Raw genomic sequence first — 57,671 nt, forward strand, 5'->3', positions numbered from 1 at the left:
GCGCTGGACCAGGCCCGGCAGGACTGGCGGGGCCGTGTGCAGTGCCTCTTCGAGCAAGCCCCCATCGCGTTCCGGCGCCAGAACGGCGGCGACTATCCCGATCACCACGTGCTGGCGGCGCATGTCGCCGTGGGCCAGGCCGGGCTCGCGGCGCACATGGCCGGCGATCCATGCGCCACGAGCCCGGCAACAGCCTGCACCTACCAGCCGATCTGACCGCGGCCCGTGTCCATGACCATGCGCGCGGCCAGGTAGAGCCGCGGCCCCACGTTGGACACCAGCACGTACTCGTCGTCGTTGGAATGCGCGCCGAAGCCGCGCAGGCCGAAACTTTCCAGCACGCCGCCGCGCGGGCGCAGGCCGGCGAAGGCGGCATCCGTGCCGCCGCCGGTGGCACGCTCGCGGATCTCCAGCGGCATGCCCAGCCCGCCGTACAGCCCCGTGGCGTGCTGTGCCAGCGCGCGCGAGGCCGCGTTGGACACGAAGGCCGGGCGGCTGCGGTAGAAGCTCAGGTCGATCTTGGTGTCCGGGATCAGCTTGTCCTCGATGGACTTCTTCAGCGACGCCTCCATCAGGTCCAGGTCGGCGTTGGTCAGCGAGCGCACGTCGGCGATGGCCGTGGCCTCGGCCGGGATCACGTTGCGCGAGTTGCCGGCATTGGCCACGGTCCAGTTGATCTGCAGGCCCTTGGCCGGGTCGCCGAACTGGCGCGACTTGAGCATCTGGTGGGCGAGCTCGTACAGCGCGTTGCGGCCCTGCTCGGGCGCCGCGCCGGCATGGCTGGCCTTGCCGGTCACCTTCATCTCGACGATGGCGATGCTGCTCGTGGCCAGGCGCACCATGTCGCCACCCTTCGCCGTGGCGCTGCCGCCGCCCTCGAACGAGAACACCGCGTCGTAGGCACCGCCCAGCTCCGTGAGGAAGGGGCCGGAGCCCGGCGAGCCGACCTCCTCGTCGCCGTTGATCAGCACGCCGAGTTCGGCGTAGTCGTTGAAGCCGTTGCGCGCCAGCAGTTCCACCACGTGCAGGATCAGCGCCACACCCTGCTTGTCGTCGGCGATGCCCAGGCCGTAGGCGCGGTCGCCGTCGATGCGGAAGGGCTGCTTGGCGCCCATGCCGCGCTGGTAGACCGTGTCCATGTGGGCGATCAGCAGCACCTTCTTGGCGCCCGTGCCCTTGCGCGTCGCATACACCATGCTGCCCAGCTCCGCGCCCTTGAGCTGCGGGTGGAAGCCGGGCGCGCGCGTGGGCTTGACCTCTACCTGCATGCCGGCCTGGCGCAGCCGCTCGGCCACGGTGCCGGCGAGCTGGCGCAGGCCCTCCAGGTCGCGGCTGCCGGACTCGATGCCGACCAGCGTCTCCAGCGTCTTGAGGTAGGGGCCGACCTCGGCCTGCGTCTGCGCGCGCAGCGCGGCGTCGACGGGCAGGGTGGCCTGCGCGGCTGGCGCGGCGGGGGCGGCGGCCTTGGGCGCCATGGGCGCGCAGGCACCAAGCAGCAGCGCCGAAGCGAGTGCGCCGGCCAGCAGGCTGGGACGCAGGGAAACGAAGGACATGGTGGGTTCCTGGGGGTTCGAAAAGGCGCGCAGTGTAGGACTGCGCGGCCTCATGCCAGCACGCGGCGCAGCCGCTGCACGCGCCACAGCAGCATGGCCGTGATGCTGAGGTTGAGCAGGTTGAACGCGATGCCGTTCAAAAAGGCCGCGTGGTAACTGCCCGTGAGGTCGAACACCTTGCCCGACATCCAGCCGCCCAGCGCCATGCCGAACAGCGTGGCCATGATGACCGTGCCCACGCGCGCGCCGGCCTCCTGCGGCGGGAAGTACTCGCGCACGATGATGGCGTAGGACGGCACGATGCCGCCCTGGAACAGGCCGAACAGCGCCGAGATCACGTACAGCGGCACCAGGCCATCGAAGGGCAGGAACAGCAGCAGCGCCACGCCCTGCAGCGCCGAGCCCAGCAGCAGCGTGCGCAGGCCGCCGATGCGGTCGCAGATCCAGCCCGAGATCAGCCGGCTGACCACGCCGAAGCCCAGCATCAGCGCCAGCATCTCGGCACCACGCGCGGCGCCATAGCCCAGGTCGCCGCAGTAGGCCACGATGTGCACCTGGGGCATGGCCATGGCCACGCAGCAGGCCAGGCCCGCCACGCACAGCAGGCCCTGGGCCGATCCCAGCGACAGGCCGAACGGCCGCGCCGTGACGAGGGCCGCCGCCGCGGCCGCGGCCTGCCCCTGCGGCGCCACGGCCACCGCCGGCGGCCGCTGGCGCATGCACAGCGCCAGCGCGCCCACCGCAATGCTGCAGAACACGGCCATGCCCAGGTAGGTCTGGCGCCAGCCCACGGTCTCGATGAAATGCTGGGCCACCGGCGGCCACACCGTGCCGGCCAGGTAGTTGCCGCTGGCGCACACGCCCACGGCCATGCCACGCCGGCGCTCGAACCACAGGGCAGTGTCGGCGATCAGCGGCGCGAAGCTGGCCGAGCAACCCAAGAGACCGACCAGCAGGCCCTGCGCGAGCGCGAAGCCGAGCAGGCTGTCGGCCGTGGCGCTGGCCCAGTAGCCCAGGCCCAGGCACAGGCCGCCCAGCAGCAGCGGCCATCCGATGCCGAAGCGGTCGGCCAGTTTGCCCATCAGCACGCCGCCGATGCCGAAGCCCAGCATCAGCAAGGTGTAGGGCAGCGAGGCGTCGGAGCGGGCCACGCCGAACTCGGCCTGCACCGCAGGCAGCGCCACCGACACCACGTACATGCCGCCGTTGCCCACGGCCATGAGCAAGAGCGCGATGCCCAGGCGGAACAGGGCGTAGCGCGAATCCACGCCGGGGCCCGGCGGGTGGTGTGTCTCCATGGCTTGTTCTTAGAGTTCGAGCGAAGCCCGAACCCTACACCAAGCCAGGCCGGTCAAAGACCCAGCAGCCCCAGCGCCAACCCGTGCGTACGCGAAGCCGGGTCGGCCAGTTCGTGCAGCACGTTCATGTGGTTGCGGCCCGGCACCGTCTCACAGACCGGCACCGCGGCCTCGCCCCAGCGTTCGCGGATCAGCGCGTTCTGGCGCTGAAACTCGGCACTCTCCTCGCCACCGACCAGCGCCAGCAGCGGGCTGGCAGGCGCCGGCATCCAGGCCGGGCTCAGCTGCAGGGCCGATTCCTCGGTCAGTTTGAGGTCGGGCGCCAGGAAGGGTGCGTGGCGCAGCGGCTCCAACTCGTAGATGCCCGACAGCGCGATGGCGCCGCGCAGCGGCTGCGCCGGCATGCGCCGCTCGATGGCGCGCCAGTTGCAGGCCAGCAGCATGGCCGCCAGGTGGCCGCCCGCGCTGTGGCCGGCCAGCGCGATGCGTTGGCGGTCCACGCCCAGCGCCTCGGCCTCGCGCCAGATCCAGGCGACGGCCTTGACCATCTGCTGCACGATCTGCGCGACGCTGGCATAGGGCGCCAGCGCGTAGTTGGGCAGGATCACCGAGACGCCGGCTGCCACGAAGGGCTCGGCCACGAAGCTGTGGTCGCGTTTGTCCAGCGCGCGCCAGAAGCCACCGTGGATGTAGACCAGCACCGGCGCCCCCGTCCCCCCATTCGGCTGCGCGGCCGGGAACAGGTCCAGCGTCTCCTTGGTGCCCTCGCCATAGCGCAGGTCGAGCTTGCCGCGCAGCTTGCCGCGCGTGGCCTTGGACGCATCGGTCCAGTACTGCAGGATCTGCGGGTGCTCGGGGATGGCGGCGCGGGTGTGGTACTGGGCGTCGTACCAGGCGGGGTCGTGTTCGGGCATGGGCATCATTGTGCGGGCTTCTTCTTCGCCGCAGCCGGCGAGCCGGCCTCGCGCAGGGCGGCATCGACCATGGCGTCGGCCATCCACAGCGCGGTGCGCTCGACCTCGCGGTCGCTCACGCCCCAGATGTCCTTCAGGATCACGTAGGGTTCGATGCCGTAGATCACCGACAGCGCGCGGTGCAGCCGGTCGTAGACGGCCTGCGGCAGCTGCGGCGCGAGCGGCTCGAGCGCGTGCTCGAGGATGCGCACGCGGTGGCCGCGGCGGAACGGCTCCTCCTCCAGCAGGCCGGCACGCTCCTGCGCCCACTGCTCCAGGGACAGCAGGGCGGCGGCGCGCAGCTGCGGCTCGAACTCCTTGAAGCGCGGGAAGGTCTTCTTGAACAGCTCGTGCAGCCGCGCATGCCCGTCGGGCAGGTCGGACGCATGGCTGCGCACCGGCCCGAGCGAGGCCTCGATCACGGCGGTCAGCAAGGCGCTGCGGCTCTTGAAGTAGCGGTAGGCCGTGGCGCGCGACACCTTGGCGCGCACCGCGGTCTCGGCCACGGAGGGGATGTGGCCACCGTCCTGGATGATGGCCATGGCCGTCTCCAGCAGCAGATGGAAGGTGGCCGCCTTGACGCCGCGTTCGGGCGGCTGCGGTGGAGGACTGTGCGGGAACTTGGGGCGCGCCATGCGGGTTTGTCCGGGTCTGGGTGTGTTGTTTGTGTCTTGCGCGGCGAGACCCGCTCATTATGATCCGCCCATCCCGTTATGAGACACCCGTCTTAAAACGGACATTCGATCTCACAGCCGGGGCACCGCCCCGCGACATGTGCGGCACCAGGAGACAACCAGATGCGGCTTGCCAGCTGGCGTTGGGGTGGTACGGACCACGTGGGACTGATTTCGCCCGATGGGCGCGAAGCGACGCCGCTCGCGTGCAGCGACGCCAGCCGCGGCGTGCAGCCCCTCATCGAAGCGCTGGCCGAGGGCCGGCCCCTGCCGCGCGAGGCCGGCACCAGGCTCCCGGTCTCGGCCATCACGCTGCGCGCGCCGCTGCCGCGCCCGCACCGCAACCTGTTCTGCGTGGGCCGCAACTACCGCGCCCATGCGGCCGAGCTCGCCGGCACGGTGTTCCGCGAAAGCCTGCCCAAGGAAGACGACTGGCCCATCGTCTTCACCAAGACGCCGCAGACCGTGATCGGCCCCTACGACACCGTGCGACTGCCCGGCCGCATCGTGACCGAGCAGATCGACTACGAGAGCGAGCTGGCCATCGTCATCGGCAAGCCCGGCCGTGACATCCCCAAGGGCCGCGCGATGGCGCATGTGCAGGGCTACACCGTGGTCAACGACGTCAGCGCGCGCGACGTGCAGACGCGCCACCAGCAGTGGGACCTGGGCAAGAGCTTCGACACCTTCTGCCCCATGGGCCCGTGGATCGTGACGGCCGACGAACTCGATGGCCGCGCCACGCGCGTGCGCGGCTGGGTCAACGGCGAGCTGCGCCAGGACGGACGGACGGAGGACATGATCTTCGACATCCCCATGCTCATCGAGACCTGTTCGCGCGGCATCACGTTGCTGCCCGGCGACATCATCGCCACGGGCACGCCATCCGGCGTGGGCATGGGCTTCAAGCCACCGCGCTGGCTGAAGGCGGGCGATGTGTTCAAGGTCGAGATCGACGGCATCGGCGCCATCGAGAACAGGTTCCAATGAGCTTGCACCTGATCGAACGCACGGTGGCCGAAGACGACGGCGAGGGCGATGCCGTCGTCTGCATCCATGGACTGGGCGGCAGCGCCAACACCTTCGGGCCGCTGCTGCCGGCGCTCGCGCGCCACCGCGTGCTGCGGCCCGATCTGCCGGGCAGCGGGCGCTCGCAGCGCGCCGAAGGCGCGCTCACGATCCAGCGCTACGTGGACGCGGTGCAGGCCTTCTGCGACCGCGCCGGCATCGCGCGCGCCCATGTGGTCGCGCATTCGATGGGCACCATCGTGGCCCAGCACCTGGCGGTGCAGAACCCGAAGCTCGTGCGCAGCCTGGCGCTGTTCGGCCCGCTGATTGCGCCGCCCGATCCCGCACGCAGCGCCATGCGCGCGCGCGCCGCCAAGGCGCGCGAGGGCGTGGCATCCATGCAGGAGATCGTGCAGCAGCTGTCTCAAGCGGCGATGTCGTCGGAAACCCGCGCGCGTAACCCACTGGCCGTGGCTTTCGTGCGCGAGAGCCTGCTGCGCCAGGAGCCCGAGGCCTACGCGCGCAGCTGCGAGGCGCTGGCCGGCGCCGAGCCAGCCGCCGTGGACCGCATCGCCTGCCCGGTGCTGCTGGTGACCGGCGACGAGGACGGCGTGGCACCGCCGCAGAACGTGCGCGCCATGGCCGAGAAGATCGCCGGCGCACGCGCGCTGGTGCTGGCGCGCTGCGGCCACTGGACGCCTGTCGAGAAGCCCGAGGACTGCCAGCGCGCGCTGCGCGAATTCCTGGCCAGCGTGAGGAACTGAGCATGGCGGACATCCACTTCACCAACGTGCGCATCTTCGACGGCGGCGGCGAGCAGCCCTTCATGGGCGAGCTGCTGGTCTCCGGCAACCGCATCCACCGCGTCGCCAAGACCGGCTTCGGCCAGCGCAGCCAGCCTGTCGCCGGTGCCACCGTGATCGACGGCGGCGGCGCTTTTCTGATGCCGGGCATGGTGGAGGCGCACACGCACTTCAGCTGGAACGACCAGCCCAGCCTGGACGCGATCCAGCGCATGCCGCCGGAAGAGCACATCCTGTGGTGCGCGGAAGTTGCCAAGCGCTACCTCGACATGGGATGGACGAGTTGCGTGGGCGCGGCCGCTGCCAAGCCGCGGCTGGACGTGGTGATCCGCAACGCCATCAACGACGGCACCATCGTGGGCCCGCGCTACCTGGCCGCCAGCCAGGAGATCACGGTGCCCGGCGGCCTGGGCGACACCACGCAGCCGCACCTGCCGCAGCCCGAGTTCGCGTTCGGCGCGGTCGTCAGCGGCTCCGAAGAGATGCGCCGCTGCGTGCGCATGTTCGCCAAGTACGGCGTGGACACGCTCAAGATCAATCTGTCGGGCGAGTCCATCACCGGCATGTCGTCCGAGATGAGCCAGTTCACCGAGGCCGAGATCCGCACCTGCGTGGAGGAAGCCAAGGTCTGGGGCAAGCGCGTGGCCGCCCATGCGCGCAGCACCTGGGCCATCAAGCAGTGCGTGCACCTGGGCATCGAGGTGATCTACCACGCCAGCTTCGCCGACGAGGAGGCGCTGGACCTGCTGGAGGCGCACAAGTTCGAGCACTTCGTCGCGCCCGGCCTGGCCTGGCTGATCCGCACGGTGAACAACGCCAGCGAGTACGGACTGACCCCCGAGGTCACGAAGAAGATGGGCTACCACCGCGAGCTGGAGGCCGCCATCCAGAGCATGCGCGGCCTGCGCAAGCGCGGTGTGCGCATCCTGCCCGGCGGCGACTACGGCTTTGCCTGGACCCCGCACGGCACCAACGCGCGCGACCTGGAGTACTTCGTCAAGCACGTGGGCATGAGCCCCATGGAGGCGCTGCTGTCGGCCACCGCCTGGGGCGGGCCGATGATGAAGATGGGCAAGGACATCGGCTACCTGCGCGAAGGCTGCCTGGCCGACCTGTTGCTCATCGACGGCGACCCGCTGGCCGACATCACCATCCTGCAGGACAAGACCCGCATCCTGGCCGTGATGAAGGACGGCGAGTTCCACCGCGCGCCGCCGGTGCGCGAAGGCAGCGGTTCGCAGTATCTGCGCGAGATCCGGCCCCTCAACCGCTGGGCCGCTTGAGCGCGCCGAGGAGACCACGATGGCCGAAGTCCTGTTCACCAACGTCCGCATCCTCGAAGGCGGCACGCAGCCGCCCTACCAGGGCAGCGTGCGCGTCAGCGGCAACCGCATCCGCGAGGTCGGTCGCAGCCTGGCGCCCGTGGGCGGCTTCCACAGCGGCGTGCAGGTGATCGACGCGGCCGGCGCCACGCTGATGCCCGGCATGTGCGAGGCCCACACGCACTTCAGCTGGAACGACGCCGCCACGCTGGCCGCCATCCAGGCCATGCCGCTGGAGGAGCATGTGCTGTGGTGCGCCAAGGTGGCCGGCCGCTACCTGCAGGCGGGCTTCACGTCCTGTGTGGGCGCGGCCTGCGCCAAGCCGCGGCTGGACGTGGTCACGCGCAATGCCATCGCCAGCGGCCAGATCCCCGGCCCGCGCTACCTGGCGGCCAGCCAGGAGATCACCGTGCTGGGCGGCCTGGGCGACGAGACGCTGCCGCACCTGCCCTTCCCCGAGTTCAGCTTCGGCGTGAACGTGAGCGGCGCCGAAGAGATGCGCAAGGCCGTGCGCCTGTTCCTCAAGTACGGCGTCGACTCCATCAAGCTCAACCTCTCGGGCGACAACTTCACGCCGCAGTCGCCGGCCGGCACCACCTGGATGACCGACGCCGAGGTGGCCGCCGCCATGCAGGAGGTCAAGATGCGCGGCAAGCGCGGCGTGGCGCATGCGCGCTCGGCCGACAGCGTCAAGCAGGCGCTGCGCCACGGCATCGAGCTGATCTACCACGCCAGCTACACCGACACCGAGACGCTGGACCTGCTGGAGGCCGCGAAGGACAAGGTGTTCGTGGCCCCCGGCATCGCCATCCTGTACGCCATGCTGCACGAGGCCGAGGCCTATGGCGTGACGCACCAGATGGCGGTGGACATGGGCTACCAGGACGAGTGGGACAACGCCATCGAGTCGCTCAAAGCCATGCACCGGCGCGGCGTGCGCGTGCTGCCGGGTGGCGACTACGGCTTCGCCTTCACGCCGCACTGCCAGAACGCGCGCGACCTGGAGTTCTTCGTGAAGTACCTGGGCATGACGCCGATGGAGGCGATCCGCTCCACGGCCGAGTTCGGCGGCCAGGTCATGAAGCAGCCACACGACCTGGGCCTCATCAAGCCCGGCTACCTGGCCGATCTGCTGCTGGTCGATGGCGACCCGCTGGCCAACCTGGCCATCCTGCGCGACCCCAGGCGCATCCTGGCGGTGATGAAGGATGGCGTGTTCGCGAAGACGCCACCGGTCGCCAGCGAGCGGCGCTGGGAGCGCGCCGCATGACGAAGACGGGCCGCCTCCTGCTCTGGCTGCTCATCGGCGGCCCGATGCTGGTGTTCTCGCTCTGGGCGCTGTTCGACAACGCGCGGCTGTACGTCGTCACCATGCTCAACGGGCTGACGCTGGCCTCGCTGTACTTCATCGTGGCCAGCGGCTTCACGCTGGTGTTCGGCCTCATGCGCAACGTGAACCTGGCCCACGGCTCGCTGTATCTGCTGGGCGGCTACGTGGGCTACGTGGTGGCCGACAAGACCGGCTGGTGGATCCTGGCGCTGGCGGCGGGCTTCGCGGCGGCTGCCGTGGCGGGCCTCCTGATCCAGGTGCTGATCCTGCGCCGCATGCAGGGCCAGGACCTGCGCCAGACGCTGGTGACCATCGGCCTGTCCATCGTGATCGCCGACGTGCTGCTGTGGATCTTCACGGGCCAGGTGCACCAGATGGAGGCGCCCGAATGGCTGCAGGGCCCCATCCGCGGCCTGCCGCTGATCAACGCCTACGGTGCCTTCCGGCTGAGCCTGCTGGGCTTCGGCCTGGCCATCGGCTTCGGCCTGTGGTGGCTGCTGAACAAGACGCGTGTGGGCGCCATGATCCGCGCCGGCGTGGACGACCGCGGCATGCTGGCCGCATCCGGCGTCAACGTGAACCTGGTGTTCGCCATCACCTTCATGCTGGGTGCCGGGCTGGCCGGGTTCGGCGGTGTGATCGGCGCGGTGGAGCTGTCCATGGTGCCGGGCGAAGACATCCGGCTGCTGCTGGCGTCCCTGATCGTGGTGATCGTGGGCGGCATGGGCAGCGTGGTGGGGGCCGCCATCGGGGCCGTGATCCTCGGCCTGGCGGAAACCTATGGGCTGGCCTACGCGCCGACCTACAGCGTGGTGTTCACGTTCGTGATCCTGATCCTGGTGCTGGCCTTCCGGCCGCGCGGGATCATGGGGAAGGCGGCCTGAGATGCGAACCCGAGCCTTCGATCCTTGTCGTCTGGCGGTGGCGCCAGACCGCGCCGACGGTGTACTCAACTCCGCGAATGCCCCCCGCCCAGGGCCGCCTGCGGCCCTGGCGGGGGACATTCGCGGAAGAGGCTACCCGGTGGCCTCGACCCCAGCGCCACGCCACCTCTTCTCCGAATCGCGCAGCGCGAGGGATCACACATGAGTGCCTCTCAATGGCGCCGCGCCATGAACCGCCAGCCCACGGCGCCGGTCACCCGACCCCGCCCCGGCTCTGCGCCGACGGCCGCCAACACACCGCAGCCTCGCATGGCCGCCTGGCCGACGCTGCGCCCCCGCCACGGCATCGTGCTGATCGGGGCGCTGCTGTTCCCCTTCGTCGCCACGCCCTTCTTCACCTACCAGGTCGCCGCGCAGTCGCTCGTGCTGGGCCTGATCGCGCTGTCGCTGACCTTCCTGGGCGGCTACGGCGGCATGGTCTCGCTGGCGCAGATGACGGTGGCCGGCATCGCCGGCTACGCCATGGCGGTGCTGGGCACCAGCAGCAGCGCGGCCATCAGCCTGGGCTGGCCCTGGTGGGTGGCGGTGCCGTTCGCACTGCTGATCGCCGTGGTGGCGTCGGCGCTGATCGGCTGGCTGTCGGTGCGCACCGAGGGCATCTACACCATCATGATCACGCTGGCCATCGGCGTGGCCTTCTACTACCTGGTGCTGCAGAACTACAGCATCTTCAACGGCTTCCAGGGCCTGCGCGAGTTGCACCCGCCCGATGTGTTCGGCGTGGACTGGCGCAAGCCGGTGCCGTTCTACTTCCTCGCGCTGGGCTGTGCGCTGGCGGGCTACGGCGTCGTGAAATGGATCGTGCGCGCACCCTTCGGCATCGCGCTGCAGGGCGTGCGCGACAACCCGCGCCGCATGGCCGCGCTGGGCTACAGCGTCGTCGCGCACCGGGTCGCGGCCTATGCCTTCGCGGGCCTGCTGGCGGCCGTGGGCGGCATCCTGCTGGCCTGGTACAACGGGCTCATGACCCCGGGATCGGTCGGCACCAGCTGGCTCATCAACATCCTGGTCGTCGCGGTGCTGGGTGGCATGCGCCACCCGATCGGCGCCTTCGTCGGTGCGGTGCTGTTCGTGCTGCTGCAGACCTTCGCCATCGACCTGGTCGACCGCGAACGCTTCAACCTCGTCATCGGCGGGGTGTTCCTCGCCATCGTGCTGTGTTCCCCCGACGGCCTGCTCGGACTGTGGGCGAAGGCGCGTGCGCGCTTCGCGCCCCGGCAGACCATGACAACGCCAACCCCAAGGAGACAAGCGTGAACCTCAAGCAAACCCTGCTGGCCGCTGCGGCCACCTGCGTCGTGACCGGTGCCTGGGCCCAGGGCGCCCCCATCAAGATCGGCCTGCTGGCCACGCTGGAGGGCCCGTTCGCGGCCGGCGGCGCGGACGGCATGCGCGGCGCCGAGCTGGCCGTCAAGGAGCGTGGCGGCATGGTGGCGGGCCGCAAGATCGAACTCGTCAAGGCCAGCTCGGACGCCAAGCCCGACGTGGCCGTCAACGCCACGCGCAAGCTGGTGGAGCAGGACAAGGTCGACATCATGGTCGGCCCGCTGTCGGGCGGCGAGGGCATCGCCGTGAAGGACTACTCCAAGACCCAGCCGCAGGTCACTTTCATCAACGGCGCCTCGGGCGCGCAGGGCACCACGCTGGACAGCCCCAGCCCCAACTTCTACCGCTTCAACACCGAGGGCGCGCAGTGGATGGTGGGCCTGGGCCAGGCCGCGCTGGACAAGGGCTACAAGCGCGTGATGGTGATCGCCGAAGACTACGCCTTCCCCTACTCGCAGGTGCAGGGCTTCATGTCGGAGTTCTGCGCCAAGGGCGGCAAAGTGCCGGTCAAGGCCTGGGTGCCGCTGGGCGGCAAGGACTACAGCTCGGTCATCGCGCGCATCCCCAAGGACGTGGACGCGCTGCTGGTGGTGCTGGGCGGCGCCGACGCGGTGAACTTCCTCACGCAGTACGAGAACGCGGGCGGCGACAAGCCCATGCTGGGCGGCTCCATCACGGTGAGCCAGGACGTGCTGAACTACCGCGGCAAGCGGCGCGATTCGCTGGTGGGCACCTTGTCGGCCGGCCCCGTGGCCGACAGCTACGACGGCGCTGGCTGGAAGGCCTTCGTGGCCGACTACCAGAAGACCTATCCGGTCTCCTCGGGCGCCTTCCCCAGCCCCAGCCTGTTCGCCTACGTGTACTACACCAACATGAAGGCCGCGCTGGACGGGCTCGACGCGGTGAAGGGCGACCTCTCGGGCAACCAGGCCAAGTACCGCGAGGCGCTGCAGAAGATGGTGCTCAAGACGCCCACCGGCGACGTGCGGCTGGACGGCAACCGCCAGGCCATCGGCACCACCTTCGTGACCGAGGTGGTGAAGGACGCGCAGGGCAACCTGACGACCAAGGTGGCCAAGAAGGTCGACAACATCGACCAGCTGCTGGGCATGAAGAAGGAAGACTTCAAGATGGGCACGCGGGATGTTCCCGCTTGCCCCTGAGAAGGGCTGAACGCGTGGCCACCGTCACCCCGCTGCGTTCCGCTGCCCGTTCCAGCGCCGCCCCGCGCGCGCTGGCCTCGGGCGACGCGCTCGCGCTCGAAGGCGTCACGCGCGCCTTCGGGGCGCTGCGCGCCGTGGACGACGTGAGCTTCTCGGTGGCGGCCGGCCAGCGCTACGCCGTGCTGGGCAGCAACGGCGCGGGCAAGACCACGCTGTTCAACGCCATCACGGGCGACTTTCCGCCGACCAGCGGGCGCATCCGCTTCTTCGGCGAGGACATCACGGCGCTGCCGCCGCACGAGCGCATCCGCAAGGGACTGCGGCGCACCTACCAGTCCTCGCTGCTGTTCCGCGAACTCAGCGTGCGCGACAACCTGTTCCTGGCGGTGCGCGGCGTGGCCAACGGGCGCTTCAGCCTTCGGCGTGCTGGTGCCGGCCACGGCTCCACGCAGGCGACGGACGAGCTGCTGGAGCGCGCGCGCCTGGCCCACATCGCCGACACCCTGGTGGCCGACCTCGCGCACGGCCAACAGCGCCAGCTGGAGATCGGCATGGCGCTGGCCGGCGCGCCGCGGCTGATCCTGTTCGACGAACCGGCCGCGGGTCTGTCGCCGGCCGAACGGCGCGAACTGGTGGCGCTGCTCAACGCACTGCCGGCCCACATGGGCTTCGTGATCATCGAACACGACCTGGACATCGCGCTGCGCGTGACCGAGAAGGTGACCGTGATGCACAACGGCCGCGTGCTCAAGACCGGCACGCCGGCCGAGATCGAAAACGACGCCCAGGTACAGGCCATCTACATGGGGGGCAAGCACTGATGGATGCGCCGTTGTTGCAGATCGACGGCCTGGACGTCTACTACGGCCGCGCCCATGCGCTGCAGGGCGTGAACCTGGGCCTGGACCGCGGCGTGCTCGGCATCGTCGGCCGCAACGGCATGGGCAAGACCACGCTGTGCAACGCCATCTGCGGACTGCTGCCTCCCGTCGGCCGTGCCGCCGGCAGCGTGCGCCTGCAGGGCGAGGAGATGCTGGGCCTGCCGCCCGAGCGGCGTACCAAGCGCGGCATCGCCTACGTGCCGCAGGGCCGGCGCGTGTGGCCGTCGCTGACGGTGGACGAGACCTTGCGGCTCGTGGCACCGAAACGCCGCGACGTGGACAAGGTCTACGCCATGTTCCCGCGCCTCGCGGAACGCAAGGGCAACGGCGGTGCGCAGCTGTCGGGCGGCGAACAGCAGATGCTGGCCATCGGCCGTGCGCTGCTGCTGGAGCCGCGGCTCCTGGTCATGGACGAGCCGACCGAAGGCCTGGCCCCAGTCATCGTGGAGCAGGTCGCGCGGGCACTGCGCGACCTGGCGGCCGACGGCAAGATCGGCGTGCTGCTGATCGAGCAGAACCTGGGCGTGGCCATCGAGGTGGCCGACCGCATCGGCGTGATGGTCAACGGCCGCATCGCGCAGCTGATGCCAGCGGCCGAGCTCGGAGCCGACCGCGCGCTGCAGGAACGGCTGCTGGGCGTGCGCACCGGGCCCGACGAGGAGACCGAAGCGCCGACGGTCGAGAGCGACCGGCCCACCACCATCATCACGGTGGCGCGCATGCACGGCGATGGCGCGCCCTCGCTCGATGCGCTGCTGCCGCGCACGGTGCGTGGCTTCAACCGCTGGAACAGCGGCGACACCGCCGCGCCGGTGACCGACATTCCGCGCGTGGCACCGCCAGCGCCCAGCCCCGTGGCCGCGCCGGCACAGCGCGCCGCCCAGGTGCTGGAGTTTCCGGTGGCCGCAAGCAGCGAGCGCTGCGCCTACGTGGCCGGCACCTTCGACACCAAGGGCCGCGAGCTGGCCTACCTGCGCCAGTGCCTCGAAAAGCTGGGCCTGCGCGTGGTGACCGTCGATCTGGCCACCAGCGGCAAGCCCTCGCCTGCCAGCGTGCACCCGCGTGAGGTGGCGCGCCATCACCCGCAGGGCGAGTCGGCCGTGTTCAGCGGCGACCGCGGCACGGCCGTCACCGCCATGGCGCTGGCCTTCGAGCGCTACGTGCTCACGCGGCGCGACCTGGGTGGCCTGATCTCGGCCGGTGGCTCGGGCGGGACGGCGCTGGCCACGCCGGCCATGCGCGCCTTGCCGGTGGGTGTGCCCAAGATGATGGTCAGCACCGTGGCCAGCGGCGACGTGCGGCCCTACGTCGGGCCCAGCGACATCTGCATGATGTATTCGGTCACCGACGTGCAGGGCATCAACCGCATCAGCGAGCGCGTGCTGGCCAACGCCGCCCACGCACTGGCCGGCATGGTGACGCACCCCATGCCCGAGAGCGAAGCGCGCAAGCCCGCGCTGGGCCTGACCATGTTCGGCGTGACCACGCCCTGCGTGCAGGCCGTGACCAAGCAGCTGGAGGAGGCCTACGACTGCCTGGTGTTCCACGCTACCGGCACCGGTGGCCAGAGCATGGAGAAGCTGGCCGCATCCGGCCTGCTGGCCGGCTGCATCGATGTCTCGACCACCGAGATCGCCGACGAGATCGTGGGCGGCATCATGTCGGCCGGCCCCATGCGGCTGGACGTGTTCGCGCGGCACGCCGTGCCCTGGGTCGGCTCGGTCGGCGCCATGGACATGGTGAACTTCGGCGCGAAGGACACGGTGCCCGAGCGCTTCCGCGCGCGGCGCCTGTACCAGCACAACGCCAGCGTGACGCTGATGCGCACCACGCCCGACGAGTGCCGCGCGATCGGCGCCTTCCTGGCCGCCAAGTGCAACGCCATGCGTGGGCCGGTGCGGCTGCTGCTGCCCGAGGGCGGCGTCTCGGCCATCGACAAGCCCGGCCAGCCCTTCCACGATCCCGAGGCCAACCGCGCGCTGTTCGACACGCTGGCCCAGAACTTCCGCAGCAGCAGCGACCACCAGCTGGTCCGCCTGCCGCACCACATCAACGATGAGGCCTTTGCCGACGCGCTGGTTGCCGCCTGGCGCGCCGTGGCCCCCAAGGAGGAGCGAACCCATGCCACGCATCGCCAGAGATGAGCTGCTGCGGCGCTTTCGCGCCAAGATCGCCGCGGGCCGGCCGCTGATCGGCGGTGGCGCCGGCACCGGCCTGTCGGCCAAGTGCGAGGAGGCCGGCGGCATCGACCTGATCGTGATCTACAACTCAGGCCGCTACCGCATGGCCGGACGCGGCTCGCTGGCGGGCCTGCTGGCCTACGGCAACGCCAACGAGATCGTCTGCGAGATGGCGCGCGAGGTGCTGCCCGTGGTCAAGCACACGCCGGTGCTGGCCGGCGTGAACGGCACCGACCCCTTCATGATCCCCGACCAGTTCCTGCGCCGGCTGGTCGACCTGGGCTTCTCGGGCATCCAGAACTTCCCCACCGTGGGGCTGATCGACGGAACCTTCCGCGCCAACCTGGAAGAAACCGGCATGGGCTACGGGCTGGAAGTGGAGATGGTGCGCCGTGCGCGCGCCATGGACCTCCTGACCACGCCCTACGTGTTCTGCGAGGCCGATGCGCGCGCGATGGCCGAGGCCGGTGCGGACATCGTGGTCTGCCACCTGGGCCTGACGACCGGCGGCAGCATCGGCGCCGAAACCGCGCTGCAACTGGCGGACTGCGTGGCCCCCATCAAGGCCTGGGCCGCCGCCGCCAAGGCCGTGAACCCGGACCAGCTGGTGCTGTGCCACGGCGGCCCCATCGCCACGCCCGAGGACGCGCGCTGGATCCTCGGCCAATGCCCGGAACTGCACGGTTTCTACGGCGCCAGCTCCATGGAGCGGCTGCCCACCGAGATCGCATTGACAGAAACCACCCGACGCTTCACGGAGATCGCTTTATGACTGGCGCTGAATTCGGCAGCTTCCTACTCGGCCTGATCGTGGTGGTCATCGCCGTGGCCATCGTGGTCTGGCTGTTCCACTGGCTGTACCTGCGCAGCAGCAAGGAGCGCGCCTTCGTGCGCACCGGCATGGGCGGGCAGAAGGTGGTGCTGGGGGGAGGCGCCTTCGTGCTGCCCATCGTGCACGACGTGATCCCGGTGAACATGAACACGCTGCGGCTGGAGGTGAGCCGCGGCCGCGACAAGGCCCTGATCACCAAGGACCGCATGCGCGTGGACGTGATCGCCGAGTTCTACGTGCGCGTGGCGGCCGAGCCCGAGGCCGTGGCCGCCGCTGCCCAGACGCTGGGCCTGCGCACCATGGAGCCAGAGCAGCTCAAGGAGCTGGTGGAAGGCAAGTTCGTCGACGCGCTGCGCACCGCCGCGGCCGAGATGACGATGGAAGAGCTGCACGAGAAGCGCGGCAGCTACGTCAAGCGCGTGCGCGAGGCCGTGGCCGGCGACCTGACCATGAACGGCCTGGAGCTGGAGGCCGCATCGCTCACGCAGCTGGACCAGACGGCCATGGAGTACTTCAACCCCAGCAACGCCTTCGACGCCGAGGGCCTGACGCGGCTGACCGAGCAGATCGAGCGGCGCAAGAAGCAGCGCAACGACGTCGAGCAGGACACGCTGATCGCCATCCGCAACAAGAACCTGGAAGCCGAGAAGCTGAGCCTGGACATCGACCGCGAGGCCGAGCACGCGCGCCTGCACCAGCAGCGCGAGGTGGAGATCGCCCGCGCGCGCCAGCGTGCCGAGCTGACCAGCGAGCGCGCGCAGAGCGAGCAGAACGCCGAAGGTGCGCAGATCACCGCCAAGCAGGCCATCGACATGGCCCGCATCCGCAGCGAGCAAAGCCTGGAGCAGGAGCGCATCACCAAGGAGCGCACGCTGCAGGCCGCCGAGATCGCACGCCGCCAATCGCTGGAACTGGCCGAGCAGCAGCGCGCGATCGCCGTGGCGCGCGAGAGCGAGGCGCTGTCGAACGCGCAGGCCGGTGCCGAGGCCGCGCGTGCGCTGGCCGTCGCCGCAGAGGAGAAGGTCTTCACCGCGCGCGAGGTGGAGATGGCCGAGCGCAAGAAGGCCATCGAGCTGATCGGCGCGGCGCAGGCCGCCGAACGCGAGGCGCTGCAGCTGACCGTGGCCGCGCAGGCCGAGAAGGCCGCCAGCGCCGACCGCGGCGCCGCCATCCGCGCCCAGGCCGAAGCCGATGCCGACGCCGACCGCATCAAGGCCCTGGCCGTGCGCGTGCGCGCCGAGATCGAGGCCGAGGCCCAGCGCTGGATGAACGAGGCGCAGAACGTGCTGTCGCCCGAGGCGCGCACCTCGGCCCTGCGCATGCGGCTGGTGGAGAAGGCCGAAGGCATCATCCGCGAATCGGTGCGGCCGATGGAGCGCATCGAGGGCATCAAGATCCTGCATGTGGACGGCTTGGGGGGCGGCAGCAGCGGTGGCGGCGATGGCGGTGGCGGCGGCTTTGCCGACGGTGTCGTCAACTCTGCGCTGCGCTTCCGGGCCCAGGCGCCGCTGGTGGACCAGCTGCTGCGCGAGATCGGCCTGGATGCGGGCGACATCCAGCGGCTGGCCGGCGCCAGCTCGGGTGCCAGCGCGGCGCTGCCACCGGCCCAGCAGAAGTCTGAAGCATGATCCGCCTGTACGTCTCCACCGTGATCGAGGCCGCCGCCGACAACGTCTGGGCCCGCGTGCGCGACTTCAACGGCCTGCCGCAGTGGCACCCGGGCATCGCGGACAGCCGCATCGAGAACGGCGAGCCCAGCGACCGCGTGGGCTGCATCCGCCACTTCCACACGCGCGACGGCAGCACCATCCGCGAACGCTTGCTGGCGCTGTCCGACTTCGATTTCACGCAGACCTACGAGATCCTGGAAAGTGCCATGGGCGTGGACAACTACGTGGCCACGCTCAAGCTCACGCCGATCACCGACGGCAACCGCTGCTTCGCCGAATGGAGCGCGGAGTTCGACTGCGACGAAGGGCGCGAACAGGAGCTGACGCGCACGATTGCCGACGGCGTGTTCCAGGGCGGCTTCAACGCCCTGAAGCAGATGTACCGCTGATGCTGCAGAAGGTCGTCCGCTCGACGGTGATCGACGCGCCCATCGAGCGCGTCTGGGCCGTGCTGCGCGATTTCAACAGCCACGACCAGTGGCACGACGTGGTGGACCAGAGCCGCATCGAGGGCGGTGAGCGCAGCGACCAGGTGGGCTGCGTGCGCAGCTTCTCACTCAAGGACGGCAACCGCATCCGCGAGCAGCTGCTGACGCTGGACGACCGGCTCTACAAGAGCACCTACTGCATCGTCGAGGCGACAGTGCCACTGCTGCGCTACGTGGCCACCGTCACGCTCAAGCCCGTGACAGATGGCAACCGCACCTTCTGGCACTGGGAGTCGAGCTTCGCCACACCGCCGGGCCGCGAGCGCGAGCTGCGCGAGATGGTGGCCCAGGGGGTCTACGAAGCCGGCTTCGCCAACCTGCGCCGGCACCTGCAGCGCGGCGGTGACCTGCGCGCGCCGGGCCGGGCGGCGATGCCGGTGGCCATCGCGCTGCCGACGCGGCGCGTGGTGCTGCGGGACTACGGTGACGCACGGCAGATGCGACTGGAAGACACCGAGGCGCCGCCGCCCGCCCCGGGCGAGGTGCGCATCCGCCAGCGTGCCATCGGGCTGAACTACATCGACGTGTATCTGCGCAAGGGCCAGATCCCCGGCATGCTGGCGCCGGGCGGCACGCCAGGCATGGAAGCGGCCGGCGCCGTGCTGGAATGCGGTGAAGGCGTGCATGGGTACCTGGCAGACGAACGCGTGGCCTACCTGGGCCCGCAGCCCGGCGCGTACGCTGGCGTCCGCAATGTGCCGGCCGGCTGGCTGGTGCGGCTGCCGCCCGCGGTGGACGACGAGGTGGCCGCCGCGCTGCTGCTCAAGGGCCTGACGGCCGACGCGCTGCTGCACGACGTGGCGCCGGTGAAGCCCGGCGCGCGCTGGCTGGTGCACGCCGCCGCCGGTGCCTTGGGCCAGGTGCTGTGCCAATGGGCCGGCCGCCTGGGCGCGCGGGTCATCGGCACCGTTTCCAGCGAAGCCAAGGCCCGCATCGCGCGCGCGCACGGCTGCGCCGAGGTGATCGTCACGCCCGACTACCGCTTCGCCGACGCCGTGCAGGCCCTGGGCGGCGCCGACGTGATCGTCGACGGCCTGGGCCGGCAGGCGCAGCAGGAGAACCTGGCCGCACTGACCCCCTGCGGCCACTGGATCAGCCTGGGCCAGGCCAGCGGCCCGCTGGCGCCGCTGGACCCGGACGCGCTGCTGATGAAGTCCGCCACCTTCTCGCGCCCCATCGTGTTCGCCTACGTCGCGCAGCCGCAGACCCTGGCGCGCCGCGCCGCGCGCGTGTGGGCGGCGCTGGCCGATGGCAGCATCACCATGCCCACCATCGAGCGCTTCACGCTGGAAAGCGCGGCCCAGGCGCACGAGCGGCTGGAGTCGCGCGAACGCAGCGGCGCACTTGTCCTGATCCCCTGAAGGAGCTTTCCATGATCCTCGGCATGAACCACTTCACCGTGATCGCGGAGGACCCGCAGGCCACGATGGATTTCTACACCCGCATGCTGGGCCTGGAGGAGGGCTTCCGGCCCGACCTGGGGTTCCCCGGAGCGTGGCTGTACGGCGAAGACACCAGGCACGCCATCCTGCACGTCTACTTCGACCGGCCCGTGCCAGCCCAGCGCGCGGGGGTGATCGACCACATGGCGTTCACGGCCAAGGGCCTCAAGGAAGTCAAGGCGCGCTTCGACGCGGCCGGCTGGAAGTACGACCTGCGGCGCCAGGCTGGGGCGCTGTGGCAGCTGTTCTGCCATGACCCGAACGGGGCCAAGGTGGAGCTGGATTTCGACAAGGCCGAAGAGCCATAACGCGCCTGGGCGCGGGGAAGGCGGGCGCAGCGAGAATCGCCCCCTCGCGCGCGCCACTCCAGGCCGGCGCAACGGGCCCCCGCCCTGCCACCCGACCCATGATCGACACCCTCAAAAAAACCCTCTGGGCCACCGCAGACAAGCTGCGGGCCAACATGGATGCCGCCGAGTACAAGCACCTGGTGCTCGGCCTGATCTTCCTCAAATACATCTCCGACACCTTCAGCGCCAAGCATGCGGAACTGACGCTGCGGCTGGCCGACCCCGACGACGAATACTTCTACGGCGACGCTGCGCCCGAGGACATTGCGGCCGAGCTGGAAGACCGCGATTACTACCTGGAAGCCAATGTCTTCTGGGTGCCCGAAGCCGCCCGCTGGGAGGCGGTGCGCGCCAACGCCAAGCAGACCGACATCGGCAAGCGCATCGACGAGGCGCTGAGCCTGATCGAGGCCGAGAACCCCAAGCTCAAGGGCATCCTCGACAAGCGCTTCGCCCGTGCGCAGTTGCCCGACGGCAAGCTGGGCGAGCTGGTGGACCTGGTGTCCACCATCGGCTTCGGCGCCACGGCCAGCGAGGCACGCGACGTGCTGGGCCAGGTGTACGAATACTTCCTGGGCATGTTCGCGAGCGCCGAGGGCAAGCGTGGCGGCCAGTTCTACACGCCGCGCAGCATCGTCAAGACGCTGGTGGCCATCCTCGCGCCGCACCATGGAAAGGTCTACGACCCCTGCTGCGGCTCGGGCGGCATGTTCGTGCAGAGCGAGGAGTTCATCGAAGCCCACGGCGGCAAGATCGGCGACGTGGCCATCTACGGCCAGGAGGCCAACCCCACCACCTGGCGCCTGGCGGCCATGAATTTGGCCATCCGCGGCATCGACTTCAACCTGGGCCGTGAGCCCGCCGACACCTTCACCCGGAACCAGTTCCCCGACCTGCGCGCCGATTTCATCCTGGCCAACCCGCCCTTCAACATCAGCGACTGGTGGCACGCCAGCCTGACGGGCGATGCGCGCTGGGTGTATGGCGACCCACCGCAGGGCAACGCCAACTACGCCTGGCTGCAGCACATGCTGCACCACCTGAAATCGGGCGGCCGCGCCGGCATCGTGCTGGCCAACGGCAGCATGAGCAGCAGCCAGAACAACGAAGGCCAGATTCGCGCGGCCATGGTGGATGCCGACGTGGTGGAGGTGATGGTGGCGCTGCCGGGGCAGCTGTTCTTCAACACGCAGATCCCGGCCTGTTTGTGGTTCCTGGTGAAGGAGAAGCGGCAGCGGCGCGGCGAGGTGTTGTTCATCGATGCGCGCAAGCTGGCGACGATGATCAGCCGCGTGCAGTGCGAGTTGACGGATGCGGTGATTGACCGCATCGCGGGCACGGTGGCGGCCTGGCGGGGCGAGGCCGGCGCGGGCGACTACGCCGACGTGCCGGGCTACTGCCGCAGCGTGCCGCTGGCCGAGATTGGCGAACATGGGCATGTGCTGACGCCGGGGCGGTATGTGGGGGCCGAGGCGGTGGAGGACGACGATGCGGGCTTCGAGGCCAGGATGCAGGCGTTGACGGAGAAGCTGGGGGAGCAGATGGCGAAGGGGGCGGAGCTGGATGTGGTAATTCGGCAGAAGCTTCAGGGGCTGGGGTATGAGTTCTGAGTGGGCGGAAACGACCATTGGGGAACTCTGCAAGGCAGTTTTTTCCGGGGGAACGCCGACATCGACAAATTCGGCTTATTTCAACGGGTCAATCCCGTGGCTGCGTACGAAGGAAGTGAACTACTCAAAGATTTTTGCGACGGAAGAGCGCATCTCCCAAGCCGGATTTGAGAACTCGTCTGCGAGGCTCGTTCCCATCAACAGTGTCATCGTTGCGATGTATGGCAATGGCGATACAGCGGGTCGTGTCGCGGTCAACAAAATACCTCTGACTACCAACCAAGCCTGAACCGCCCCGGAATTCGCGGAGGCCCGTTGGCTTGAGTCAGGCCGACATGGCCTGCTGCTCAAGAGTTCGATAGTAGTTGGCCTCGAACTCGGCCGGTGGCACGTACCCGATGGGTTCGAGCAGGCGCTGGTGGTTGAACCAGGCCACCCATTGCAGCGTCGCCAGCTCTACCGATTCCTTGGTCTTCCACGCACTGCGCCGATGGATGACTTCGGCCTTGTACAGCCCATTGATGGTCTCGGCCAGCGCGTTGTCGTAGGAGTCGCCCTTGCTGCCCACGGAGGGCTCGATGCCGGCCTCGGCAAGCCGTTCGGTGTAGCGGATGCTGACGTACTGCGATCCGCGGTCGGAGTGGCACACAAGGGCATCTTCGCGCTGCGGACGACGGTCGTACAGCGCCTGCTCCAGTGCGCCCAACACGAAGTCCGTCCGCATGGAGCTGCTCGTGCGCCAGCCCACGATGCGCCGCGCAAACACGTCCACGACGAAGGCCACGTACAGCCAGCCTTGCCAGGTGGACACGTACGTGAAGTCCGACACCCAAAGCTGGTTGGGCCGCTGCGCGTTGAACTGGCGATTGACCCGGTCCAGCGGGCAAGGCGCTTTGGCGTCGCTGATCGTGGTGCGTGCGGCCTTGCCACGCATCACGCCGCGCAGACCCATGTGGCGCATGAGTCGTTCCACGGTGCAGCGGGCCACCGTGACGCCCTCGCGCTGCAACTGGTGCCAGACCTTGTCGGCGCCGTAGACCCGCAGGTTCGATTGCCACACGCGCTCGATCTGCGGCATCAGCACCGCATCGCGTTTCGCGCGGGCGCACAGCAGCTCGGGGTGGCGCTGGCGGGCCGCATGGCGCCGGTACGCCGACGGGGCGACCTGCAGTGCCCTGCAGATCGGCTCGACCCCGTGCGCGGCGCGATGCGCGTCGATGAACGCCTTCACGACTTCAGCCGGCGGTCGAGCTCCGCCTGGGCGAAAAACGCGCTGGCCAGCTTCAGGATCTCGTTGGCCTTGCGCAGCTCGCGGTTCTCCCTTTCAAGCTCCTTCATGCGCTGCGTCTGCGTCGTGGTCACGCCCTCGCGCTGGCCCGTGTCACGCTCTTGTTGGCGCACCCAGTTCAGCAGCGTCTGCGGCGTGCTGCCGATCTTGCCGGCAATCGACACCACCGCCGCCCACTGCGACTCGTACTCACCGCGGTGCTCGAACACCATGCGCACGGCGCGCTCGCGTACCTCGGGCGAAAACTTCACTGACTTCCTCATGGCTCCATCCTCTCAAAAGTTGGAGCCTCCTCAAAATACGGGGCGGTTCATACGGCCGCCCCGCGGCCATCCTCACACGCAAGCGTTCTTTCATACGGTCGCGCCACATGCAAGCGTTCTTTAATTGCGCGAGCACCGTAGCCATCCAAAAAACCGAGATTTCTATGCAGATCAGGGGCGACATGTATAGAAAATCGCGTCTTCTTTGCACATCACGGGTTCTATGCCCATTGGGGATGGCACCAGCCCGGCCAAAGGCAGCATGACCGAAAGCCAACTCGAACAGGAATGCCTCACCTGGCTGGCCGACGTGGGCTGGCAGCCGCTGCACGGCCCCGACATCGCCCCCGACGGCCCCACGCCCGAGCGCGACAGCTACCGCCAGGTGCTGCTGCTGGCCCGCCTGCGCCAGGCCGTGGCCACGCTGAACCCCGGCGTGCCGGCAGCCGCCCGCGACGACGCGATTCGCCAGGTGCTGGACCTGGGCACGCCGGTGCTGCTGGCCGCCAACCGCCAGTTCCACCGCCTGCTGGTGGGTGGCGTGCCCGTGCAGTACCAGAAGGACGGCGAAACCCGCGGCGACTTCGTGCGGCTGGTGGACTGGGCCGACCCTGCGCGCAACGAATGGCTGGCGGTCACGCAGTTCTCCATCACCGGGCCGCACCACACGCGCCGGCCCGACATCGTGCTGTTCGTCAACGGCCTGCCGCTGGTGCTGATCGAGCTGAAGAACCCGGCCGACCTGAACGCCGACGTGTGGAAAGCCTTCCACCAGATCCAGACCTACAAGGCGCAGATCGCCGATGTCTTCCAGACGAACGAGCTGCTGGTGATCTCGGACGGCACGGACGCGCTGCTGGGCTCGCTCTCGGCCGACAGCGAGCGCTTCATGGCCTGGCGCACCATCGACGGCGTGACGCTCGACCCGCTGGGCCAGTTCAACGCGCTGGAAACGTTGGTGCGTGGCGTGCTGGCGCCGGCCATGCTACTGGACTACCTGCGCTTCTTCGTGCTGTTCGAAGATGACGGCAGCGGCCTCGTCAAGAAGATTGCCGGTTACCACCAGTTCCACGCCGTGCGTGCGGCCATCGCGCAGGTGGTGGCCGCGTCGCGCCCCGACGGCCCTGCCAGCCTGCGTGGCAAGGGCGGCGTGGTCTGGCACACCCAGGGCAGCGGCAAGAGCATCACCATGACCTGCTTCGCGGCGCGCGTGATGCAGGAGCCGGTGATGCAGAACCCGACCATCGTCGTCATCACCGACCGCAACGACCTGGACGGGCAGTTGTTCGGCGTGTTCTCGCTGGCGCAAGACCTCTTGCGCGAGCGGCCGGTGCAGGCCCGCACGCGGCAGGAGTTGCGCGCGCTGCTGGGCAACCGGCCCAGTGGAGGCATCGTGTTCGCCACGATCCAGAAGTTCATGCCGGGCGAGGATGAAGACACCTTCCCGCTGCTCTCGGACCGGCACAACGTGGTGGTGATCGCCGACGAAGCGCACCGCACGCAGTACGGCTTCGAAGCCAAACTCAAGACGGCCAAGCCGACCAAGCGCGACGCCGAAGCCACGGTGCTGACCACAGGCAGCGGCGAAACGGCGCCGTACAAGGTCGCCTACGCGCCGCCGGTGGAGCGCTACCAGGTGGGCTACGCGCAGCACCTGCGCGACGCGCTGCCCCACGCCACCTTCGTGGCCTTCACCGGCACGCCGGTGGCCAGCGAAGACCGCGACACGCGTGCCGTGTTCGGCGACTACATCAGCGTCTACGACATGCAGCAGGCCAAGGAAGATGGCGCCACCGTGGCCATCTACTACGAGAGCCGGCTGGCCAGGCTGGGGCTCAAGGCCGACGAACTGGCCACCATCGACGACGAGGTGGACGAGCTCGCCGAGGACGAGGAAGAAAGCCAGCAGGCCAAACTCAAGAGCCGCTGGGCCGCGCTGGAGAAGGTGGTGGGCGCCGAGCCGCGCATCGCCAGCGTGGCGGCCGACCTGGTGGCGCACTTCGAAGAGCGTGACAAGGCCCAGCCCGGCAAGGCGATGGTGGTGGCCATGAGCCGCGAGATCTGCGTGCACCTGTACGACGAGATCACCCGGCTGCGGCCCGACTGGCACAGCACCGACCCTGAACAGGGTGCCATCAAGATCGTGATGACCGGATCGGCCAGCGACAAGGCGCTGCTGCGCCCGCACATCCACAGCCCGCAGGTGAAGAAGCGGCTGGAAAAGCGCTTCAAGGATCCGGCCGACCCGCTGCGCATCGTGATCGTGCGCGACATGTGGCTCACCGGCTTCGATGCCCCCTGCGTGCACACGCTGTACGTCGACAAGCCCATGAAGGGCCACAACCTGATGCAGGCCATCGCCCGCGTGAACCGCGTGTTCAAGGACAAGCAGGGCGGGCTGGTGGTGGACTACATCGGGATTGCCAACGAGTTGAAATCCGCGCTCAAGGAGTACACCGCCAGCCAGGGCCGCGGCCGCCCGACCGTGGACGCGCACGAAGCCTGGAGCGTGCTGGCCGAGAAACTGGATGCGTTGCGCGGCATGCTGGCCGGGACGAATGGCCATGGCTACGACTACAGCGGCTTCCTGACCGGCGGGCACAAGACGCTGGCCGGTGCCGCGAACCATGTGCTGGGCCTGAAGGACGGCAAGAAGCGCTTCGCCGACCTGGCGCTCGCCATGAGCAAGGCATTCACTTTGTGCTGCACGCTAGACGAGGCCAAGGCCGTGCGCGAGGAGGTGGCCTTCTTCCAGGGCGTGAAGGTGATCCTGACCAAGCGCGACATCAGCGCCACGAGGAAGACCGACGAGCAGCGCGAGCTGGCCATTCGCCAGATCATCGGCTCGGCCGTGGTGTCGGAGGACGTGGTTGACATCTTCCACGCGGTCGGCCTGGACAGGCCCAACATCGGCATCCTGGACGATGCCTTCCTGGCCGAGGTGCGCAACCTGCCCGAGCGCAACCTGGCCGTGGAACTGCTGGAGCGGCTGCTGGAAGGCGAGATCCGATCCCGCTTCGCCAGCAACGTGGTGCAAAACAGGAAGTTCTCGGACATGCTGAGCGACGTGGTGCAGCGCTACCAGAACCGGTCCATCGAAGCCGCCCAGGTGATGGAAGAGCTGGTGCAGATGGCGCAGAAGTTCCGCGAGGCCGCCGCCCGTGGCGAGCGGCTGGGCCTGAGCGAAGACGAGGTGCGCTTCTACGACGCGCTGGCCAACAACGCATCAGCGGTGCGCGACTTGACCGACGAGACCCTCAAGAAGATCGCCCACGAACTGGCTGACAACCTGCGCAAGAACCTGACGGTGGACTGGTCCGCGCTCGAGAGCGTGCAGGCCAAGCTGCGGCTGATGGTCAAGCGCATCCTGCGCAAGTACAAGTACCCGCCCGACCAGCAGGACGCCGCAGTGGAACTGGTGCTGCAGCAGGCCCACGCGCTCGGTGAGGCGTGGGCCTGAAGGTGCCGATCACGCCACGTCGAACCGGTCCAGCTCCATCACCTTGACCCAGGCTGCCACGAAGTCCTCGACGAACTTAGCCTGCGCGTCCGCGCAGGCATAGACCTCGGCCGTCGCGCGCAGCACCGCGTTGGAGCCGAACACCAGGTCGGCACGCGTGGCGGTCCACCTCGCCGCACCGGTCTTGCGGTCGCGGCCCTCGTACAGCGCCTGCGGGTCGGTGCCGGCCGGCTTCCACTCCGTGCCCATGTCGAGCAGGTTCACGAAGAAGTCGTTGGTCAACTGGCCCGGCTTGTCGGTGAACACACCGTGCGCGCTGCCATCGGCATTGGTGCCCAGCACGCGCAGGCCGCCCACCAGCACGGTCAGCTCCGGCGCCGTCAGCGTCAGCAGCTGCGCCCGGTCGACCAGGAAGACTTCGGCTGGCACGCCGTAGCGGCCCTTCACGAAGTTGCGGAAACCATCGGCCACGGGCTCCAGCGGCGCGAAGCTGGCCACGTCGGTCTGCTCCTGCGAAGCATCCGTGCGGCCCGGCGTGAACGGCACCTCGATCTCGTGGCCCGCATCGCGCGCCGCCTTCTCGACGCCGGCCGTGCCGGCCAGCACGATCAGGTCGGCCAGCGAGATCTTCTTGCCGCCGGCCTGGAAATCGGTGCGCACGCCCTCCAGCCTGGCCAGCACCTGGGCCAGTTGCGCCGGCTGGTTCACGGCCCAGTCCTTCTGCGGTGCCAGGCGGATGCGGGCGCCGTTGGCGCCGCCGCGCATGTCCGAGCCACGGTAGGTGGAAGCCGAGGCCCAGGCCGTGGAGACCAGCTGCGCCACGCTGAGACCCGAGGCCAGCAGCTTGGACTTGAGGCCCGCGATCTCCTGCGCATCGACCAGCGGATGGTCCACCGCAGGCACCGGGTCCTGCCAGACCAGCACCTCGGCCGGCACTTCCGGGCCCAGGTAGCGGGCACGCGGTCCCATGTCGCGGTGCGTGAGCTTGAACCAGGCCCGCGCGAAGGCATCGGCAAACTGGTCCGGGTTGGCCAGGAAGCGGCGCGAGATCGCCTCGTAGGCCGGGTCGAAGCGCAACGACAGGTCGGTCGTGAGCATGGTGGGCCGCTGCTTTTTCGTCTTGTCGAACGCGTGCGGAATGATCTCGCCGGCGTCCTTGGCCACCCACTGGTGCGCGCCTGCCGGACTCTTCGTCAGTTCCCACTCGAAGCCGAACAGGTTTTCGAAGAAGTTGTTGCTCCACTGCGTGGGCGTGGTGGTCCAGGTGACTTCCAGGCCGCTGGTGATGGCGTCGGCGCCGACGCCGCTGCCGTGGCTGTTCTTCCAGCCGAAGCCCTGGGCTTCGATGCCTGCCGCCTCGGGCTCGTCCGCCACGTGGGAAGCCGCGGCCGCACCGTGTGTCTTGCCGAAGGTGTGGCCCCCGGCGATCAGTGCCACCGTTTCCTCGTCGTCCATGGCCATGCGCGCGAAGGTATCGCGGATGTCGCGCGCCGCGGCGACCGGGTCGGGCTTGCCGTCCGGGCCCTCGGGGTTCACGTAGATCAGGCCCATCTGCACGGCGGCCAGCGGGTTCTCCAGGTCGCGCGAATGCGGCACCTGGCTGTCGTCGTCCTTGACCAGCACGCCGCGGTCCTTGTCGACGCCGGGTGAGCCCTGGCTGTAGCGCACGTCGCCACCGAGCCAGGTGTCCTCACGGCCCCAGTACACGTCCTGGTCGGGCTCCCACACGTCGCGGCGGCCACCGGCGAAGCCGAAGGTTTTGAAGCCCATGGTCTCCAGCGCCACGTTGCCGGTCAGGATCATGAGGTCGGCCCAGGAGATCTTGCGGCCGTACTTCTGCTTGATCGGCCACAGCAGGCGGCGCGCCTTGTCCAGGCTCACGTTGTCGGGCCAGCTGTTGAGCGGCGCGAAGCGCTGCTGGCCGCGGCCCGCGCCGCCGCGCCCGTCGCCGATGCGGTAGGTGCCGGCGCTGTGCCAGGCCATGCGGATGAACAGGCCGCCGTAGTGGCCGAAGTCGGCCGGCCACCAATCCTGCGAATCGGTCATGAGCGCGGCCAGGTCGGCCTTGACGGCGGCCAGGTCCAGCGTCTTGAACTCGGCGGCGTAGTCGAAGCCCACGCCCATGGGGTCGGACTTGGAGGAGTGCTGGTGCAGCAGGTCGATGCGCAGCTGCCTGGGCCACCAGTCGCGGTTGCTGCGGCCAACGCTGGCGGCTTGGCTGAAGGGGCACTTCGCGGGGGTGTTGTCTTGGCTCATCGGGGCTCCTGGTGCTGTGGTCGGGAAGAGGCTGACCATTCTGGCGCCGAAGCGTGGCCGCGCCGATATCCGTTTTCGATGGCCGCCATAGCCTGCCGTTGCGGCGCGGCGCCCTGACAGCGCGGCCGGCGCGCAGCGATCCTGCAGAATGAAGCGGCACGCCGGTGCTGCACCGGCGCCCCTCCGCCAAAGGACATCCATGGCCACCCCCGAAACCGTTGAAGTGCAAACGCGCCGGCACCAGATGTTCCCGGTGCTGAACGCGGCCGATGCCGCGCGGGTGCGCCGCTTCGGCACCGTACGGCACTACGCCCGCGGCAGCTGCCTGTTCCGCGCGGGCGAGCCGGGGCCTGGCCTGTACCTGGTGCTGGCGGGCGCGGTGGCCGTCACGCAGCGCGACGGCCTCGGCCGGGTGACGCCGGTCGCGGTGCAGGGGCCGGGGCAGTTCCTGGCAGAGGTCGGCACGCTGTCGGGCCAGCCGGCGCTGGTGGACGGCCATGCCGACGAAGACGTGGAAGCGATCCTGGTGCCACCCGACCAGTTGCGCGCCCTGATCGTGGCCGAGGCCGACCTGGGCGAACGCCTGGTGCGCGCGCTGATCCTGCGACGCGTGGCGCTGATCGATGCCGGCGCCAGCGGCCCGGTGCTCTTGGGCCCGCCCGAATCGGCCGACGTGGTGCGGCTGCAGAACTTCCTGCGCCGCAATGGCCAGCCCTACCACGTGGTGGATGCGTCCACCGACGCCGATGCCGCCACGCTGCTGCAGCAGTACGGCGAGGCCGGCCTGCTGGTGGCCTGTCCCAACGGCGCGGTGCTGGTCAACCCGAGCGAGGAGGCGCTGGCGCGCTGCATCGGCATGGTGGACACGGCCGAGCACACGGAGCTGTTCGATGTCGTGGTGGTCGGCGCCGGGCCGGCCGGCTTGGCAACCGCCGTCTATGCCGCCTCCGAGGGGTTGCGCGTGGTCGTGCTGGACTGCCGCAGCTACGGCGGCCAGGCCGGCGCCAGCGCGCGCATCGAGAACTACCTCGGCTTTCCGACCGGCATCTCGGGTGGCGCACTGGCCGGGCGGGCCTACGTGCAGGCGCAGAAGTTCGGCGCCGAGATGATGATCCCGGCCAAGGCGGCGTCGCTGGACTGCAGCGGCGCCCACACCGGCGCGGGTCTGCGCGTGGGCCTGGCCGACGGCCGGCAGCTGCGCGCGCGCACGGTGGTGGTGGCCAGTGGCGCGCGTTACCGCCGGCCCCGGGTGCCGCGGCTGGCGGAATTCGAAGGCCGTGGCGTGTGGTACTGGGCCTCGGCCATCGAAGCACGCATCTGCGCGCAACAGGAGGTGGCGCTGGTCGGCGGCGGCAACTCGGCCGGACAGGCCGCAGTGTTCCTCGCGCAGCACGCGGCGCTGGTCAACATCCTGGTGCGCGGCCCCTCGCTGGCGGCCAGCATGTCGCGCTACCTGATCGACCGCATCGAGGCCGCGCCCAACATCGTGCTGCGCCCGCACACCGAGCTGGTGCACCTGCACGGCGAGCCCGACACCGGGCTGGAAGGCGCGACCTGGCGCGACGCGCGCACGGGCGGCGAACACGACTGCCCGGCCCGCAACCTGTTCCTGTTCGTCGGTGCAGAGCCTGAAGCCGACTGGCTGCAGGGCTGCGGCGTGGCGGTAGACCACCATGGCTTCGTGCAGACCGGCGACGCCGCGATGGCCAAGGGCGCGCTGGAGACCAGCGTGCCAGGCGTGTTCGCGGTGGGCGACGTGCGCTCCGGCTCGGTCAAGCGCGTGGGCGGCGCCATCGGCGAAGGGGCGGCGGCGGTGGCCCAGATCCATGCACACCTGGCGCAGGTACCGACGGCGGCCTGAGCCGCCCCGGCGGTAACACACTGGCCGCGCTGACCTCTGCGCCCTGGAAACCGGGCATCGCCCCGTCGCCGCGCGGTGGTGCCATGGCCGTGGCATCGAGGAGAGCCCAGTTTCTTCAGCACGCGCACCGGCGTCGGTGAGGAGGGTCACACAGGGCGCGGATGTACCCCAAAAATCACTCGCGGTGCCCGCGCCACATTCGTCCGAAATTCACGCGGTCACTGTTACACATCTGCATTGATTTCATACCGAATTTGGCATCTGGTTACGTAAGATGGTTTTCTCAATACCACCTTTTCCTGGGAGGAAAACCCCATGTTCTCGAACCAACTGCGCGCGCTGTGGCGCCTGCTCTGCCTGGCCCTGTTCCTGGCCTTGTTGCCAGCCGCCTGGGCTGGCCAGGTCAAGTACCCCGGCTTCTACGTCTTCGGCGACAGCCTGTCGGACACCGGCAACGACTACATCGTCAGCGGCAGCATGGGCATGACGCCCGCGATCCCGCCGTCGGCCACGCCCTATGCCACCTACTGGCAGGGCCGCTTCAGCAACGGCCCGGTGGCGGCCGAGTACCTGTGGCGCCTGATCGCGCGCAAGAACAACGCCGAGCTCTCGCCCTCGGTGACCGATCCCACGCTGAGCACCAAGCCGGCGCTGAGCTTCGCGTTCGGCGGCTCGGCTTCGGGCGTGTCCACGCCCACGCCCATGGGCTTCACGGTGCCGGGCCTGCTGGGCCAGGTCGGCCAGTTCACGACCGCGCTGAATGGCCGCAAGGCGCCCAGCAACGCGCTGTACATGGTCTGGAGCGGCTCCAACGACTACCTGCAGATGCTGACGAGCGACCCCTACACGGTGGTGGCCAACGTGACCACCGCGATCCGCGGCCTGTACGTGGCCGGCGCGCGCGACTTCATCGTGCCCAACCTGGCCGACATGGGCATCACGCCCTTCGCCGTGGCACAGAACGCCGGCCCGCAGTTCACGGCGCTCAGCAAGCAGCACAACGCGCTGCTCAAGAGCGCGCTGAACAACCTGGAGCGCGAGCTGCGCGGCGTGCGCATCGTGACGGTGGACATCTACAAGCTCGGCGCGACCATGCTGTCCACCGGCCTCATCATCGACGAGGTGCCGGCCGCCGAGTTCCTGGCCCCGGGCAAGGGCGCCGCCACCTGCCTGTTCACCAACCCGGCCACCTGCGTGGACGTGACGCAGCCGGCCTTCATGCCGCCCTTCCTGTTCTGGGACGCGATGCACCCGACCACCCAGGTGCATGGCGTGATCGGCACGGCGATGTTCGCGGCGCTGCTGACGCAGCGCTGATCCACCCGCGGGCGGCGCTCAGCCGCCCGCCTCGCGCACCCACGCCGCAGCCTTCTCGGCCATCATGAGCGTGGGGCTGTTGGTGTTGCCGCTGGTGATGGTGGGCATGGCGCCCGCATCCACCACGCGCAGCCCGGCGATCACCCTTCCCTTGCCATCGCGCACGCGCAGGCGGCTGTCGAGCACGGCGCGCGGGTCGCCGTCGCGGCCCATGGCCGCGGTGCCCACCGGATGGAAGATGGTGGTGGCGATGTCGCCGGCCAGGCGCGCCAGGTCCTCGTCCGTCTGGTACTGCGGGCCGGGCTTGAATTCCTCGGGTTTGAACTTCGCCAGCGCGGGCTGGGCCGCGATGCGGCGCGTCACGCGCAGCGAATCGGCGGCCACCTTGCGGTCGGCATCGGTGCTCAGGTAGTTGGGCGCGATGGCCGGCGCATCGCCGAAGCGCGGGCTCTTGATGCGCACGCTGCCGCGGCTCGTGGGGTTCAGGTTGCAGACGCTGGCCGTGAACGCCGGGAAGCTGTGCAGCGGCTCGCCGAAGGCGTCGAGCGAGAGCGGCTGCACGTGGTACTCGAGGTTGGCGTAGGGCTGGCCCGGGTCGCTGCGCGTGAACGCGCCCAGCTGCGAAGGCGCCATGCTCATCGGCCCGCTGCGCGAGAGCAGGTATTCCAGCCCGATGCGGGCCTTGCCCACGAGCGTGGAGGCCAGCACGTTGAGCGTGGGCGCACCGCTGATCTTGTAGACCGCGCGGATCTGCAAATGGTCCTGCAGGTTCTCGCCCACGCCTGGCAACTCGGCCTGCACCGCGATACCGTGCTGCTGCAGCAGGGCGCCTGGGCCGATGCCCGAGAGCTGCAGGATCTGCGGCGAACCGATGGCGCCGGCACACAGCAGCACCTCGCCCGTGGCGCGCACGGTGACCAGCTCGCCGCCGGTCCAGACCTCCGCCCCCGTGCAGCGCAGGCTGCCGTCGCCCTGGCGCTCCAGCAGCAGCCGCGCCACCTGGCCGCCGGTCCACAGCTCGAAGTTGGGGCGGCCGTAGCAGGTGGGCCGCAGGAAGGCCTTGGCCGTGTTCCAGCGCCAGCCGTTCTTCTGGTTCACCTGGAAGTAGCCCACGCCCTCGTTGTCGCCGCGGTTGAAGTCGGTGCTGTGCGGCACGCCGGCCTGCTGCACGGCAGCGGCGAATGCGTCGAGGATGTCCCAGCGCAGGCGCTGTTTCTCGACACGCCATTCGCCGCCGGCGCCGTGCATCTCGTTGGCCCCGAGGTAGTGGTCCTCGTGCTGCTTGAAGGCCGGCAGCACGTTGTCCCAGCGCCAGGCCTCGTCGCCCGTGGCGGCAGCCCAGCTGTCGTAGTCGCGCGCCTGGCCGCGCATGTAGATCATGCCGTTGATGGACGAGCAGCCGCCCAGCGTCTTGCCGCGCGGATAACGCAGCGTGCGGCCATTGAGGCCGGCATCTGGCTCGGTCTGGTAGAGCCAGTCGGTGCGCGGGTTGCCGATGCAGTACAGGTAGCCGACCGGGATGTGGATCCAGTGGTAATCGTCCTTGCCGCCGGCCTCGATCAGCAGCACGCGCTTGCGCGGGTCCTTGCTCAGGCGGTTGGCCATCAGGCTGCCGGCCGTGCCGGCGCCGATGACGATGTGGTCGAAGGTATTGCTGCCGCTCATGCGTGTGTCTCCCTGGGGGCGCGAGTGTCGCCTGCACGCAGCAGCGAAGCCAATGAGTTCTCACCCCTACTGGTATAAGCGGCGCAAATATGAACCCCGCCCTGCTCGACCTGCACCTGCTGCGCGCCTTCGTCACCGTGGCGCGCGAGGGCAGCGTCTCGCGTGCGGCCGCGCAGCTGCACCGCACGCAGCCGGCGCTGAGCCTGCAGCTCAAGAAGCTGGCCGAGGCCAGCGGGCTGGAACTGTTCCAGCGCGGCGCGCACGGCATGTCGCTGTCGGCCGACGGCGCGGCGCTGCTGCAGCTGGCCGAGCGCACGCTGGCCGCGGCCGACGACTTCGCGCGCGGCGTGGAGCGGCTGCATGGCAGCGCGCGTGGCCTGCTGCGCATCGGCACCATCCTCGACCCCTCGTTCCTGCGGCTGGGCGACTGGCTCGGGGCGCTGGTGCGCTCGGCGCCGCAGATCGCCACCGAACTGCGCCACGGCATCAGTGGCAGCGTGCTGGCGCAGCTGCAGCAGGGCCAGCTCGACGTGTGCTTCTACCTGAGCCCCAGCCTGGCCGCGACCGAGGCGCTGCAGCTGGCCGGGCGCACGCTCACGCGCTTCGACTACCGCGTGGTGGCCCCAAGCGGCTGGGGCCCGCAGGTGGCGGGGCGCGACTGGGAGGGCCTGGCCACCCTGCCCTGGCTGGAGACGCCGCCCGAATCCGCCCACCACCGGCTGCTGCAGGGCGTGTTCGGCCCGCGCGGCCTGGCGCCGCGGCGCGCCGCGCTGGTGGACCAGGAGGCCTCGATGCTGGACCTGATCAAGTCGGGCGTGGGCCTGTCGCTGGTGCGCGATGCGATCGCCATGCGCGAGAGCCAGACGCACGGCCTGGCCGTGGCCGACCGGGTGCGCATTCCCTGCGAACTGCAGTTCGTGTGCCTGGCCGGGCGGCGCGGAGATGCGGTCGTGCAGGCCGCATGGCAGGCGCTGGAGCAGGTCTGGGGCGCCGACGGCGCGGCCGAAGTGTTCGGGTTTTCCCCGTGACGCTGTTAAAGTGCAGGCGGCTGCGATGCGTGCATCGCCCCGCCCCATGACTTCGGAGCAGTGAAGCTCCCAACGGCCCCTCGCGTGGCCGTTGGGAGCTTTTTTCATTTGGAGAATCGCCACCGTGAGCACACCCACAGACCGAACCTGGCGCGTCGGCGTCCTGTTCTCCACCACCGGGGTGACCGCTGCGGTGGAGCGCACGCAGCAGGCCGCCACGCTGCTGGCCATCGAGGAGATCAACGCCGAGGGCGGCGTGCTCGGCAGCACTATCGAGCCGGTGCTCTACGACCCTGAATCGCGCCCCAAGCGCTACGGCGAGCTGGCGCGCCAGCTGTGCGACCAGGACGGTGTGCGCGTGGTCTTCGGCGGCCACATGTCCAGCACGCGCAAGGCGCTGCTGCCGGTGGTCGAGGCGCACCGCGCGCTGCTGTTCTACCCGACGCTGTACGAGGGCTTCGAGTACTCGCCCAACTGCGTCTACACCGGTGCCGCGCCCAACCAGAACTCGGTGCAGCTGGTCCGCTACCTCACGCGCCACTTCGGCAAGCGGCTGTTCCTGATCGGCTCGGACTACGTCTACCCCTACGAGTCCAACCGCATCATCGCGGACCTGTTCCGCCAGGCCGGCGGCGAGGTGCTGGACGAGATGTACGTGCCGCTGCGCGTGGCCGACATCGACATGGCCAAGGTGCTGCGCCGCATCAAGGCGGCCCAGCCCGACGCCATCTATTCGACCGTGGTGGGCGACGGCATCGCGCGCTTCTACACCGCCTACCGCGAGGCCGGCTTCGACCAGCGCACGCACCCGATCGCGAGCCAGTCGACGCAGGAGGCCGAGATCGCGCAGATGTCGGTCGAGGCGGCGCGCGGCAGCATCACCGCGGCGCCCTACTTCTCGACGCTGCAGACGCCGGCCAACCTGAAGTTCGTCGCCGCCTGGCGCAAGCGCTTCGGGCCGGACCTGCCGATCACCGCCAATGCCGAGGCCGCCTACTTCCAGGTGAAGCTCTACGCGCAGACGCTGGAGCGCGCCGGCGACGACCGGCTCGACGCGATGCTGCCGCACCTGCACGAGCACGAGTTCGACGCGCCGCAGGGCCGCGTGCGCATCGACAAGGAGAACCACCACACCTACCTGTGGCCGCGCGTGGCACGCGTGGACGATGCGGGCCAGTTCCGCGTGGTCGACGACCCGGAGGTCCGCGTCAAGCCCGACCCCTACATGTTCGAGAGCCGGTTCGACCCGCTCGGTGGCCGCCTGGAGTGATCGGAGCACCGCATGTCCATCTCGCTGTTGCGCCAACTGCCCGAGCTCAAGGTCGTCGTCGTCCATCCGCCGGATGAGGAAGGCGATGCGCTGGTCAGCCACCTGCGCCGCGTGGGCTGCATGGTCAGCATGGTCTGGCCGGTGCCCGAGGCCCTGGCCTCGAACGCCGACGTGCTGTTCCTGCTGATCGAGGGCGAAGGGCGGCATGCCACGGAAGTGCTGCTCAAGTCGCTGGCCAAGCCCGAGCCGACGGTGATCGCCATCGTCAACTACGAGGACCCGACCACGCTGCAGCTGGTGCTGGAAAGCGGCGCCTTCGCCGTGGTGCAAAAGCCCATCAAGCCCTTCGGCCTGCTGGCCAGCCTGGTCGCCGCGCGCAGCATCTGGGCCGAGCGGCAGACGCTGTTGAAAGAGAACCGCAAGCTGCGCCGCAAGATCGCGAGCGACCAGGCCATGAGCCGCGCCAAGACGATCCTGATGGCCTCCAAAGGGATCAGCGAGGGCGACGCCTACCAGGCGATCCGCGCGCAGGCCATGGCCAAGCGCCTGTCGATGGAGCAGATCGCCAGCTCCATCATCAACATGGAAACTTTGTTGCACACCTCCGGCTAATGCATATAAGATTCCGCTCGCTGCATCGACGAAATTCGCAGATGCAGCGGCTGCACCCCCCTTGATCCGTCAGGCCTGGTGCGGTTCATCCCGGCAACCATGTGTGTTGTCTGGACCCTGGCAATGAAGCCCACATCGCAGCCCACGCTGCGACGTGGGTTTTTTTTTGCCTGCGCTCGACAGTGCCGTCGGCTGGTTTCGCTTGACACGGGTTTTTCCACCATGGGCCGCGCATGCCGCGTGGCCAAACGTCTTAAGGGTTCCGCCATGTTGACTTCCACACGTCGCCGTCTTCTCGTCTCTTCCGCCGCCTCGGTCGCCGCCGTGGCATCGCCCGCCTGGATGCGCTCGGCCATGGCCGCCGACAGCATCAAGGTCGGTGCGCTCTATTCGCAGACCGGCGGCCTGTCCATCGTCGAGAAGATGCTGGCCAACGCAGTGCGCCTGGCGGTCTCGGAGATCAATGCTTCGGGCGGCGTGCTGGGCCGGCAGGTGGAGGTGGTGCTGGAAGACGGCGCCTCCGACCCCAAGACCTTCAACGAGAAGGCCTCCAAGCTGGTCACGCGCGACCGCATCGAGACGGTGTTCGGCTGCCACACCTCGGCCAGCCGCAAGGCCGTGCTACCGGTGTTCGAGCGTCGCAACGCCATGCTGTTCTACCAGACGCACTACGAGGGATTCGAGTGCTCCAAGAACGTGGTCTACAGCGGCGCGGTGGCCAACCAGCAGCTGGGCAACTACATCCCGTGGATCGTGCAGAAGCTGGGCAAGAAGAAGTTCTTCATCGTCGGCTCCAACTACGTCTACCCGCGCGAGATGTCCAAGGTCAGCAAGAAGCTGATCGAGGCATCGGGTGCCACCTGGGTTGCCGACGAATACCTGGAACTGGGCCACTCCGAATGGGCCAGCATGGTCCGCAAGATCAAGGAATCGGGCGCCGACGTGGTGCTGTCCAACGTGGTCGGCGACTCGCTCGTGGCCTTCTACCGCGAGTACAAGAACCAGGGCATGTCGCAGGCCGCCGTGCCGATCTGCGCCACCGTGACCAGCGAGATCGAGGTCGCCGCCATGGGCGCCGAATACGCGGCCGGCAGCTACATCTCGGTGCCCTACTTCATGTCGATCGACACGCCGGCCAACAAGTCCTTCATCGAGCGCTACCGCAAGTTCGTGAACGACCCCAAGGCCGTGACCTACCACTCGCTCGAAGCCGCGTACTTCCAGGTGTTCCTGTGGAAGCAGGCGGTCGAGGCCGGCAAGGCCACCACGGCCGACGCCATCCGCGCCAACATCGGCGGCCAGAGCTACGACGCCCCGGGCGGCAAGGTGCGCATCGATCCGGAAAGCCTGCACGTTTGGATGACGCCGCGCGTGGGCCAGTGGCAGGCCGACGGCCAGGCCAAGGTGGTGGACGCAGGCGCCCAGCCGATCCGCCCGCTGCCCTACTTCGCCTACGGCGAGACCGACGCCAACCTGATGTGCACGCGCAAGGGCGCGGCGCAGGTCAAGGTCTAAGCAGTCCCCTCGGCCCACCACGGACGGCGAGAGACGCCGGGGTGGGCCGCGTCCTCCAAGGAATCCCTTCATGATGGATGTACTCCTGATCGGCCTGAGCGTGGGCTCGATCCTCCTGCTGGCCTCGCTCGGCCTGGTCATCATCTACGGCGCCATGGGCGTGGTGAACATGGCCCATGGCGAGATGGTCATGGTCGGTGCCTATGCGGCCGTGATGACGCAGATCTGGCTGGGCTGGGGCCTGTACGCGGCGATCCCGATCGCCTTCGTGGTCACGGCGCTGCTGGGCCTGTTGATCGAGCGCTGCGTGGTGCGCCGGCTCTACGGCCGCCTGGGCGACACGCTGCTGGCCACCTGGGGCGTGGCCATCCTCGTGCAGCAGGCCGTGCGGCTCGAAGGTGGGCTGTCGTTCTTCGGCATCCACATCCAGGGCCTGGGTCCGGGGCTGCAGAACATGCCGGTGCCGGCCGAGCTGCAGGGCGCGTTCCTGATCGGGGGGGTGTCCATCAACGCCTACCGCGCCTTCATCGTCGCAGCCACCCTGGTGCTGACACTGGCCACCTGGTTCCTGCTGTACCGCACCAGCATGGGCATGCAGGTGCGCGCCATCATCCGCAACCCGCGCATGGCCGCGGCCTGTGGCATCGACGTGCAGCGCGTGAACGCCTGGACCTTCGCGTTCGGCGCGGGCCTGGCCGGCATCACGGGCGTGCTGGTGGCGGGCTTCAAGACCGTCTCGCCGGACATGGGCACGGCGCTGGTGGTCGACAGCTTCCTCGTGGTGGTGGCGGGCGGTGTCGGCAGCCTGCTCGGCGCCGTGGTCATGGCGCTCGGACTGGGCGAGATCAACGGCGTCGTCGCCGCCATGGCCAACGACATCGTGGCGCGCGCCGTGATGTTCGGCCTCGTGATCCTGCTCATCATCGTGCGCCCGCAGGGCCTGTTCTCCTTCAAAGGACGCTGAGCCATGCATTCCACTCTGGACAGGCGCGCGACCTACGCCGCCTATGCGGTCTTCCTCGCGCTGGTGGCGCTGGCGCCGCTGGTGCTCGACGGCTTCTGGCTCAACCGGCTCGGCAAGTACCTGGTCTACGGCATGCTGGGCGTCGCCATCGCGATGTGCTGGGGCTACGCGGGCATCCTGAACCTGGGGCAGGGGCTGTTCTTCGGCATCGGCGCCTACATGCTGGCCATGTCGCTCAAGATGGCCAGCCCCACCAGCCTGCAGCACGGCGGCAACGGGCCGGTGCCGGACTTCATGCTGTCCAACGCCGAACCCGGTGCGGTGATCGACCTGTGCTGCATCAACAGCGGCGCGTTCCTGTGGTCGCCGTTCCGCTACCAGGCCTTCGGCATCCTGATGGGCGTGGTGCTGCCGGTGCTGGTGGCCTTCCTGCTCGGGCTGGTGGTGTTCCGCAAGCGCATCGCGGGTGTGTTCGTGTCCATCATCACGCTCGCGTTGGTGCTGCTGGTGCGCCTGCTGCTGGTCGATGCGCAACCGCTCACGAACGGCTTCAACGGCCTGTCGGATCTGGCCTGGCTCAAGGTGGGCGGTTTCGAGTTCGACCCCTACGGTGTCGGCACCTACTACCTCATCGCCGGGCTGCTGGCGCTGGTGCTGGTGGGTGCGCGGCTGCTGCTGGCCACGCGCGCCGGGCTGATCCTGCGCGCCACGGCGGGCGACCCGCAGCGCGCACGCTACCTGGGCTTCGACGTGGCGCACTACCAGACCTTCTTCTTCGCGCTGTCGGCCGGCATCGCGGCGCTGGCGGGCATGCTCTATGTGGTGGTGGCCGAGTTCGCCTCGCCCACCTTCATGGACCTGGCCTTCTCCATCACCATGGTGGTGTGGGCCGCGGTGGGCGGGCGCGGCTCGCTGCTCGGCGCCTGCGTGGGTGCCATCCTGATCAACATGCTGGAGTCCACCGCCAGCGAGACGCAAGCGCTGGTCGAGGCCTGGCGCGTGATCGTCGGGCTCGCCTTCGTGCTCGTGGTGCTGTACCTGCCCAAGGGCATGGCCGGCTGGGTGCACGACCTGCTGGACCGGCAGGCAATGCGGGGTGCGAAATGACCGCCGTCGCACTCGAACTGAAATCCCTGGGCGTCAGCTTCGGCGGCTTCAAGGCGGTGGACGGTGTCTCGCTGCAGGTGGCCGAGGGCGAACTGCGCGTGCTGCTGGGCGCCAACGGCGCCGGCAAGACCACGCTGATGGACCTGGTCTCGGGCAAGACCCGCAGCACGCAGGGCCAGGTGGTGCTGCACGACAAGGACATCACGAACTGGCCCGAGTACCGCGTGGCGCGCGCCGGCATCGGCCGCAAGTTCCAGATCCCCAGCGTGTTCCGCGAACTCACGGTGCGGCAGAACCTCGCCGTGGCCGCGACGCGCGAGCCCTCGATCCTGCGCAACCTGCGCTGGGGTTTCGGCCGCGCGGCGGTGAGCGGCGTCGACGAGATCCTCGCGCTGATCGGCCTGCAGGACGTGCAGCACCGCCAGGCCGCCGACCTGAGCCACGGCCAGACCCAGTGGCTGGAACTCGGCCTGCTGACCGCGCAGAAGCCCCAGGTGATCCTGCTCGACGAGCCGACCGCCGGCATGACGCAGGCCGAGACGCGCAAGACCGCGCAGATCCTGATGGCCCTGCGCGGGCGCCAGACCATCCTGGTGGTGGAACACGACATGGCCTTCGTGCGCGACATCGCCGAGCGCATCACCGTGCTGCACCTGGGCAAGGTGCTGGCCGAAGGCAATGTCGCCGAGATCGAACGCGACCCCAAGGTACGCCAGGCGTACCTCGGCTCCCATGGAATCGCCGCATCATGCTGAAGCTCACCACCGTCAACAGCTACTACGGCCGCAGCCACGCGCTGCAGGACGTGAGCCTGCACATCCCGGCCGGCCAGGTCACCGCCATCCTCGGGCGCAACGGCATGGGCAAGACCACGGTGCTGCGCACGCTGATGGGCAGCATGGTGCAGTCCACCGGCGCGATCGAACTGGAGGGCCAACGCATCGACGGCCTGCCCACGCACCAGCGCGCGCGTGCCGGCATCGCCTACGTGCCGCAGGGGCGCGAGATCATCGCGGACTTCAGCGTGCAGCAGAACATCCTGATGGGCGCCTTCGCGGGCCGCGGCCCGCGCGAGATTCCGCCGCTGGCGCTGGAGCTGTTCCCCTACCTCGCGGCCAACCTGCAGCGGCCCGGCGGCGTGCTGTCGGGCGGCCAGCAGCAGCAGCTGGCGCTGGCCCGCGCGCTGGCGGCGCGCCCCAAGGTGATGCTGCTCGACGAGCCGAACGAGGGCATCCAGCCCTCGGTGGTCGAGGAGATCGAGGCCGCCATCACGCGGCTGAACCGCGAGTTCGGCCTGACCATGGTGCTGGTCGAACAGAACATCGACTTCGCGCGCCGCGTGGCCAGCCACTTCGCGATGTTCGAGAAGGGAACCATCGTGGCGAGCGGCCCCATCGCGGCGCTGACCGACGCCGTGGTCGACCGGCACATGACGTTCTGACCACGCCTTTTCCCCAACGTTTTTCAACCACGGTCCCGGCGCGGCGCGCGCGCCGCAAACAACCGCCTTCAACCAGGAGTTCCCCATGCACACGACCGCAACACAGCCCATCGCCGTCGACCTGACCACCTTGACCGTGGAGGCCGTGCAGGAGGGCTTTCGCACCGGCGCCTTCACCGCCGAGAGCCTGGCCCAGGCCTGCCTGCGCCAGATCGAGGCGCACAACCCGCGCTACAACGCCATCATCTTCCTGAACGGGCAGGCGCTGGACGATGCGCGCGCCATCGACCGGCGCCGCGCGGCCGGCGAGACGCTGGGCCCCTTGGCCGGCGTGCCCGTGGTCGTGAAGGACCCGATGGACATGGTCGGCTTCCCGACCACGGCCGGCTGGTCGCTGCTGCACAGCAAGACCGGCGGTGTGGACCTGATGCCCGCCACCGACGCGCCCGTGGTCGCGCGCATGCGCGCGGCCGGCGCCGTGATCCTGGGCAAGACCAACGTGCCGGTGCTGAGCCACACCGGTACGCACGCCGACGATAGCTGGGCTGGGCCGACACTGAACGTGGTGGTGCCCGAGCGCGTGCCGGGTGGCAGCAGCGCCGGCACCGCCGCCGCCGTGGGCGCCAGCATGGCGGTGCTGGGCCTGGCCGAGGAGACCGGCGGCTCGATCCAGAACCCGGCCTCGGCGCAGGACCTGGTCGGCATCAAACCGACCATCGGCCTGGTGCCCAACGCGGGCGTGATGCCGCTGTCGGGCAACCGCGACGTGGTCGGCCCGATCGCGCGCTGCGTACGCGACGCCGCGCTGTGCCTCGACGTGCTCGCGGGCTACTCGGCCGAAGACCCGAAGACGCTGGCCGGCGTGGGCAAGACGCCGGTGGACGGCTACACCGCCAAGCTGCGCAAGGACGCACTGAAGGGCGTGCGGCTGGGTCTGTACGGCGCCGGCTGGCGGCCGCAGCCGCTGTCGGCCGAAGCGCGCAAGCTCTACGACCGCGCCGCCGAAGAACTGACGGCGCAGGGCGCCATCCTCGTGGAAGACCCGTTCCTGGGCACTGGCTTCGCGGCGCTGCGCCAGCCCACCACGCCCTTGCCCAACTTCGACGCGCGCGGCATGGAGTCCGTGCCCTACGACCTGCAGAAGTACCTGGAGCGCCTGGGCCCGGACGCCGCGCTCAAGAGCTTCGCGGCCTTCGCCGAGGCCACGGCCCAGCAGTCGGCTTTCGGTCCCGGCGGCGTGTTGAGCTACCTGCACAACCTGCCGCAGTTCAAGGCCAGCCTCGCGGCACCGGCCACGCCGCCGGACCTGTCTGACTTCATCGCGCTGAAGGCGGCCTACCTGCGCATCGTCGACGCCGTGTTCGCCAGGCACCAACTCGACGGCCTGGTGTTTCCGCAGATGCGCGAAGAGTTGCCGCTGAACAAGACCGGCACCATCCAGGAGACCACGGTGGGCGAGATCAACATCGCCGGCCTGCCGGCCGTGACGGTGCCGGCCGGTTACTACGCCTCGGGGGCGCCGTTCGGGCTGCTGTTCGTCGGCAAGCAGTGGAGCGAGGCGGAGCTGCTGGCCTACGCGTACGGCTACGAGAGCGCGACACAGCATCGCAAGGCGCCTGCGCTGGACTGAGGCTGAGGGGCATTCTGGCGTGGCGCGCGCCATACTGTCCCCATGACCACCTCCGCACCACACCCCCTGGTCCTCGTCCCCGGCCTGCTCTGCGACGCCCTGCTCTGGGCGCCGCAGGTCGAAGGGCTTGCCGACATCGCCGACGCCTGGGTGCCCGCACCCACGCAGCACGCCAGCGTCGAGGCGCTGGCGCGCGCCGTGCTCGCCGACTGCCCATTCGAGCGCTTCGCGCTGGCCGGCCTGTCCATGGGCGGCTACATCGCCATGGCCATCCAGCGCCAGGCGCCGCAGCGCGTCACGCACCTGGCCCTGCTCGACACCAATGCCGTGGCCGATGCACCCGCTGCCAGCACCGCGCGCCGCGAACTCGTGGCGCGCAGCCAGGCCGAGGGCCTGGGCGCGGTGGCCGATGCACTGCTGCCGCGCCTGGTGTGGCCGCAGGCGCCGCGGCATGCGGCGCTGCGCGCCACGGTGCGCAGCATGGCCTGGAACGTGGGCACCGCGGCCTTCGCGCGGCAGCAGGAGGCCATCATCGGCCGGCCCGACGCACGCGCTGCGCTGGCGCGCGTGGCCTGTCCCACCTTGGTGGCCTGCGGCGCGCAGGACCTGCTCACGCCACCGGCGCTGCACGAGGAGATGGCGGCGCTGGTGCCCGGTGCGCGGCTGGAGGTCTTCGCCGACTGCGGCCACCTGAGCACACTGGAGCAGCCCGGGCGCGTGACCCAGGCCCTGCGCAGCTGGCTCGGCTGAGAGGCGGCCTCAGCGCGGCAGCGCCGCGGCCAGCGCCTGCGCGGCGGCGTCGAAGTCGTAGCCATCGATCGCCACCGCGATCGGCGCGCAGGCCGGGCCGAGCGCGGCCTCCAGCGCGCCGCGGTGCTCAGCGAAGTAGGACGCGGCATCGCCGTCGCCCTGCTCGAGCAAGGCCTGCAGATGCGCGGCGATGGCTGCGATGGCCGCGCGGTCGTGGCCATTGGCATGCGGTGCGGCCGCCACCGGTTCGGGCAGCGCGGCCTGCAGGCTGCAGACCAGGGGGTCGAGCAGGCGGGCCAGCCCGTCGAGCACAGGCACCAGCGCGGGCAGGCCAGCGCCTGCGGCGATGGCCTGCTCCACCTCGGCCGCCTGGGCCTGCAGCGGGCCGGCGCCCAGGTTGCCGGCCAGCCCGCGCAGCGTGTGGGCCAGGCGCCGGGCCAGTTCGGCATCGCCGGCCACCAGCGCAGCGTGGATCTGCGCCGGCACGCGATCCTGTGCGCGCGCGAACTTGCCCAGCAGCTCCAGGTACAGCGGCTGGCGGCCCATGAGGCGGCGCAGGCCCGTGGCGGTGTCCAGCCCTGCGATGGCCGCCAGGGCTGGCGGCAGGCTGGCCGCGGCCGCCGTGGGTGGCGCGGCGGCGGTGGCGGCCTGGGACACCGGCAGCCCGGGCCGTGGCCGGACCCAGCGCGCCAGCGCCTGCCAGAGTTGTTCTGGCTCGATCGGCTTGGCCACGAAGTCGTTCATGCCGGCCGCGGCGCAGCGCTCGCGGTCCGCCTGCATGGCGTTGGCCGTCATGGCCAGGATGGGCAGCGCATCGTGCGCGGCCCGGCTGCGCAACGCGCGGCTGGCCGCCACGCCGTCCATGACCGGCATCTGCATGTCCATCAGCACCAGGTCGTAGGCCTGCGCGGCGTCCAGGGCCCGGTCGGCCATGGCCACGCCGATGGCGCCGTCACCGGCCACGTCCACGGCGAAGCCGGCCTGCTGCAGCAGCTCGGTGGCCACCTGCTGGTTCAGCGCGTTGTCTTCCACGAGCAGGATGCGGGCGCCGCGCAACGGCGCCAGCGCGGCCATGCCCGCGTCGGCGCCGCTGGGGGCTGCAGCCTCGCCAGGCGCAGCGTGGCCGAACAGGCGCAGCATCGCGGCCCGCAGCGCCACGGCACCGACCGGCTTGGCCAGCACCACGCCGATGCCTGCGCGCTGTGGCGCATCGCCGCCCTGCGCACTGGCCAGGGCCAGGCGCGGTGCTGCGTCCAGGCCCAGCGCGGCGATGCCCTGGGCGGCCTGCGCGCCGTCCATGCCGGGCATCTGCGCGTCCAGCAGCACGGCGTCGTAGGGGCGGCCGGCCGCGTGCGCGGCGGCAACGGCCTGCACGGCCGCCTGGCCGCCGTCGACCGCGTCGGCGGCGAAGCCCTCGTGCTGCAGCAGCCGCACCAGCACCTGCGCGGCACAGGCGTTGTCGTCGGCCACCAGCACGCGGCGCCCCAGCAGGTCCAGATGCGGTGGCGCCCGCGGCGGCTGCGGCCGCAGGCCGAGGCGGGCCGTGAACCAGAAGGTCGAGCCCTCGCCGCTGCGGCTGTCCACGCCGACGCTGCCGCCCATCAGCTCGGCCAGCCGCTTGCAGATCGCCAGGCCCAGGCCGGTGCCGCCGTACTGGCGCGTGGTGGAGCTGTCGGCCTGCTCGAAGCTGCGGAACAGCCGGCCGATCTGCTCGGGCGTGAGGCCGATGCCGGTGTCGCGCACCGTGAAGCGCAGCAGCACCTGCCCGGCGCTTTGCTCCTGCACGCGCACGGCGATGGCGATCTCGCCGCTCTCGGTGAACTTGACGGCGTTGTTGGCGTAGTTGACGAGCACCTGCGACAGCCGCAGCGCATCGCCGGTCAGGCTGTGCGGCACCTCCGCCGGCAGATCGCAGACCAGTTCCAGGCCGCGGGCCTGGGCCTTCTCGGCGACCAGGTTGGTGGCTGCCGCCAGCAGTTCGTCGAGCTCGAACGGGCCCTGCTCGATGTCCATCTTGCCGGCCTCGACCTTGGAGAAGTCCAGGATGTCGTTGAGGATGCCCAGCAGGTGCTGGCCGGACTGGTGGATCTTGTGCAGGTAGTCGCGCTGGCGCGGGTCCAGGTCGGTCTTGAGCGCCAGGTGCGACAGGCCGATGACCGCGTTCATGGGCGTACGGATCTCGTGGCTCATGTTGGCCAGGAAGGCGCTCTTGGCCGCGTTGGCCGCATCGGCCGCCGCCTTGGCCTGGCGCAGCTGTTCCTCGGCCACCTTGCGCACCGTGACCTCGATGGACATGCCGCAGACGGCGTGCACGGCGCCGCTGGCGTCCGGCAGGCCGAACTTGTGGATCTCGAAGTGACGCACCCCGTCGGGCGTGGGAACGCGCATCTCGTAGGGCGGCAGGCTGCCGCCGGCGAACACGCGCAGGTCGCTCTCCTGCACGTTGGCGTCGGCGCGGCTGGTGGGCAGGAAGTCGTGGAAGAACTGGCCCGCCAACGACGCGCCGGGCCGCCCCAGCATGGCGACGTAGCAGGGGTTGTGCATGACGCAGCGGCCCTCGCGGTCCTTCACGAAGATGGGCATGGGCGCGTTGTGCAGGATCGCGCCCAGCGTGGCCTGGCTCTGGCGCAGCTCGTCGGTGCGCGCGGCCACCATGCCCTCCAGGCGGCTGTAGAACTGCGCGTTGTCGTAGGCTGCGGCGAACTGCGCGCACATCAGCCCCAGCGTGGCCAACTGGTCCTCGCGCAGCGTGGCCGCTGCGGCACGGTTCTCCAGGTACAGCAGGCCCACCGCCTCGCCGCGCAGCACGACGGGCAGCGCGGCGATGGCCTGGGCGCCATGCGCGGCCAGCTCGGCGTCGTGCGCGAAGCGCGGGTGCTGGCGCACCTCGGGCAGCAGCAGCGGCTGGCCACTGCGCAGCAGGTAGCGCTGCACGGCGGCCGGCGGGCGCAGTTCGAAGGCCTCGGCGGCGCCCACGGTTTCGGACTGCGGGCCGAAGGCCGCCAACTGCTGCCAGCGCCCGTCCTCGCGCCAGCTCAGCGCGCCGTACTCGGCCGCGGCGTACTGCCGCAGCAGCCGCAGCAGCACACGCAGCAGCGTGGCTGGCTCGCGCTCGGCGATCAGCGCCTGGCTGGCCGCCACCAGGGCCTGGGCATCGAGCCGCTGCAGCCCGCCTTCGTCGTCTGCGCGCGGCAGCGCGGGCGCGGCCTGCGGGTGCAGGCCGTCCTGCAGCCGCAGCGCCGGCGCCGTGGCCCCCCAGTGCGCAAAGGTCTGCTGCGCCAGCGCCTGGTACAGCCCGGCCGCACGCGCCAGGCCCCGGGCGCGGCAGCAGGCGGCCGCGAGCTCGCAGGCCACGGCCTGGTGCCAGGGGCGGTGCGCGGCGCGGTCGATGGCGGCTTCGAAGCCCGGCGCCGCCTGCGCGAAGTCGCCGAGCGCCCAGGCCTGCACGGCGCGCAGCAGTTGCGCCATGTGGGCGAAGTTGTCGGGCGCATCGGCGGCGCGCGCGTCGAACCAGCAGGCCCGCTCCTGCAACTGGTCCAGGGCATCGGCCGGAACAGCTTGGTCGCAGGCCACGGCGTGGCCCAGCGCCAGGCCGCCGAGCCAGTGGTAGAGCGCGTAGAAATAGGTGTTGGGCAACATGCGCAGCGGTGCGTCCAGCACCGCCTCGTGCAGCACGCTGTCCCAGGCGCCGTCCAGCGCCGCGGCGACGGTGCGGTAGACCCGGTCGTGCATGCGCGCATAGGGGCTCAGCGCGATGTGCGCGCGCACGGGCGCATCGGGCTGCGCCGCGTCGGTCTCGCCGCGCACGCGGGCCAGCAACCAGGCGAACAGGCCGAAGCTGCCCAAGGTCATGCGGTCGTCCAGCCGGCGCGCCAGCGCCAGGGCTCGCGCCAGCGGGGCATCCATGCGCGCGAGCGCAAGCGCGGTGTCGAACGTGGCCGACAGCTCCCAGACCAGGTTCTCGGTCAGCGTGCCGTGGTCGCCCACGGCCTCGGCCAACTGCTCGATGCGCCGGTAGTGGGCGAAGCGCGCCTGCAGCGGATCGCAGAAGCTGGCCACCACATTGGCCCAGCGGTACAGCGTGCGGCTGGCACTGCGCTCGTCGGACATGCCGGGCGCCAGCCGCACGCCGATGCGGCCCAGCCTGCAGCCCAGCGCATAGTCGCCGCGCAAGGTGGCCAGCGGGGTGAAAGCGCCCGTCAAGGCCTCGGGCAGGCCGAGGAAGCTGCCGCGCTCCCAGCCGAGGCGGATCAGCCGCAGGCAGCACCAGGCGCCGGTCTGGTGCCCGTCGTTCACGGGATTGAGCTGGGCCGCGATCAGCAGCGCGGCGGCTGCCTCCAGCGGCACATCGTCGACGGGCAGCAGACGCTCGAACAGCGCATCGCCCTCGGCCTGCATGTGCGCGCGCAGGGCGTCGAGTTCGACCTCGAGTGCAGCAGGCCGCTCGGCTGCAGCGGGTGCGGGCAGGCCCAGCAGGCCGGCCGCCTGCAGGGCCAGCGCGATCGATTCGGCATTGCGGCCACGCAGATAGAGCGCGCGCGTGTGCAGCAGCACGGCCGCGTGCACCGCCATCGGGTCGGTGGGCAGGTGCTGGGCGATGGATGCGAACAGCGGCTCCATCGCTTCGTAACGGGCCTGGGCGAACAGCGCCGCGTGCAGCGCCATGGCGACATCGCGGGTGCGCGGCGGGTCGGCCGGCAGCCGCGCATCGAGCTGGTGCGCGCCCTGCAGCAGGCGCAGCGCCTGGGCGTTGGCGCCCTGGTCCAGTGCGTCGCGACCGGCCTGGAGCAACAGGCTGGCGGCTTGCGCCACCTCGGCTGGCGGCGCATCCGCGAGCGGGCCGTCCAGCACCTCGAGGTAGTGGCCGGCGGCGGCGCCGGCATCGCTGCCGGCCAGCGCGCGCGCCAGGCCGAGGTGCCATTGCGCGCGCTGGTCCGGCGCCAGCAGGGCCAGCGCGGCTTCCTGCATGCGGTCGTGGCAAAAGCGCAGCGCGCCACCGGCGCCGGCCGGGCTGCACAGGATGGCGTGGCGCAGCAGGGGCAGCAGTTGCTGCTCCAGCGCAGCGGGCGGCATGCCGGATGCAGCGGCCAGCGCGGCAACATCGACGGTCCCGTCCAGGCAGGCGCAGCCGCCCGCCAGGGCCTGCGCGGCCAGGGGCATGCGGTGCAACTCCTCGATCAGGCCGGCGACCAGGTTGTCGGAACTGGGCAGCGCCTCCACGGCACGCGTGTCCCACTGCCAATCGCCCTGCACGCGGCGCAGCGCACCGGCGCCGAACAGGCGCCGCACGTAGTCGAGCACGAAGAAGGCATTGCCGCCGGTCCGGGCCACCAGGGCTTCGGCCAGCGGCGCCATGGCTGGCGGCGTGGCATCGAGCACGTCGGCCAGCAGCGCGGCCAGATCGTCCGCGGCCAGGCCACCCAGCGGCAGGTCCACGCAGGCGGCGTCGGCTTCGGCCAAGCGCGCCAGCATGCGTGGCAAGGGATGGGCGGCGTCCAGCGCATGGTCGCTGTAGGCGCAGACCAGCAGCAGCGGGCCACGGCTGTGGTCGCAGGCGATGGCTTGCAGCGCCGCCAGCGCATCGGCGTCGGCCCACTGCAGGTCGTCCACGAACAGCACGCAGGGCGCGCCCGCGTCGCGCAGCGTGGCGCACAGCGCGCCCAGCGCCTGGACCATGCGCACCGGCAAGGGCACGTCGCTGGGTGGATCGGCCGGCACCACGCCGGTGGGCCACAGCAGCGGGGCGAAGGCCGGTGCCGTGCGCGCGAGCAGGGCCGCATTGCGCCCGAGGCGCCCGAGCAGGCGCAGGCGCATGCGGTCCAGCCACTGCGGCGGCTCGGTGCGCCAATGCTCGGCCACCTCACCCATCGCCTCGGCCAGCCCGCCATAGGGCGGCTGGTTGCGGCCCTGCCTGAACCGGCCCGAGGCCAGCATGCCGCGCCGCGCGCCGATGCCCGGCTGCAGGGCCCGCACCAGGCTCGACTTGCCGGCGCCCGCATAGCCGCGGACGAAGACCACGCGGCTGTCGCCGCCTTCGTCGGCCAGTGCCGCATGCAGTTGCGCCAGCGCCTGGCTGCGCCCATACAGGCGCGAGGGCCGGGTTGGCTGGATGCGGCGGTCGTCGGCGCCGGGCGTGAAATCGCGCTGGCCGGCCAGGCAGCGCAGCAGGTCCTGGCGCAGGCCGTGCGCCGACTGGAAGCGGGCCTCGGGGCTCTTGGCCAGCAGCTTGTCCAGCAGCGCCGACACGCCCGGAGCCACCCAGGGCGCGATCAGGTGCACGGGCGGCGGCGGCCGCGTGAGCACGGCGTGCAGCAGCGCCAGCGGCGCGGTCTCGACGAACGGCGGCTCGCCGCTCAGCAACCAGTAGCCGATGGCGCCGAGCGCGTAGTAGTCGGCCCGGTAGTCGACACCACGCGCCATGCGGCCGGTCTGCTCGGGCGCACCGAAGGCACGCGGCAGGGCTTCGCTGCCCGCTTGCGGGCCGGCCTCGATGTGCTGCTGCACCACCGCGCGGCTGAAGTCCAGCAGGCCGACGCCGCCACCTGGCAGCACCAGCAGCTTGTTGGGGCCGAGGTGGCCATGCAGCACGCCGCGCGCGTGGACCTGTTCCAGCGTGGCCAGCAGGTCCAGCAGCAGGCGCAGCACCCAGCCGAGATCGCCGGGGTGCTCGGCGGCCGCCTGCGCCAGCGTCGCTCCGGTCAGGCGGGTGTGGATCAGCCAGGCGCCGGCATCGTCCAGCCCCAGCACCCGGGGCACGCCGACGATTCCCTCGAGCAGGCCCAGGATGCGCGCCTCGTTGCGCAACTCCGCGCCCGCGCCGCGCCCGGGGTGCGGGCTCTTGTGCAGGGCGGCAACGGCGGGCTCGCCCCACTCCAGCGCGGTGACGGCATGCCGGCCCGCAGCGGCGGCGGGAGGAGGCTCTGGAGGCTGCAGCGCCGCCGGCATGGATGTCCGATTGTTGAGGTGCGAAACGGAGTGCTGAGCTTCAAGCCGCAATGGAGCCGCGGCGCCTGGTTTTTTGATGCTTAGGGTGGCACAGTTTGCCGCCGGTCGCCACCTGGGAGAAAACACAGAAACCGGTCAGGCGCCAAAGCCCTCGGCGAAGGCTTGGCGCAGGTAGGCGACGAAGGCCTCGACCGCGCGCGGCACGTAGGGCGCGTAGGGCCGGATCGCGTAGAGCGTCTCGCTGAACTGTCCCTCCACCTTCCACTCGGGCAGCACCTGCTGCAGCTGGCCGCTGCGCAGCGCGGCCTGGGCGCTGAAGTCGGGCACCAGCGCGATGCCCAGCCCGGCCAACGCGGCGTCGCGCAACGCCTCGCTGTTGTTGGCCGAGAAAGCGCCGGCCACGGGCACGACGGCGCGCTCGTCGCCGCGCAGCAGCGTCCAGCCCGCCACCTGGCCGGCGCGCGGGTAGTGCAGGCAGTCGTGCAGGCGCAGCGCGTCTGGGTCGGCCGGCGCGCCGCGTTTGCGCAGGTAAGCCCGGCTGGCCACCAGCAGCGAGCGCGTGGGCGCCAGCAGCCAGGCCACATGGGTTTCGGGCGGCGCGGCCGTATGGCGCACGGCCAGGTCGAAGCCCTCCACGGCGAGCGGGCGCAGACCGTCGGACAGGTCCAGCTCCAGCCGCACCTGCGGATGCGCGCGCAGAAATTCGGGCAGGCGTGGCACGAGCTGCTGGCGCGCGAAGGCCACGGGCGCCGTCACGCGCAGCAGGCCTTGCGGCGCTTCGGCCAGGTCGCGCACGGCCGCGAAGCTCTGCTGGATCTGCGCGAAGGCGCCGCGCGTACCGTCGGCCAGGCGCTGGCCGGCCTCGGTCAGCCGCACGCTGCGCGTGGTGCGCTGCACCAGCGGCACGCCGGCAGCGCGCTCAAGCTCGGCGATGCGCTGGCTCATGGCGGCCTTGCTGATGGACAGCCGCGCCGCGGCGGCTGTGAAGCTGCCGTGTTCGCCGAGCACGGCCAGCGCGTGCAGCGTGCTCCAGAGCTGGTCGGTTTTTTCGGAGGACATAGGGTGCATTGTTCACCACGGCGAACAATCAGTTCAGCCGGGCCGTCTATACAGGGTCGGCGGCGCTTCCTAGACTTGCGGCCTCTCCCACTCTCACGCGAGACAACCCATGAAGCGCGACCTGCCCGCAACCCCCGCCTACACCGACAGCGCCGAACTGGCGCACTTCATCGCCGGTCAGCCCTACCAGGGCGTCGGCGAACGCACCCAGGCGGTGTTCAACCCGGCCCTGGGCACCGAGGCGCGCCGCGTGCGCCTGGCCGCCAAGCCCGACGTGGACGCCGCCGTGGCCGCTGCGCAGGCCGCCTTCCCGGCCTGGGCCGACACGCCGCCGATCCGCCGCGCGCGCGTGCTGCTCAAGTTCCTCGAACTCGTGAACGCACGCAAGGACGAGCTGGCCGCCATGATCACGGCTGAGCACGGCAAGGTGTTCACCGACGCGCAGGGCGAGGTCTCGCGCGGTATCGACATCATCGAGTTCGCCTGTGGTGTGCCGCAACTGCTCAAGGGCGATTTCACCGACCAGGTCTCCACCAGCATCGACAACTGGACCCTGCGCCAGCCGCTGGGCGTGGTGGCCGGCATCACGCCGTTCAACTTCCCGGTCATGGTGCCGATGTGGATGTTCCCGGTGGCCATCGCAGCGGGCAACTGCTTCATCTTGAAGCCCAGCGAACGCGATCCCTCGCCTTCGCTGTTCATCGCCCAGTTGCTCAAGGAAGCCGGCCTGCCGGACGGTGTCTTCAACGTCGTGCAGGGGGACAAGCTGGCCGTGGACGCACTGCTCGAGCACCCGGACGTCAAGGCCATCAGTTTCGTTGGCTCCACGCCGATTGCCCAGTACATCTACGAGACCGGCGCGCACCACGGCAAGCGCGTGCAGGCCCTGGGCGGCGCCAAGAACCACATGGTGGTGATGCCCGATGCCGACATCGAGCAGGCCGTGGACGCGCTGGTCGGCGCCGGGTACGGCTCGGCCGGCGAACGCTGCATGGCGATCTCGGTCGCGGTACTGGTCGGCGACGCGGCCGACAAGCTGATTCCCAAGCTGGCCGAGCGCGCCAAGACCCTGGTGGTCAAGAACGGCATGGAGCTGGACGCCGAGATGGGCCCCATCGTCACCAAGCAGGCACTGGAGCGCATCGAGGGCTACATCGCCACCGGCGTGCAGGAAGGCGCCGAGTTGCTGGTGGACGGTCGCAACTTCACTGTGCCTGGCCACGAGCAGGGCTTCTTCACGGGCGGCACGCTGTTCGACAAGGTCACACCCGAGATGAAGATCTACAAGGAAGAGATCTTCGGCCCGGTGCTGGCCTGCGTGCGCGTGCCGGACTTCGCGGCCGCCGTGGACCTCATCAACAAGCACGAATTCGGCAATGGCACAGCCTGCTTCACGCGCGACGGCAACGTGGCACGCGAGTTCGCACGCCGCATCCAGGTCGGCATGGTCGGCATCAACGTGCCGATCCCCGTGCCGATGGCCTGGCATGGCTTCGGCGGCTGGAAGAAGAGCCTGTTCGGCGACATGCACGCCTATGGCGAAGAGGGCGTGCGCTTCTACACCAAGCAGAAGTCCATCATGCAGCGCTGGCCCGAGAGCATCGGCAAGGGCGCTGAGTTCGTCATGCCGACGGCGAAGTAAGCACCGTACGACGACTTCTCAAGGGCCGGCGAGCATCTCGCCGGCCCTTTTTATTTTTATCGGATTGGTTATTCCCAATCAGTGCATGCAGGAGTCGCTGACACCAGCACGAATCGTCGACACAAAGAAAAACGCCCCAACCTTTAGGGTTGGGGCGTTTTCGGCTGTAGGAGCCTGACGATGACCTACTTTCACACGGGAACCCGCACTATCATCGGCGCAAAGTCGTTTCACTGTCCTGTTCGGGATGGGAAGGAGTGGTACCAACTTGCTATGGTCATCAGGCATAACTTGTTGCTGTGCTGCTTTTTAGTTCAGCACGGCGAATTCATAGAGTTTTAAATCAGTTGTATTTTGACTGCGTCACTTGGCATAACAGCCTTGATGCTTAGGTACTTAAGTATTTAAGCGATCAAAGTTATAGGGTCAAGCCGCACGAGCAATTAGTACAGGTTAGCTTAACGCATTACTGCGCTTCCACACCCTGCCTATCAACGTCCTGGTCTTGAACGACTCTTCAGGGGGCTCAAGGCCCCGGCAGATCTCATCTTGGAACGAGTTTCCCGCTTAGATGCTTTCAGCGGTTATCTCTTCCGCACATAGCTACTCGGCAATGCCACTGGCGTGACAACCGATACACCAGAGGTGCGTCCACTCCGGTCCTCTCGTACTAGGAGCAGGCTTCCTCAAATCTGCAGCGCCCACGGAAGATAGGGACCAAACTGTCTCACGACGTTTTAAACCCAGCTCACGTACCTCTTTAAATGGCGAACAGCCATACCCTTGGGACCGGCTACAGCCCCAGGATGAGATGAGCCGACATCGAGGTGCCAAACACCGCCGTCGATATGAACTCTTGGGCGGTATCAGCCTGTTATCCCCAGAGTACCTTTTATCCGTTGAGCGATGGCCCTTCCATACAGAACCACCGGATCACTATGTCCTGCTTTCGCATCTGCTCGACTTGTCAGTCTCGCAGTTAAGCACGCTTATGCCATTGCACTATCGTCACGATGTCCGACCGTAACTAGCGTACCTTCGAACTCCTCCGTTACGCTTTGGGAGGAGACCGCCCCAGTCAAACTGCCTACCATGCACTGTCCCCGATCCAGATAATGGACCTAGGTTAGAACCTCAAACACACCAGGGTGGTATTTCAACGTTGGCTCCATACGATCTAGCGACCGTACTTCAAAGCCTCCCACCTATCCTACACAGATCTGTTCAAAGTCCAATACAAAGCTACAGTAAAGGTTCATGGGGTCTTTCCGTCTTTCCGCGGGGAGATTGCATCATCACAAACATTTCAACTTCGCTGAGTCTCGGGAGGAGACAGTGTGGCCATCGTTACGCCATTCGTGCAGGTCGGAACTTACCCGACAAGGAATTTCGCTACCTTAGGACCGTTATAGTTACGGCCGCCGTTTACTGGGACTTCAATCAAGAGCTTGCACCCCATCATTTAATCTTCCAGCACCGGGCAGGCGTCACACCCTATACGTCCACTTTCGTGTTTGCAGAGTGCTGTGTTTTTAATAAACAGTCGCAGCCACCGATTTTTTGCAACCCATTCATGCTCCGTTGTTCACTTCACACTACTAGGGCACACCTTCTTCCGAAGTTACGGTGTCAATTTGCCGAGTTCCTTCTCCCGAGTTCTCTCAAGCGCCTTAGAATACTCATCTCGCGCACCAGTGTCGGTTTGCGGTACGGTCGTGTGCAGCTGAAGCTTAGTGGCTTTTCCTGGAACCTCGTTCAATCACTTCGCGAGCAAGCTCGCTCGATCGACAGCCTCGGTATATGTCTGGCGGATTTGCCTACCAGACGCCTACATCTGCCTAAACCGGGATATCCAACACCCGGATGACCTATTAAGATCCGTCCCCACATCGCACTACACATCGGTACAGGAATATTGACCTGTTTCCCATCAGCTACGCATCTCTGCCTCACCTTAGGGGCCGACTCACTCTACGCCGATGAACGTTGCGTAGAAAACCTTGCGCTTACGGCGAGGGGGCTTTTCACCCCCTTTAACGCTACTCATGTCAGCATTCGCACTTCTGATACCTCCAGCAGCCTTTACAAGCCACCTTCACAGGCTTACAGAACGCTCTCCTACCACTTGCAATAAATTGCAAATCCGCAGCTTCGGTAACTGGCTTAGCCCCGTTACATCTTCCGCGCAGGACGACTCGATCAGTGAGCTATTACGCTTTCTTTAAATGATGGCTGCTTCTAAGCCAACATCCTGACTGTTTTAGCCTTCCCACTTCGTTTCCCACTTAGCCAATTTTAGGGACCTTAGCTGGCGGTCTGGGTTGTTTCCCTCTTGAGTCCGGACGTTAGCACCCGGTGCTCTGTCTCCCAAGCTGTACTCTGCGGTATTCGGAGTTTGCATAGGTTTGGTAAGTCGCCATGACCCCCTAGCCTAAACAGTGCTCTACCCCCGCAGGTAATACTTGAGGCACTACCTAAATAGTTTTCGGAGAGAACCAGCTATTTCCAAGTTTGTTTAGCCTTTCACCCCTATCCACAGCTCATCCGCTAGTTTTGCAACACTAGTCGGTTCGGACCTCCAGTACCTGTTACGGCACCTTCATCCTGGCCATGGATAGATCACTTGGTTTCGGGTCTACACCCAGCGACTAAGACGCCCTGTTCGGACTCGGTTTCCCTACGCCTTCCCTATTCGGTTAAGCTTGCCACTGAATGTAAGTCGCTGACCCATTATACAAAAGGTACGCAGTCACCCTTTCGGGCTCCTACTTTTTGTAAGCACGCGGTTTCAGGATCTATTTCACTCCCCTCCCGGGGTTCTTTTCGCCTTTCCCTCACGGTACTAGTTCACTATCGGTCAATGATGAGTATTTAGCCTTGGAGGATGGTCCCCCCATATTCAGACAGGATTACACGTGTCCCGCCCTACTTTTCGTTAGCTCAGTACCACACGTCTCTTTTCACGTACAGGGCTATCACCTGCTATGGCCAGCCTTTCCAGACTGTTCCGTTAAGAGTCGTGCTATCACTAACAGGCTTTTCCGATTTCGCTCGCCACTACTTTCGGAATCTCGGTTGATGTCTTTTCCTCGAGCTACTGAGATGTTTCAGTTCACCCGGTTCGCCTCGCATGACTATGTATTCATCATGCGATACCTTTGCAGGTGGGTTTCCCCATTCGGAAATCTCCGGATCAAAGCTAATTTGCCAGCTCCCCGAAGCTTATCGCAGGCTATCACGTCCTTCGTCGCCTATCATTGCCAAGGCATCCACCACGTGCTCTTATTCACTTGACCCTATAACTTTGACGCCTCTTGCAAGGACCAAAATTACTCAAGGAATATGTCAGGTCTTTCACCTGACGCGTTATGCCGTAATTGAACTTTCGTTCAGATTACATAAATTTCAAACGTGAAGTTTGATATTCGTTTGACGCAATCAAATTTTTGTCACTGGCGGCACGGTCTGCACTAAACCTTTACGAATGTGCAGTTTCCGCCAGCAACGCTGATTCGAACTCTATGAATTTGTTAAAGAACAGCCGATTGATCAAGGGATCTTGACCAACAACAAAGAGGCCTTTTGCAAAGCCACTTTGGTGTTGATATTCTTGGATAAGGGAAGTTGGTGGAGGTGACAGGACTCGAACCCGCTACCTACTGCTTGCAAAGCAGCCGCTCTCCCAGCTGAGCTACACCCCCAAACACGATTGGACATTGGAGGGATGGTGGGTCTGGTTGGTCTCGAACCAACGACCCCCGCCTTATCAAG

Annotated in this window: 40 protein-coding genes, 2 tRNA genes, 2 rRNA genes, 1 pseudogene and 1 other annotated feature (2 of these 46 cut by a window edge); of the genes and pseudogenes, 32 read left to right on the forward strand and 13 right to left on the reverse strand. The window is 68.8% G+C overall.

All coding sequences use genetic code 11. From position 1 onward, the window contains the following. On the forward strand, positions 1 to 216 hold the final stretch of the coding sequence (locus tag ACSQ4M_RS03695; RefSeq protein ID WP_436188321.1) for an NAD(P)H-dependent oxidoreductase. 606 nt of this gene lie to the left of the window's left edge; 216 of the gene's 822 nt are visible here — the last part of the coding sequence; its start codon lies beyond the left edge, outside the window; its stop codon occupies positions 214 to 216. On the opposite strand, the gene ACSQ4M_RS03700 is transcribed toward ACSQ4M_RS03695, so the two are convergent. The 4 genes from ACSQ4M_RS03700 to ACSQ4M_RS03715 are packed head-to-tail and all read right to left on the reverse strand — an operon-like array spanning position 201 to position 4,439. Further along, positions 201 to 1,553, reverse strand: coding sequence for a glutamate carboxypeptidase (locus ACSQ4M_RS03700; protein WP_436188322.1), 1,353 nt, complete (start codon positions 1,551 to 1,553; stop codon positions 201 to 203). The genes ACSQ4M_RS03695 and ACSQ4M_RS03700 overlap by 16 nt on opposite strands. A 50-nt stretch (positions 1,554 to 1,603) precedes the next feature. After that, positions 1,604 to 2,851, reverse strand: coding sequence for an MFS transporter (locus ACSQ4M_RS03705; protein WP_436188323.1), 1,248 nt, complete (start codon positions 2,849 to 2,851; stop codon positions 1,604 to 1,606). A 53-nt stretch (positions 2,852 to 2,904) separates the two neighbouring features. Then, positions 2,905 to 3,765 (reverse strand): alpha/beta hydrolase, encoded by an 861-nt coding sequence (locus tag ACSQ4M_RS03710; protein ID WP_436188324.1) that lies wholly within the window; start codon positions 3,763 to 3,765, stop codon positions 2,905 to 2,907. Positions 3,766 to 3,770: 5 nt separating this feature from the next. Further along, the gene (locus ACSQ4M_RS03715; protein WP_436188325.1) at positions 3,771 to 4,439 is read right to left on the reverse strand and encodes a TetR/AcrR family transcriptional regulator; all 669 of its coding nucleotides are present in this window, start codon (positions 4,437 to 4,439) and stop codon (positions 3,771 to 3,773) included. 162 nt (positions 4,440 to 4,601) lie between these two features. On the opposite strand from ACSQ4M_RS03715, the gene ACSQ4M_RS03720 reads away from it, so the two are divergent. The 17 genes and pseudogenes from ACSQ4M_RS03720 (at position 4,602) to ACSQ4M_RS03800 (ending at position 22,116) form a co-directional block, all read left to right on the forward strand. Next, positions 4,602 to 5,468, forward strand: a complete 867-nt coding sequence (locus ACSQ4M_RS03720; protein ID WP_436188326.1) for a fumarylacetoacetate hydrolase family protein — start codon at positions 4,602 to 4,604, stop codon at positions 5,466 to 5,468. After that, positions 5,465 to 6,250, forward strand: a complete 786-nt coding sequence (locus tag ACSQ4M_RS03725) for an alpha/beta fold hydrolase (RefSeq protein WP_436188327.1) — start codon at positions 5,465 to 5,467, stop codon at positions 6,248 to 6,250. The genes ACSQ4M_RS03720 and ACSQ4M_RS03725 overlap by 4 nt, the downstream gene beginning before the upstream one ends. A 2-nt stretch (positions 6,251 to 6,252) precedes the next feature. After that, entirely contained in the window at positions 6,253 to 7,572 is a 1,320-nt protein-coding gene (locus ACSQ4M_RS03730) for an amidohydrolase family protein (protein ID WP_436188328.1), read from the forward strand. 19 nt (positions 7,573 to 7,591) lie between these two features. Beyond that, on the forward strand, positions 7,592 to 8,881 hold the full coding sequence (locus ACSQ4M_RS03735) for an amidohydrolase family protein (RefSeq protein ID WP_436188329.1): 1,290 nt from the start codon (positions 7,592 to 7,594) through the stop codon (positions 8,879 to 8,881). Then, complete coding sequence (locus ACSQ4M_RS03740) at positions 8,878 to 9,825, forward strand: branched-chain amino acid ABC transporter permease (RefSeq protein ID WP_436188330.1); 948 nt, start codon at positions 8,878 to 8,880, stop codon at positions 9,823 to 9,825. The genes ACSQ4M_RS03735 and ACSQ4M_RS03740 overlap by 4 nt, the downstream gene beginning before the upstream one ends. A 201-nt stretch (positions 9,826 to 10,026) precedes the next feature. Next, positions 10,027 to 11,142, forward strand: coding sequence for a branched-chain amino acid ABC transporter permease (locus tag ACSQ4M_RS03745; protein WP_436188331.1), 1,116 nt, complete (start codon positions 10,027 to 10,029; stop codon positions 11,140 to 11,142). Next, on the forward strand, positions 11,139 to 12,374 hold the full coding sequence (locus ACSQ4M_RS03750; protein ID WP_436188332.1) for an ABC transporter substrate-binding protein: 1,236 nt from the start codon (positions 11,139 to 11,141) through the stop codon (positions 12,372 to 12,374). The genes ACSQ4M_RS03745 and ACSQ4M_RS03750 overlap by 4 nt, the downstream gene beginning before the upstream one ends. A gap of 14 nt (positions 12,375 to 12,388) precedes the next feature. After that, positions 12,389 to 13,195, forward strand: a complete 807-nt coding sequence (locus ACSQ4M_RS03755; protein ID WP_436188333.1) for an ABC transporter ATP-binding protein — start codon at positions 12,389 to 12,391, stop codon at positions 13,193 to 13,195. Then, positions 13,195 to 13,665, forward strand: a pseudogene (locus ACSQ4M_RS03760) (ABC transporter ATP-binding protein); the annotation flags it as partial. The gene ACSQ4M_RS03755 and the pseudogene ACSQ4M_RS03760, both read left to right, overlap by 1 nt. Before the next feature lie 489 nt (positions 13,666 to 14,154). After that, positions 14,155 to 15,399 (forward strand): Tm-1-like ATP-binding domain-containing protein, encoded by a 1,245-nt coding sequence (locus tag ACSQ4M_RS03765; protein WP_436193962.1) that lies wholly within the window; start codon positions 14,155 to 14,157, stop codon positions 15,397 to 15,399. Continuing rightward, a complete protein-coding gene (locus ACSQ4M_RS03770; RefSeq protein ID WP_436188334.1) occupies positions 15,377 to 16,207 on the forward strand; it encodes a phosphoenolpyruvate hydrolase family protein in 831 nt (276 codons plus the stop codon). Before ACSQ4M_RS03765 ends, ACSQ4M_RS03770 begins: the two co-directional genes overlap by 23 nt. After that, positions 16,204 to 17,895 carry a flotillin family protein gene (locus ACSQ4M_RS03775; RefSeq protein WP_436188335.1) on the forward strand — a complete coding sequence of 564 codons (1,692 nt, stop codon included), beginning with the start codon at positions 16,204 to 16,206 and terminating at the stop codon, positions 17,893 to 17,895. Before ACSQ4M_RS03770 ends, ACSQ4M_RS03775 begins: the two co-directional genes overlap by 4 nt. Continuing rightward, positions 17,892 to 18,326 carry an SRPBCC family protein gene (locus ACSQ4M_RS03780; RefSeq protein WP_436188336.1) on the forward strand — a complete coding sequence of 145 codons (435 nt, stop codon included), beginning with the start codon at positions 17,892 to 17,894 and terminating at the stop codon, positions 18,324 to 18,326. The genes ACSQ4M_RS03775 and ACSQ4M_RS03780 overlap by 4 nt, the downstream gene beginning before the upstream one ends. Further along, on the forward strand, positions 18,326 to 19,786 hold the full coding sequence (locus ACSQ4M_RS03785; protein ID WP_436188337.1) for an SRPBCC family protein: 1,461 nt from the start codon (positions 18,326 to 18,328) through the stop codon (positions 19,784 to 19,786). Before ACSQ4M_RS03780 ends, ACSQ4M_RS03785 begins: the two co-directional genes overlap by 1 nt. An 11-nt stretch (positions 19,787 to 19,797) precedes the next feature. Next, entirely contained in the window at positions 19,798 to 20,175 is a 378-nt protein-coding gene (locus tag ACSQ4M_RS03790; RefSeq protein WP_436188338.1) for a VOC family protein, read from the forward strand. A 98-nt stretch (positions 20,176 to 20,273) separates the two neighbouring features. Continuing rightward, positions 20,274 to 21,827, forward strand: a complete 1,554-nt coding sequence (locus ACSQ4M_RS03795) for a type I restriction-modification system subunit M (RefSeq protein WP_436188339.1) — start codon at positions 20,274 to 20,276, stop codon at positions 21,825 to 21,827. Further along, the gene (locus tag ACSQ4M_RS03800) at positions 21,817 to 22,116 is read left to right on the forward strand and encodes a restriction endonuclease subunit S (RefSeq protein WP_436188340.1); all 300 of its coding nucleotides are present in this window, start codon (positions 21,817 to 21,819) and stop codon (positions 22,114 to 22,116) included. The genes ACSQ4M_RS03795 and ACSQ4M_RS03800 overlap by 11 nt, the downstream gene beginning before the upstream one ends. Before the next feature lie 36 nt (positions 22,117 to 22,152). On the opposite strand, the gene ACSQ4M_RS03805 is transcribed toward ACSQ4M_RS03800, so the two are convergent. Continuing rightward, positions 22,153 to 23,378 (reverse strand): IS3 family transposase gene (locus ACSQ4M_RS03805; protein WP_157086564.1). Its coding sequence is split into 2 segments (ribosomal slippage): positions 22,153 to 23,090 and positions 23,090 to 23,378, totalling 1,227 coding nucleotides; the frame shifts between segments, so codons are not numbered across the junction. Next, positions 22,984 to 23,100 (reverse strand) — a sequence feature (AL1L pseudoknot). Its footprint overlaps the gene before it by 117 nt. Before the next feature lie 262 nt (positions 23,379 to 23,640). Between ACSQ4M_RS03805 and ACSQ4M_RS03810 the strand changes: the two genes are divergently transcribed. Further along, entirely contained in the window at positions 23,641 to 26,838 is a 3,198-nt protein-coding gene (locus ACSQ4M_RS03810; RefSeq protein ID WP_436188341.1) for a type I restriction endonuclease subunit R, read from the forward strand. Positions 26,839 to 26,847: 9 nt separating this feature from the next. Here the strand turns inward: ACSQ4M_RS03810 and katG are convergent, their stop codons facing one another. Continuing rightward, positions 26,848 to 29,094, reverse strand: a complete 2,247-nt coding sequence (gene katG, locus ACSQ4M_RS03815) for a catalase/peroxidase HPI (protein ID WP_436188342.1) — start codon at positions 29,092 to 29,094, stop codon at positions 26,848 to 26,850. Between the two features lie 199 nt (positions 29,095 to 29,293). Between katG and ACSQ4M_RS03820 the strand changes: the two genes are divergently transcribed. Together ACSQ4M_RS03820 and ACSQ4M_RS03825 are read left to right on the forward strand one after the other, a co-directional pair. Further along, entirely contained in the window at positions 29,294 to 30,955 is a 1,662-nt protein-coding gene (locus ACSQ4M_RS03820; protein ID WP_436188343.1) for an FAD-dependent oxidoreductase, read from the forward strand. A 315-nt stretch (positions 30,956 to 31,270) separates the two neighbouring features. Beyond that, a complete protein-coding gene (locus tag ACSQ4M_RS03825; RefSeq protein WP_436188344.1) occupies positions 31,271 to 32,272 on the forward strand; it encodes an SGNH/GDSL hydrolase family protein in 1,002 nt (333 codons plus the stop codon). 18 nt (positions 32,273 to 32,290) lie between these two features. Here the strand turns inward: ACSQ4M_RS03825 and ACSQ4M_RS03830 are convergent, their stop codons facing one another. Further along, complete coding sequence (locus ACSQ4M_RS03830) at positions 32,291 to 33,937, reverse strand: GMC family oxidoreductase (protein WP_436188345.1); 1,647 nt, start codon at positions 33,935 to 33,937, stop codon at positions 32,291 to 32,293. Between the two features lie 89 nt (positions 33,938 to 34,026). Between ACSQ4M_RS03830 and ACSQ4M_RS03835 the strand changes: the two genes are divergently transcribed. From ACSQ4M_RS03835 to ACSQ4M_RS03880, 10 genes are all read left to right on the forward strand, one after another. Next, positions 34,027 to 34,965, forward strand: coding sequence for a LysR family transcriptional regulator (locus tag ACSQ4M_RS03835; RefSeq protein ID WP_436188346.1), 939 nt, complete (start codon positions 34,027 to 34,029; stop codon positions 34,963 to 34,965). Positions 34,966 to 35,089: 124 nt separating this feature from the next. Next, positions 35,090 to 36,235: a transporter substrate-binding domain-containing protein gene (locus tag ACSQ4M_RS03840; RefSeq protein ID WP_436188347.1), complete on the forward strand. Its 1,146-nt coding sequence runs from the start codon at positions 35,090 to 35,092 to the stop codon at positions 36,233 to 36,235. 12 nt (positions 36,236 to 36,247) lie between these two features. Further along, positions 36,248 to 36,847 (forward strand): ANTAR domain-containing response regulator, encoded by a 600-nt coding sequence (locus ACSQ4M_RS03845; protein ID WP_436188348.1) that lies wholly within the window; start codon positions 36,248 to 36,250, stop codon positions 36,845 to 36,847. Between the two features lie 267 nt (positions 36,848 to 37,114). Then, positions 37,115 to 38,362, forward strand: coding sequence for a transporter substrate-binding domain-containing protein (locus tag ACSQ4M_RS03850; RefSeq protein WP_436188349.1), 1,248 nt, complete (start codon positions 37,115 to 37,117; stop codon positions 38,360 to 38,362). A 70-nt stretch (positions 38,363 to 38,432) separates the two neighbouring features. Then, the gene (urtB, locus tag ACSQ4M_RS03855; protein ID WP_436188350.1) at positions 38,433 to 39,326 is read left to right on the forward strand and encodes an urea ABC transporter permease subunit UrtB; all 894 of its coding nucleotides are present in this window, start codon (positions 38,433 to 38,435) and stop codon (positions 39,324 to 39,326) included. 3 nt (positions 39,327 to 39,329) lie between these two features. Beyond that, on the forward strand, positions 39,330 to 40,433 hold the full coding sequence (gene urtC / locus ACSQ4M_RS03860) for an urea ABC transporter permease subunit UrtC (RefSeq protein ID WP_436188351.1): 1,104 nt from the start codon (positions 39,330 to 39,332) through the stop codon (positions 40,431 to 40,433). Then, entirely contained in the window at positions 40,430 to 41,188 is a 759-nt protein-coding gene (gene urtD, locus ACSQ4M_RS03865) for an urea ABC transporter ATP-binding protein UrtD (RefSeq protein WP_436188352.1), read from the forward strand. The genes urtC and urtD overlap by 4 nt, the downstream gene beginning before the upstream one ends. Beyond that, a complete protein-coding gene (gene urtE / locus ACSQ4M_RS03870; protein ID WP_436188353.1) occupies positions 41,182 to 41,874 on the forward strand; it encodes an urea ABC transporter ATP-binding subunit UrtE in 693 nt (230 codons plus the stop codon). Before urtD ends, urtE begins: the two co-directional genes overlap by 7 nt. An 85-nt stretch (positions 41,875 to 41,959) precedes the next feature. Beyond that, on the forward strand, positions 41,960 to 43,504 hold the full coding sequence (locus ACSQ4M_RS03875) for an amidase (RefSeq protein WP_436188354.1): 1,545 nt from the start codon (positions 41,960 to 41,962) through the stop codon (positions 43,502 to 43,504). Between the two features lie 42 nt (positions 43,505 to 43,546). Further along, on the forward strand, positions 43,547 to 44,254 hold the full coding sequence (locus tag ACSQ4M_RS03880) for an alpha/beta fold hydrolase (RefSeq protein WP_436188355.1): 708 nt from the start codon (positions 43,547 to 43,549) through the stop codon (positions 44,252 to 44,254). Between the two features lie 9 nt (positions 44,255 to 44,263). Here ACSQ4M_RS03880 and ACSQ4M_RS03885 read toward each other — a convergent pair whose 3' ends face one another. After that, positions 44,264 to 51,199 carry a response regulator gene (locus ACSQ4M_RS03885; protein ID WP_436188356.1) on the reverse strand — a complete coding sequence of 2,312 codons (6,936 nt, stop codon included), beginning with the start codon at positions 51,197 to 51,199 and terminating at the stop codon, positions 44,264 to 44,266. A 135-nt stretch (positions 51,200 to 51,334) separates the two neighbouring features. After that, positions 51,335 to 52,258, reverse strand: coding sequence for a LysR family transcriptional regulator (locus ACSQ4M_RS03890; RefSeq protein WP_436188357.1), 924 nt, complete (start codon positions 52,256 to 52,258; stop codon positions 51,335 to 51,337). A 109-nt stretch (positions 52,259 to 52,367) separates the two neighbouring features. Between ACSQ4M_RS03890 and ACSQ4M_RS03895 the strand changes: the two genes are divergently transcribed. Then, positions 52,368 to 53,900, forward strand: a complete 1,533-nt coding sequence (locus ACSQ4M_RS03895) for a CoA-acylating methylmalonate-semialdehyde dehydrogenase (RefSeq protein ID WP_436188358.1) — start codon at positions 52,368 to 52,370, stop codon at positions 53,898 to 53,900. A 172-nt stretch (positions 53,901 to 54,072) separates the two neighbouring features. Here the strand turns inward: ACSQ4M_RS03895 and rrf are convergent. The 4 genes from rrf to ACSQ4M_RS03915 form a co-directional block, all read right to left on the reverse strand. Continuing rightward, positions 54,073 to 54,185, reverse strand: a 5S ribosomal RNA gene (gene rrf / locus ACSQ4M_RS03900). Positions 54,186 to 54,322: 137 nt separating this feature from the next. Further along, positions 54,323 to 57,196: ribosomal RNA gene (locus ACSQ4M_RS03905) — 23S ribosomal RNA — on the reverse strand. Between the two features lie 329 nt (positions 57,197 to 57,525). Next, positions 57,526 to 57,601 (reverse strand) — tRNA-Ala (locus ACSQ4M_RS03910). Positions 57,602 to 57,625: 24 nt separating this feature from the next. Next, positions 57,626 to 57,671: transfer RNA gene (locus tag ACSQ4M_RS03915), tRNA-Ile, on the reverse strand; it runs 31 nt beyond the window's last position.

The sequence above is a fragment of the Pseudorhodoferax sp. LjRoot39 genome, assembly GCF_964253035.1.
In the GTDB taxonomy this organism is placed as follows: domain Bacteria; phylum Pseudomonadota; class Gammaproteobacteria; order Burkholderiales; family Burkholderiaceae_C; genus Pseudorhodoferax.

What these genes read in the sequence shown, in the direction of transcription:
- urtE (WP_436188353.1), top strand. Translation starts at nt 41,182, where the DNA reads ATGCTGAAGCTCACCACCGTCAACAGCTACTACGGCCGCAGCCACGCG.
- ACSQ4M_RS03740 (WP_436188330.1), top strand. Translation starts at nt 8,878, where the DNA reads ATGACGAAGACGGGCCGCCTCCTGCTCTGGCTGCTCATCGGCGGCCCG.
- ACSQ4M_RS03835 (WP_436188346.1), top strand. Translation starts at nt 34,027, where the DNA reads ATGAACCCCGCCCTGCTCGACCTGCACCTGCTGCGCGCCTTCGTCACC.
- ACSQ4M_RS03780 (WP_436188336.1), top strand. Translation starts at nt 17,892, where the DNA reads ATGATCCGCCTGTACGTCTCCACCGTGATCGAGGCCGCCGCCGACAAC.
- ACSQ4M_RS03725 (WP_436188327.1), top strand. Translation starts at nt 5,465, where the DNA reads ATGAGCTTGCACCTGATCGAACGCACGGTGGCCGAAGACGACGGCGAG.
- ACSQ4M_RS03790 (WP_436188338.1), top strand. Translation starts at nt 19,798, where the DNA reads ATGATCCTCGGCATGAACCACTTCACCGTGATCGCGGAGGACCCGCAG.
- ACSQ4M_RS03810 (WP_436188341.1), top strand. Translation starts at nt 23,641, where the DNA reads ATGACCGAAAGCCAACTCGAACAGGAATGCCTCACCTGGCTGGCCGAC.
- ACSQ4M_RS03730 (WP_436188328.1), top strand. Translation starts at nt 6,253, where the DNA reads ATGGCGGACATCCACTTCACCAACGTGCGCATCTTCGACGGCGGCGGC.
- ACSQ4M_RS03830 (WP_436188345.1), bottom strand. Translation starts at nt 33,937, where the DNA reads ATGAGCGGCAGCAATACCTTCGACCACATCGTCATCGGCGCCGGCACG.
- ACSQ4M_RS03705 (WP_436188323.1), bottom strand. Translation starts at nt 2,851, where the DNA reads ATGGAGACACACCACCCGCCGGGCCCCGGCGTGGATTCGCGCTACGCC.
- ACSQ4M_RS03775 (WP_436188335.1), top strand. Translation starts at nt 16,204, where the DNA reads ATGACTGGCGCTGAATTCGGCAGCTTCCTACTCGGCCTGATCGTGGTG.
- ACSQ4M_RS03820 (WP_436188343.1), top strand. Translation starts at nt 29,294, where the DNA reads ATGGCCACCCCCGAAACCGTTGAAGTGCAAACGCGCCGGCACCAGATG.
- ACSQ4M_RS03720 (WP_436188326.1), top strand. Translation starts at nt 4,602, where the DNA reads ATGCGGCTTGCCAGCTGGCGTTGGGGTGGTACGGACCACGTGGGACTG.
- ACSQ4M_RS03880 (WP_436188355.1), top strand. Translation starts at nt 43,547, where the DNA reads ATGACCACCTCCGCACCACACCCCCTGGTCCTCGTCCCCGGCCTGCTC.
- ACSQ4M_RS03735 (WP_436188329.1), top strand. Translation starts at nt 7,592, where the DNA reads ATGGCCGAAGTCCTGTTCACCAACGTCCGCATCCTCGAAGGCGGCACG.
- ACSQ4M_RS03890 (WP_436188357.1), bottom strand. Translation starts at nt 52,258, where the DNA reads ATGTCCTCCGAAAAAACCGACCAGCTCTGGAGCACGCTGCACGCGCTG.
- ACSQ4M_RS03885 (WP_436188356.1), bottom strand. Translation starts at nt 51,199, where the DNA reads ATGCCGGCGGCGCTGCAGCCTCCAGAGCCTCCTCCCGCCGCCGCTGCG.
- ACSQ4M_RS03800 (WP_436188340.1), top strand. Translation starts at nt 21,817, where the DNA reads ATGAGTTCTGAGTGGGCGGAAACGACCATTGGGGAACTCTGCAAGGCA.
- ACSQ4M_RS03895 (WP_436188358.1), top strand. Translation starts at nt 52,368, where the DNA reads ATGAAGCGCGACCTGCCCGCAACCCCCGCCTACACCGACAGCGCCGAA.
- ACSQ4M_RS03825 (WP_436188344.1), top strand. Translation starts at nt 31,271, where the DNA reads ATGTTCTCGAACCAACTGCGCGCGCTGTGGCGCCTGCTCTGCCTGGCC.
- urtD (WP_436188352.1), top strand. Translation starts at nt 40,430, where the DNA reads ATGACCGCCGTCGCACTCGAACTGAAATCCCTGGGCGTCAGCTTCGGC.
- ACSQ4M_RS03850 (WP_436188349.1), top strand. Translation starts at nt 37,115, where the DNA reads ATGTTGACTTCCACACGTCGCCGTCTTCTCGTCTCTTCCGCCGCCTCG.
- ACSQ4M_RS03700 (WP_436188322.1), bottom strand. Translation starts at nt 1,553, where the DNA reads ATGTCCTTCGTTTCCCTGCGTCCCAGCCTGCTGGCCGGCGCACTCGCT.
- ACSQ4M_RS03710 (WP_436188324.1), bottom strand. Translation starts at nt 3,765, where the DNA reads ATGCCCGAACACGACCCCGCCTGGTACGACGCCCAGTACCACACCCGC.
- ACSQ4M_RS03795 (WP_436188339.1), top strand. Translation starts at nt 20,274, where the DNA reads ATGATCGACACCCTCAAAAAAACCCTCTGGGCCACCGCAGACAAGCTG.
- ACSQ4M_RS03785 (WP_436188337.1), top strand. Translation starts at nt 18,326, where the DNA reads ATGCTGCAGAAGGTCGTCCGCTCGACGGTGATCGACGCGCCCATCGAG.
- urtB (WP_436188350.1), top strand. Translation starts at nt 38,433, where the DNA reads ATGATGGATGTACTCCTGATCGGCCTGAGCGTGGGCTCGATCCTCCTG.
- ACSQ4M_RS03770 (WP_436188334.1), top strand. Translation starts at nt 15,377, where the DNA reads ATGCCACGCATCGCCAGAGATGAGCTGCTGCGGCGCTTTCGCGCCAAG.
- katG (WP_436188342.1), bottom strand. Translation starts at nt 29,094, where the DNA reads ATGAGCCAAGACAACACCCCCGCGAAGTGCCCCTTCAGCCAAGCCGCC.
- urtC (WP_436188351.1), top strand. Translation starts at nt 39,330, where the DNA reads ATGCATTCCACTCTGGACAGGCGCGCGACCTACGCCGCCTATGCGGTC.
- ACSQ4M_RS03745 (WP_436188331.1), top strand. Translation starts at nt 10,027, where the DNA reads ATGAGTGCCTCTCAATGGCGCCGCGCCATGAACCGCCAGCCCACGGCG.
- ACSQ4M_RS03715 (WP_436188325.1), bottom strand. Translation starts at nt 4,439, where the DNA reads ATGGCGCGCCCCAAGTTCCCGCACAGTCCTCCACCGCAGCCGCCCGAA.
- ACSQ4M_RS03845 (WP_436188348.1), top strand. Translation starts at nt 36,248, where the DNA reads ATGTCCATCTCGCTGTTGCGCCAACTGCCCGAGCTCAAGGTCGTCGTC.
- ACSQ4M_RS03875 (WP_436188354.1), top strand. Translation starts at nt 41,960, where the DNA reads ATGCACACGACCGCAACACAGCCCATCGCCGTCGACCTGACCACCTTG.